General features: G+C 40.1%; 50 protein-coding genes and 1 pseudogene (2 of these 51 cut by a window edge). 27 read left to right on the top strand and 24 right to left on the bottom strand.

Annotated features, from left to right (window positions below):
* Positions 1-591 carry the final stretch of an alkyl hydroperoxide reductase subunit F gene (ahpF, locus tag PROVALCAL_RS13570; protein ID WP_006659868.1) on the top strand. The gene continues 984 nt to the left of window position 1, outside the view, so 591 of the gene's 1575 nt are visible here — the last part of the coding sequence; the start codon falls outside the window, past its left edge; its stop codon occupies positions 589-591.
* 195 nt (positions 592-786) lie between these two features.
* Here the strand turns inward: ahpF and PROVALCAL_RS13565 are convergent, their stop codons facing one another.
* Both PROVALCAL_RS13565 and pdxR read right to left on the bottom strand, forming a co-directional pair.
* Complete coding sequence (locus tag PROVALCAL_RS13565) at positions 787-1368, bottom strand: YebB family permuted papain-like enzyme (protein ID WP_006659866.1); 582 nt, start codon at positions 1366-1368, stop codon at positions 787-789.
* Positions 1369-1465: 97 nt separating this feature from the next.
* On the bottom strand, positions 1466-2953 hold the full coding sequence (gene pdxR, locus PROVALCAL_RS13560; RefSeq protein ID WP_006659865.1) for a MocR-like pyridoxine biosynthesis transcription factor PdxR: 1488 nt from the start codon (positions 2951-2953) through the stop codon (positions 1466-1468).
* Between the two features lie 102 nt (positions 2954-3055).
* Here pdxR and PROVALCAL_RS13555 point away from each other — a divergent pair, with 102 nt between their 5' ends.
* The gene (locus PROVALCAL_RS13555) at positions 3056-3514 is read left to right on the top strand and encodes a GNAT family N-acetyltransferase (RefSeq protein WP_006661780.1); all 459 of its coding nucleotides are present in this window, start codon (positions 3056-3058) and stop codon (positions 3512-3514) included.
* A 64-nt stretch (positions 3515-3578) separates the two neighbouring features.
* On the opposite strand, the pseudogene PROVALCAL_RS13550 reads toward PROVALCAL_RS13555, so the two are convergent.
* Positions 3579-4117: pseudogene (locus PROVALCAL_RS13550) on the bottom strand (NADAR family protein).
* Between the two features lie 232 nt (positions 4118-4349).
* On the opposite strand from PROVALCAL_RS13550, the gene PROVALCAL_RS13545 reads away from it, so the two are divergent.
* On the top strand, positions 4350-5258 hold the full coding sequence (locus PROVALCAL_RS13545; RefSeq protein WP_006659861.1) for an AEC family transporter: 909 nt from the start codon (positions 4350-4352) through the stop codon (positions 5256-5258).
* Between the two features lie 80 nt (positions 5259-5338).
* On the opposite strand, the gene PROVALCAL_RS13540 is transcribed toward PROVALCAL_RS13545, so the two are convergent.
* Complete coding sequence (locus PROVALCAL_RS13540; RefSeq protein WP_006659860.1) at positions 5339-5671, bottom strand: MliC family protein; 333 nt, start codon at positions 5669-5671, stop codon at positions 5339-5341.
* Positions 5672-6169: 498 nt separating this feature from the next.
* Here PROVALCAL_RS13540 and PROVALCAL_RS13535 point away from each other — a divergent pair, with 498 nt between their 5' ends.
* The 4 genes from PROVALCAL_RS13535 to PROVALCAL_RS13520 all read left to right on the top strand — a co-directional run bounded on the left by PROVALCAL_RS13535 (position 6170) and on the right by PROVALCAL_RS13520 (position 10138).
* Positions 6170-7597 (top strand): AMP nucleosidase, encoded by a 1428-nt coding sequence (locus tag PROVALCAL_RS13535; RefSeq protein ID WP_442959950.1) that lies wholly within the window; start codon positions 6170-6172, stop codon positions 7595-7597.
* 8 nt (positions 7598-7605) lie between these two features.
* Positions 7606-8142, top strand: coding sequence for a GNAT family N-acetyltransferase (locus tag PROVALCAL_RS13530; protein WP_006659858.1), 537 nt, complete (start codon positions 7606-7608; stop codon positions 8140-8142).
* Between the two features lie 101 nt (positions 8143-8243).
* Positions 8244-9203 (top strand): acetyl-CoA carboxylase carboxyl transferase subunit alpha, encoded by a 960-nt coding sequence (accA, locus tag PROVALCAL_RS13525; protein ID WP_006659857.1) that lies wholly within the window; start codon positions 8244-8246, stop codon positions 9201-9203.
* Between the two features lie 44 nt (positions 9204-9247).
* Entirely contained in the window at positions 9248-10138 is an 891-nt protein-coding gene (locus PROVALCAL_RS13520; RefSeq protein ID WP_006659856.1) for a LysR family transcriptional regulator, read from the top strand.
* 37 nt (positions 10139-10175) lie between these two features.
* On the opposite strand, the gene PROVALCAL_RS13515 is transcribed toward PROVALCAL_RS13520, so the two are convergent.
* From PROVALCAL_RS13515 to PROVALCAL_RS13505, 3 genes are all read right to left on the bottom strand, one after another.
* The gene (locus tag PROVALCAL_RS13515) at positions 10176-10643 is read right to left on the bottom strand and encodes a YehS family protein (protein WP_039862065.1); all 468 of its coding nucleotides are present in this window, start codon (positions 10641-10643) and stop codon (positions 10176-10178) included.
* A gap of 147 nt (positions 10644-10790) precedes the next feature.
* On the bottom strand, positions 10791-11105 hold the full coding sequence (locus PROVALCAL_RS13510; protein WP_006659854.1) for an AzlD domain-containing protein: 315 nt from the start codon (positions 11103-11105) through the stop codon (positions 10791-10793).
* A complete protein-coding gene (locus tag PROVALCAL_RS13505; RefSeq protein WP_006659853.1) occupies positions 11102-11803 on the bottom strand; it encodes an AzlC family ABC transporter permease in 702 nt (233 codons plus the stop codon). Before PROVALCAL_RS13505 ends, PROVALCAL_RS13510 begins: the two co-directional genes overlap by 4 nt.
* 461 nt (positions 11804-12264) lie before the next feature.
* Here PROVALCAL_RS13505 and leuE point away from each other — a divergent pair, with 461 nt between their 5' ends.
* Complete coding sequence (gene leuE, locus PROVALCAL_RS13500; protein ID WP_006659852.1) at positions 12265-12906, top strand: leucine efflux protein LeuE; 642 nt, start codon at positions 12265-12267, stop codon at positions 12904-12906.
* 170 nt (positions 12907-13076) lie between these two features.
* Here the strand turns inward: leuE and PROVALCAL_RS13495 are convergent, their stop codons facing one another.
* The 3 genes from PROVALCAL_RS13495 to PROVALCAL_RS13485 all read right to left on the bottom strand — a co-directional run bounded on the left by PROVALCAL_RS13495 (position 13077) and on the right by PROVALCAL_RS13485 (position 18274).
* A complete protein-coding gene (locus tag PROVALCAL_RS13495) occupies positions 13077-16163 on the bottom strand; it encodes an efflux RND transporter permease subunit (RefSeq protein ID WP_006659851.1) in 3087 nt (1028 codons plus the stop codon).
* Positions 16160-17251, bottom strand: a complete 1092-nt coding sequence (locus PROVALCAL_RS13490; protein ID WP_226890321.1) for an efflux RND transporter periplasmic adaptor subunit — start codon at positions 17249-17251, stop codon at positions 16160-16162. Before PROVALCAL_RS13490 ends, PROVALCAL_RS13495 begins: the two co-directional genes overlap by 4 nt.
* A gap of 111 nt (positions 17252-17362) precedes the next feature.
* Positions 17363-18274: a DMT family transporter gene (locus PROVALCAL_RS13485; protein ID WP_006659849.1), complete on the bottom strand. Its 912-nt coding sequence runs from the start codon at positions 18272-18274 to the stop codon at positions 17363-17365.
* 86 nt (positions 18275-18360) lie between these two features.
* On the opposite strand from PROVALCAL_RS13485, the gene PROVALCAL_RS13480 reads away from it, so the two are divergent.
* Both PROVALCAL_RS13480 and PROVALCAL_RS13475 read left to right on the top strand, forming a co-directional pair.
* The gene (locus PROVALCAL_RS13480; RefSeq protein ID WP_006659848.1) at positions 18361-19698 is read left to right on the top strand and encodes an aminotransferase-like domain-containing protein; all 1338 of its coding nucleotides are present in this window, start codon (positions 18361-18363) and stop codon (positions 19696-19698) included.
* Between the two features lie 25 nt (positions 19699-19723).
* Entirely contained in the window at positions 19724-20206 is a 483-nt protein-coding gene (locus tag PROVALCAL_RS13475) for an NUDIX hydrolase (protein WP_039862062.1), read from the top strand.
* A 10-nt stretch (positions 20207-20216) separates the two neighbouring features.
* On the opposite strand, the gene PROVALCAL_RS13470 is transcribed toward PROVALCAL_RS13475, so the two are convergent.
* Positions 20217-20837, bottom strand: a complete 621-nt coding sequence (locus tag PROVALCAL_RS13470) for a LysE family translocator (protein WP_006659846.1) — start codon at positions 20835-20837, stop codon at positions 20217-20219.
* A gap of 170 nt (positions 20838-21007) precedes the next feature.
* Between PROVALCAL_RS13470 and PROVALCAL_RS13465 the strand changes: the two genes are divergently transcribed.
* Both PROVALCAL_RS13465 and ddlA read left to right on the top strand, forming a co-directional pair.
* Entirely contained in the window at positions 21008-21883 is an 876-nt protein-coding gene (locus PROVALCAL_RS13465) for a LysR family transcriptional regulator (RefSeq protein ID WP_006659845.1), read from the top strand.
* A 134-nt stretch (positions 21884-22017) separates the two neighbouring features.
* Positions 22018-23121 carry a D-alanine--D-alanine ligase gene (ddlA, locus tag PROVALCAL_RS13460; protein ID WP_006659844.1) on the top strand — a complete coding sequence of 368 codons (1104 nt, stop codon included), beginning with the start codon at positions 22018-22020 and terminating at the stop codon, positions 23119-23121.
* 71 nt (positions 23122-23192) lie between these two features.
* Here the strand turns inward: ddlA and PROVALCAL_RS13455 are convergent, their stop codons facing one another.
* A complete protein-coding gene (locus tag PROVALCAL_RS13455; RefSeq protein ID WP_006661761.1) occupies positions 23193-23981 on the bottom strand; it encodes a GNAT family N-acetyltransferase in 789 nt (262 codons plus the stop codon).
* Positions 23982-24481: 500 nt separating this feature from the next.
* Between PROVALCAL_RS13455 and PROVALCAL_RS13450 the strand changes: the two genes are divergently transcribed.
* Positions 24482-25411, top strand: coding sequence for an acyl-CoA thioester hydrolase/BAAT C-terminal domain-containing protein (locus PROVALCAL_RS13450; protein ID WP_006659842.1), 930 nt, complete (start codon positions 24482-24484; stop codon positions 25409-25411).
* 50 nt (positions 25412-25461) lie between these two features.
* Here PROVALCAL_RS13450 and PROVALCAL_RS13445 read toward each other — a convergent pair whose 3' ends face one another.
* The gene (locus PROVALCAL_RS13445) at positions 25462-26244 is read right to left on the bottom strand and encodes a GNAT family N-acetyltransferase (protein WP_006659841.1); all 783 of its coding nucleotides are present in this window, start codon (positions 26242-26244) and stop codon (positions 25462-25464) included.
* Between the two features lie 118 nt (positions 26245-26362).
* On the opposite strand from PROVALCAL_RS13445, the gene yqfB reads away from it, so the two are divergent.
* On the top strand, positions 26363-26692 hold the full coding sequence (yqfB, locus tag PROVALCAL_RS13440) for a N(4)-acetylcytidine aminohydrolase (RefSeq protein WP_006659840.1): 330 nt from the start codon (positions 26363-26365) through the stop codon (positions 26690-26692).
* On the opposite strand, the gene PROVALCAL_RS13435 is transcribed toward yqfB, so the two are convergent.
* Positions 26689-27558, bottom strand: coding sequence for a LysR family transcriptional regulator (locus PROVALCAL_RS13435; protein ID WP_006659839.1), 870 nt, complete (start codon positions 27556-27558; stop codon positions 26689-26691). The two genes, yqfB and PROVALCAL_RS13435, sit on opposite strands and share 4 nt — an antisense overlap.
* A 129-nt stretch (positions 27559-27687) precedes the next feature.
* On the opposite strand from PROVALCAL_RS13435, the gene PROVALCAL_RS13430 reads away from it, so the two are divergent.
* Positions 27688-28596 carry a DMT family transporter gene (locus PROVALCAL_RS13430; protein ID WP_006659838.1) on the top strand — a complete coding sequence of 303 codons (909 nt, stop codon included), beginning with the start codon at positions 27688-27690 and terminating at the stop codon, positions 28594-28596.
* A gap of 44 nt (positions 28597-28640) precedes the next feature.
* Here the strand turns inward: PROVALCAL_RS13430 and PROVALCAL_RS13425 are convergent, their stop codons facing one another.
* The 3 genes from PROVALCAL_RS13425 to PROVALCAL_RS13415 all read right to left on the bottom strand — a co-directional run bounded on the left by PROVALCAL_RS13425 (position 28641) and on the right by PROVALCAL_RS13415 (position 31820).
* Positions 28641-29630, bottom strand: a complete 990-nt coding sequence (locus PROVALCAL_RS13425) for a D-cysteine desulfhydrase (protein WP_006659837.1) — start codon at positions 29628-29630, stop codon at positions 28641-28643.
* A gap of 15 nt (positions 29631-29645) precedes the next feature.
* Positions 29646-31073 carry a Na+/H+ antiporter NhaC family protein gene (locus PROVALCAL_RS13420; RefSeq protein WP_006659836.1) on the bottom strand — a complete coding sequence of 476 codons (1428 nt, stop codon included), beginning with the start codon at positions 31071-31073 and terminating at the stop codon, positions 29646-29648.
* A gap of 201 nt (positions 31074-31274) precedes the next feature.
* Positions 31275-31820 (bottom strand): GNAT family N-acetyltransferase, encoded by a 546-nt coding sequence (locus PROVALCAL_RS13415; protein ID WP_006659835.1) that lies wholly within the window; start codon positions 31818-31820, stop codon positions 31275-31277.
* Between the two features lie 137 nt (positions 31821-31957).
* Between PROVALCAL_RS13415 and PROVALCAL_RS13410 the strand changes: the two genes are divergently transcribed.
* The 3 genes from PROVALCAL_RS13410 (at position 31958) to PROVALCAL_RS13400 (ending at position 35922) form a co-directional block, all read left to right on the top strand.
* Entirely contained in the window at positions 31958-32800 is an 843-nt protein-coding gene (locus PROVALCAL_RS13410; protein WP_006659834.1) for an AraC family transcriptional regulator, read from the top strand.
* A 154-nt stretch (positions 32801-32954) separates the two neighbouring features.
* The gene (ada, locus tag PROVALCAL_RS13405) at positions 32955-34019 is read left to right on the top strand and encodes a bifunctional DNA-binding transcriptional regulator/O6-methylguanine-DNA methyltransferase Ada (protein WP_006659833.1); all 1065 of its coding nucleotides are present in this window, start codon (positions 32955-32957) and stop codon (positions 34017-34019) included.
* 487 nt (positions 34020-34506) lie between these two features.
* On the top strand, positions 34507-35922 hold the full coding sequence (locus tag PROVALCAL_RS13400) for an aminotransferase-like domain-containing protein (RefSeq protein WP_006659831.1): 1416 nt from the start codon (positions 34507-34509) through the stop codon (positions 35920-35922).
* 47 nt (positions 35923-35969) lie between these two features.
* On the opposite strand, the gene ydeE is transcribed toward PROVALCAL_RS13400, so the two are convergent.
* Both ydeE and PROVALCAL_RS13390 read right to left on the bottom strand, forming a co-directional pair.
* Positions 35970-37157 carry an efflux MFS transporter YdeE gene (gene ydeE, locus PROVALCAL_RS13395; protein WP_039862054.1) on the bottom strand — a complete coding sequence of 396 codons (1188 nt, stop codon included), beginning with the start codon at positions 37155-37157 and terminating at the stop codon, positions 35970-35972.
* A 478-nt stretch (positions 37158-37635) separates the two neighbouring features.
* Positions 37636-38793: an iron-containing alcohol dehydrogenase gene (locus tag PROVALCAL_RS13390; protein WP_006659829.1), complete on the bottom strand. Its 1158-nt coding sequence runs from the start codon at positions 38791-38793 to the stop codon at positions 37636-37638.
* Positions 38794-39029: 236 nt separating this feature from the next.
* Here PROVALCAL_RS13390 and PROVALCAL_RS13385 point away from each other — a divergent pair, with 236 nt between their 5' ends.
* The 3 genes from PROVALCAL_RS13385 (at position 39030) to PROVALCAL_RS13375 (ending at position 41970) form a co-directional block, all read left to right on the top strand.
* The gene (locus tag PROVALCAL_RS13385; RefSeq protein ID WP_006659828.1) at positions 39030-40292 is read left to right on the top strand and encodes a M24 family metallopeptidase; all 1263 of its coding nucleotides are present in this window, start codon (positions 39030-39032) and stop codon (positions 40290-40292) included.
* 39 nt (positions 40293-40331) lie between these two features.
* The gene (locus PROVALCAL_RS13380) at positions 40332-40994 is read left to right on the top strand and encodes a CerR family C-terminal domain-containing protein (protein WP_006659827.1); all 663 of its coding nucleotides are present in this window, start codon (positions 40332-40334) and stop codon (positions 40992-40994) included.
* Positions 40995-41085: 91 nt separating this feature from the next.
* Positions 41086-41970, top strand: a complete 885-nt coding sequence (locus tag PROVALCAL_RS13375; protein WP_006659826.1) for a 4Fe-4S binding protein — start codon at positions 41086-41088, stop codon at positions 41968-41970.
* A 62-nt stretch (positions 41971-42032) separates the two neighbouring features.
* On the opposite strand, the gene PROVALCAL_RS13370 is transcribed toward PROVALCAL_RS13375, so the two are convergent.
* The 4 genes from PROVALCAL_RS13370 to PROVALCAL_RS13355 form a co-directional block, all read right to left on the bottom strand.
* A complete protein-coding gene (locus PROVALCAL_RS13370) occupies positions 42033-42917 on the bottom strand; it encodes an alpha/beta fold hydrolase (RefSeq protein ID WP_006659825.1) in 885 nt (294 codons plus the stop codon).
* Positions 42918-43290: 373 nt separating this feature from the next.
* Positions 43291-43920, bottom strand: coding sequence for a helix-turn-helix transcriptional regulator (locus PROVALCAL_RS13365; RefSeq protein WP_006659823.1), 630 nt, complete (start codon positions 43918-43920; stop codon positions 43291-43293).
* Positions 43921-44005: 85 nt separating this feature from the next.
* Positions 44006-44974 carry a threo-3-hydroxy-L-aspartate ammonia-lyase gene (locus tag PROVALCAL_RS13360; protein ID WP_036965741.1) on the bottom strand — a complete coding sequence of 323 codons (969 nt, stop codon included), beginning with the start codon at positions 44972-44974 and terminating at the stop codon, positions 44006-44008.
* 62 nt (positions 44975-45036) lie between these two features.
* Entirely contained in the window at positions 45037-45429 is a 393-nt protein-coding gene (locus tag PROVALCAL_RS13355; RefSeq protein ID WP_006659821.1) for a RidA family protein, read from the bottom strand.
* Positions 45430-45815: 386 nt separating this feature from the next.
* Between PROVALCAL_RS13355 and PROVALCAL_RS13350 the strand changes: the two genes are divergently transcribed.
* The 5 genes from PROVALCAL_RS13350 to PROVALCAL_RS13330 all read left to right on the top strand — a co-directional run bounded on the left by PROVALCAL_RS13350 (position 45816) and on the right by PROVALCAL_RS13330 (position 56530).
* A complete protein-coding gene (locus PROVALCAL_RS13350) occupies positions 45816-49553 on the top strand; it encodes a DUF4132 domain-containing protein (protein WP_006659820.1) in 3738 nt (1245 codons plus the stop codon).
* A 38-nt stretch (positions 49554-49591) separates the two neighbouring features.
* Positions 49592-50701 carry an ATP-binding protein gene (locus PROVALCAL_RS13345; protein WP_006659819.1) on the top strand — a complete coding sequence of 370 codons (1110 nt, stop codon included), beginning with the start codon at positions 49592-49594 and terminating at the stop codon, positions 50699-50701.
* A 63-nt stretch (positions 50702-50764) separates the two neighbouring features.
* Positions 50765-53323 carry a DUF5682 family protein gene (locus PROVALCAL_RS13340; protein ID WP_006659818.1) on the top strand — a complete coding sequence of 853 codons (2559 nt, stop codon included), beginning with the start codon at positions 50765-50767 and terminating at the stop codon, positions 53321-53323.
* Positions 53316-54479, top strand: coding sequence for a VWA domain-containing protein (locus PROVALCAL_RS13335; protein ID WP_006659817.1), 1164 nt, complete (start codon positions 53316-53318; stop codon positions 54477-54479). Before PROVALCAL_RS13340 ends, PROVALCAL_RS13335 begins: the two co-directional genes overlap by 8 nt.
* Positions 54476-56530: an SWIM zinc finger family protein gene (locus tag PROVALCAL_RS13330; protein WP_006659816.1), complete on the top strand. Its 2055-nt coding sequence runs from the start codon at positions 54476-54478 to the stop codon at positions 56528-56530. The genes PROVALCAL_RS13335 and PROVALCAL_RS13330 overlap by 4 nt, the downstream gene beginning before the upstream one ends.
* A 39-nt stretch (positions 56531-56569) precedes the next feature.
* On the opposite strand, the gene PROVALCAL_RS13325 is transcribed toward PROVALCAL_RS13330, so the two are convergent.
* Positions 56570-57055, bottom strand: a complete 486-nt coding sequence (locus PROVALCAL_RS13325; RefSeq protein WP_006659815.1) for a MarR family winged helix-turn-helix transcriptional regulator — start codon at positions 57053-57055, stop codon at positions 56570-56572.
* An 84-nt stretch (positions 57056-57139) separates the two neighbouring features.
* Between PROVALCAL_RS13325 and PROVALCAL_RS13320 the strand changes: the two genes are divergently transcribed.
* Positions 57140-57671, top strand: the 5' portion of a protein-coding gene (locus tag PROVALCAL_RS13320; protein WP_006659814.1) for an EamA family transporter. It continues 347 nt past the right edge of the window; 532 of the gene's 879 nt are visible here — the first part of the coding sequence; the start codon lies at positions 57140-57142; its stop codon lies off the right edge, out of view.

Below are 57671 nucleotides of genomic sequence, written 5' to 3'. Positions count from 1 at the left end.
ATGGGCGTACCGGGTGAGCAAGAGTACCGTACAAAAGGGATTACATTCTGCCCACACTGTGATGGTCCATTGTTTAAAGGTAAGCGTGTAGCCGTCATTGGCGGGGGTAACTCCGGTATTGAAGCCGCTATCGACTTAGCGGGTATCGTCGAACATGTCACTGTATTGGAGTTCGCATCAGAATTAAAAGCTGACTCAGTATTACAAGAAAAAGCGCGTAGCTTGAGTAATATCGACATCATTTTGAATGCACAAACCCTTGAAGTTAAAGGGGATGGCAGCAAAATGACTAGCTTAGAGTACAAAGACCGTACCGATGAAAGTGTGCATTCTTTGGAAGTGGCAGGTGCATTTGTTCAGATTGGTTTATTACCAAATACCAATTGGTTAGGGGATACCGTTGCACGTAACCGTATGGGTGAAATTGAAGTTGATGCCCGTAATGAAACCAGTGTGAAAGGCGTTTTCGCCGCAGGTGACTGTACAACAGTGCCTTACAAACAAATTATCATTTCAGCCGGAGACGGTGCAAAGGCCGCACTTAGCGCCTTTGATTACCTTATCCGCACAAGTACCAGAACCGCTGAATAGCTCATAGTTTAGCGGGTTGTAGCCAAAAGGCACTCGGGGGCGAGTGCCTTTTTTTGTGCGTGAAAGATAATCAAGATAAGCGAAAAGTAATAACATCAATATTCTTTCTTACGTTAAATGTCGTGATGGAATAAGACATTAATATTGATGATAGTCAATGGGATTATCATGTTTGATGGTCTCTGGGATATCTATTTAATGAATATCTTCGTGACTGCGGTACACCAAAGAAAGCTCAGGATGATGCCATAAGCTGGCAGGGGTGACGGTAGTGCGTTCCCATGGAATGGTGCCAATAAACCACAGCTTCCAGAAATTTAATTTGGCATTCGGATTTTTTGTTAATAATGCTCTGAAAGTTTCGATTTCACCAATACGAATAGATAGGGCTGATTGGTAAATATCGAATACAAATTTTGAGCAAAATTGGCGTGATGAATCGTATTTAAACCCAGTATGGTAAAACTTATTTAAACGAGGGAAAACTTGTGTTACTAACGCCTGTTTTTGTGTCTCGGTTAAATGTGTGGATAAACGGCGCACACTGTAACGATGCTCAGATGAACGGGCAATAAAACGCGATAATGTGGTGGTGGTCGATAATGGAATACGGCTTTCTGCCACTAAATAGTCATTGCCATCATGACCGATGATCATGCCCACATGATTACTCCAACATTGTGATGCGGAGGCAATTTGGCGGAAAACTTCAGTACCAATGCTAGTGAAAATAATGTCACCGACTTCAAGCTCATAAGGGTAATTTATTTTTGTCATGGAATACCTCAAACGGATGATAAAACTGACCTTGGCGTCATCTTATAAGCCGTTAGGTATTCGCGACAATCGGAATAGCGGCGAATATTACTTCTGTTTAGCTTGGGTATATTTTCATCAATTCTAAACTTAATAATTGAATATTTTGTATGATTTCTTGTTCGGTATGGGCGGCATAGCCGAATAGAATGGCATTATTATTTTTGCTATTAATGCAATATCGAGACAGAGGCTGCGCACCAAACCCGAGCGCTCGACATTGCTCTAGGATAATCTCTAAGTTATAGCCTTTTTTTACCCAACAGATTGTATGGATCCCTGAATCATTCATGTGAGCATCAAAAATGTGCGGGAGATATTGATTGATGGATTGGCAAAAAACAGTTTGGCGTTCATAGCAAACTTTGCGGATCTTCCGGATATGTCTCGCGTAATGACCTTCTTGAATAAACTGTGTTAAAGCGGCTTGTTCTAAATAGCTACAATGACTATCACTGTAATATTTCATCATCGTAAAAGCTTCACTCAGACTTTCTGGCACAATTAAAAATCCAAGGCGAAAACCGGGGTACATCATTTTAGAAAATGTACCAGCATAAATAACACGTTGATGATTATCCAGCCCTTGTAAGGCTTGAATCGGTTTGGATAAAAAACGGAACTCACTGTTGTAATCATCCTCAAATATCCAAGCATTATTTTGTTGCGCCCAATCTAATAATGCGAGGCGGCGGGGTAAGCTTAAAGTTGTTCCAAGAGGAAACTGATGAGATGGCGTAGTATAAATCAGTTTGGCATCACTATGATGCGCGGCGGCGTATTCAATATTTATTCCCTCATGGTCAGAGGGGATCGGTGAAATATTGGCGCCTGCGGCGGTTAAAATCGCACGAGCACTATCATAGCCGGGGTCATCGAGCCAAACAGTATCATTTTGTTTTAATAAGACTTTAGCCACCAAATTTATCGCCTGCTGTGTTCCATTCACAATAATAATTTGGTTGTCAGAGCAATGAACGCCTCGGGTTGAACGCACATAGTCAGCCAATAATTTTTTGAGCGGCGTATAGCCGTCAGGGTGATTATAGTGGGTAATTTCTTGTTTGGATTTTCGCCAAACTCGCCCTAATAATCGCCCCCAAAGATCATGGGGAAATTGGTCAACACAACCGACGCCAATATTAAATATTGAGCACTTATTGGTATTTGGGCGTGATTGTTCCCAAAGTGGTTGAAGGTTATTCAACATGGGGTTCAGATAAAGTGCAGGATTTTCTTGTTGAGAACAAGCTTGATGAGAGGCTGTGGTACGAACTAACTCATCAGGAATTTGAGCAGAAACATAAGTTCCAGAGCCTTGTTTTGAGTATAAATAACCTTCATCAATTAGGCGTTCAAATCCCGCAATGACTGAGTTACGCGAAATTGACATCATCTCAGCCAGCGCCCGAGTCGAAGGTAATTTCAGGCCAGCGGCAATTCGGCCATCTAGAATTGCACTACGGATTGTGTGATAAACCCCTTCATTGATTCGACCTTGTTCGAGCAATAAAAGTGGAAACTGAGCCTGCTGCTTTCTTCTCATAAGTGGATCCTAAATAAATCACAAAAGTGTACCTTATGCAGTACCAGATAGCTCAGTACTATAACCCCATCGAGTAATATGTCTACTAATGGAAGGGTTATTATGAATAATGCAGAATTACCAGTTTCTATCGAATTTGTTTCCCCTGATCACTACCCAGAATGGTTAGTTTATTGGTTAGAATATCAAAAGTTTTATCAAGTAGATTTAAGTGAAGAAATTACATTAAAAGCGTGGGAGCGCTTCTTTGATGAAAAAGAACCCATGTATTGTGCGGTAGCAGTCGAAGGTGACAAGGTTGTTGGTTTTGTTAATTATCTTTTCCATCGTTCGACATGGGCGAAAAATGACTTTTGTTATTTAGAGGATTTGTATGTAACGCCTGAAGTTCGTGGTCGCCATGTGGGTAAACAACTCATTGAGTTTGTTCAACAGCAAGCGCAAAAAAAACAGTGTGGAAGATTGTACTGGCATACACAAGAGACTAATTTACGGGGACAGAAGTTATACAATTGGGTGGCAGAAAAACCGGGTGTTATCGAATATAGAATGCCACTATAACGACGATATCATTAAATCGAGTGCCCGCTGTTGCTTTAACAGCGGGATATGATTGCTAAAAATCTTAATTTGCTAATTGTGCCCGTACTTCCATTAATGCAAAACCTAATAGATTTAAACCTTTCCATGTGAGTGGATTTTCAATATTTTCTGCATCTTCTGCTAAACCAATTCCCCATATTTTGTCGACAGGGCTCGCTTCAACAAGCACCCGCTCATTAGTCGCGAGTAGGAATTGTTTTAACGCCTCATTTTGGGAGAATTTTGCCAAATTAGCTTTCACAACAATATTATAGCGGTTTGCATCCCAAATATCTTGCTTGAACCCGCGAACTTCTCGACCAAATGCTTTTGCTGCACCAGGATTAGGTGCATGAATAATTTTTTGTAGCGTTTCATTATCATCAAATAAGCGGGCTTTTTCAGCCATCATAAAATGTTCGGCGCTAGCAAAGCGATTGTTATCAACGATAAAAGGGGCGGGATACCATTGGCTAAAACAGCTTTTTGTTACTTGATGTTGTTTAGACTGATGCCCCCAAAAAAGACATATTTAAATTTTTTACCTGTTCGATAGAGCTTACAAAGGTTTTTTATATCCATAAGACTAACTTGAAAAATAATCATTAGATACGGTTAGATTAACGATAAACCAATGGCTTGGCTATCGGAATTACCCGTACTCTTGTTGCAAAGGAAAAATAATTTTTGAATAAAGCTCACATTCTTGAAATGTATTAATTGGTATCGCTTTTTTTAACTAACACACATTTTATTTTAACGATATTATAACAAATATAAATTTATAATTATTTTAAAAAAGAATTAATTAATTATGGAAAAGATTTTACTGGTGTTATGGCCATTATTTGCTCTTATTACAATGGGTTTTATATTGCGTAGAACTGCACTGTTTTCTGCTGATTTTTGGCCGAGTGCGGAAAAGCTTAATTACTTCATTTTATTTCCAGCTTTACTAATAAGCAGTTTAGCAAATGCGCCGTTAGATAATCCAAAATTGCCTTATCTTGCATGTGCAATTTTGTTTATTCTTGCGATAAGCTCATTGTTCGTGGTGCTGAGTAAATATTTATTCAAAATCTCGATTCCAAGATTTGGGGCTCATATTCAAGGAATTATTCGTTTTAATACCTATTTAGGTCTTGCAATTATTGTTGATCTATTTGGATCGGAAGGGATTGCTATTTCTGCGGTAATTATGGCGATTTTAGTGCCCAGCTGCAATGTGATTGCTGTGTTATCATTGAGTGCAGGTAAGAAAGTCACATTAAAGCAACTTGTGATGCCTATTGCTAAAAACCCTCTGATAATATCTTGTGTTATCGGAATTTTATTAAATTTATTACCTATTGGTTTACCATTTGGTTCTGACCAATTTTTAAAATTACTGGCAGCAGCGAGTTTACCATTAGGGTTAATTTGCATTGGTGGAGCACTACAAACAGCAACATTGAGAAAAGAGTTTAAACCAATCATGGTTTCAACATTATTACGTTTGCTTGCGATGCCTATTTTAGCGGTATTAACTGCCCATTTATTTTCATTACCAGCATTAGAAAGGGTTCTTTTGGTGATCTTTTTCGCTATTCCTACTGCCCCGACGTCCTATATTTTAACCAAACAACTCAATGGTGATAGCCAATTGATGGCTGGAATTATTACTTTTCAAACTATTCTTGCGGTTATTACATTACCGCTAGTTTTAACATTAATTACTCAATAATATTATTTTTATATAGAAAGCAACATCATAATTATTATTATGATGTTGCTTTCTATGGCGAAGTGAAGTGAGAAATGCAGTTACTTAACAAGTTTACAATCACGACCCTTGTCGTCAGAAATACGGTTATTAACAGCATCATCTTCAGAAATAGTCGCTAAGTTTAATCCTGCTTTGCTGCTCCATAGTTGGAAATTTTCACCAACATAGCGAGCGCCACTCGCGGCTTCTTTGTTTTTCAGTAAAATCAATTCATCGTTGTAAAGCATCACTGCTGTATCTTGATTAGGGAAAGAAACTTTAATTTTTTGTCCATCGCAGTTATAGGTTTGTGTTTTAGCGGCGAATGCAGATGACGATACAGCCAAAACGGATAATGCAGCGATAGAAGAAACTAAAAGAGTTTTTTTCATTGGTTTTCCTTAATACCTTTTAAGTATTTATACCAGCGTTCATAAACATTAAAACGATAAGCTACAGAGATATAGTATTACTTTTAAATATACATAGTATAAACATTTAGTCACTATTTTATGAAATTTAATAATATTCTTAATTTCAACTTAATCTCCTTTGTAAATAACGATATAAATATTTTTAGATGTATTTTTGTTTTTTTAAATAGAAGCTAATAAATTATCCAAGGCTTTTAATAATCTATAGGTGTAATCTTAAATTTAATTTGAATATATATTTTTATCTTGAATTCATGATAGGAACAGATATAGGTAAAAATCGCCAAATAAAAGATAAAATAAACGAAAAGTTTAACCTATTAAATTTTCAAGGATTAAATGCAATTTCTTGTGAGTGTTCGATGAATAACATACACTGAAGGCGTAAATTTTACGTCATTTGATAAGGAGTTAAGCGTGTCTTTGGAACAATGCCGAAAATATGAAAATCTTTCTATAGAAGAGACAATCGAAACACTCTCATTACTCTATTCAAATGCCATTGATGCTCTAAGAAACGCAATTGCAACCTACGTTGAAAAGGGCACTATACCGGATGTCAACGCACGAAATAGTGGGTTATTTGCTTACCCTGAACTGTGTGTAACATGGGGTGGTAAGGTTGACCATTGTGAAAAAACGCGAGCTTATGCTCGTTTTGTGAAACAAGGTGACTACAGTATTACCGTGACGCAACCGGAACTGTTTCGTGCCTACCTTGTGGAACAATTGACCATATTCCAACAAGACTATGACGTATCTTTTGCAGTTCGTCCGTCTAAAACAGAGATTCCATATCCATTCGTTATTGACGGTTCTGATCTTATTCTCGATAGAAGTATGAGTAGTAGTTTGGCAGCTCATTTCCCCATCACGGATCTTTCCCATATAAGTGATGATATCACCGATGGTTTATATCATGTGACAGACGATATGCCATTATCCCATTTTGATGCATTGAGAGTTGATTTCTCGTTAGCACGCTTGAAACATTATACGGGCACACCCCCAGAGCATGTTCAGCCCTATATTTTGTTTACGAACTATAATCGCTATGTCGATGAATTTGTTAATTGGGCTTGTGAACAAATTCGTGACCCAGAAAGTCGCTATATTGCATTATCTTGCGTAGGGCATAATTACTTAACTGCTGAAAATGCAGATCCTCAATTTGCCACATCTGATTTAACATGGAAAAAATTCCAAATGCCTGCATATCATCTGATTGCTCGTGATGGTGTGGGAATAACGCTAGTTAACATCGGAGTGGGGCCTTCAAATGCAAAAAATATTTGTGACCATTTGGCGGTATTACGCCCACACACATGGTTAATGATTGGTCACTGTGGCGGCTTGCGTGAAAGTCAAAAAATTGGTGATTATGTGTTAGCCCACGCTTATTTGCGTGATGACCATATTTTAGATGATGTATTACCGCCAGATATTCCTATTCCGAGTATTGCTGAAGTGCAACGCGCGTTGTATGACGCGACGAAACAAGTGAGTAATATGCCAGGTGAGCTGGTTAAACAGCGCTTACGTACCGGAACAGTGGTCACGACGGATGACCGAAACTGGGAATTGCGTTTTTTTGCAACAGCTCGTCGTTTTAGTCTAAGTCGTGCTGTTGCTGTTGACATGGAAAGTGCCACAATTGCAGCTCAAGGTTACCGTTTCCGTGTGCCTTATGGCACTTTACTTTGTGTTTCAGATAAGCCTATTCATGGTGAAATTAAATTACCGGGGCAAGCGAACAGTTTCTATGAAGGTGCAATATCAGAGCATCTGCAAATTGGGATCCGCGCTATCGACTTATTGAGGCAAGAAGGCGATAAGCTGCACTCCCGAAAATTAAGAACATTTGACGAGCCACCATTTAGATAATATCGAGGATGGAATACGTGATCCCTGAACTTGAAACAGATAGATTAATTTTAGCGAAACATGAAGTTAGTGATTTTTCTGCGCTTTCTCAATTATGGGGACAGCGGTCAATGGTTCAACACATTGGCGGAGTTCCTTCAACTGAACGTGAATCATGGATGCGCATGTTAGCGTACGGTGGGTTATGGCCATTACTTGGATTTGGGTATTGGGCGGTTAGAGAAAAGGGGACAGGGAACTACGTTGGAGACCTTGGGTTTGCCGATTTTCATCGTATTGTTGAGCCACATGTTAAAGGAATTCCTGAAGCTGGGTGGGTGATTGCCCCCGAATATCAAGGTAGGGGTTATGCGACAGAGGCGATGAAGGGCGCATTATCATGGTTGATAGCCCAACAAAAACATCAAGAAAGTATTTGTTTCATAGGACCTCAAAATATTCCATCATTGCGTGTTGCAGAAAAATTGGGGTACACGCAAGACAAAGAAGTGTTTATGAACGGTAGCATCTCAGTATTGTTGCGTAAAAATCTGATTCAATCTTAATTATCCCATTTTCGATAACAATTAATCCTATTCTTATCCATAGAATAGGATTAATTCCCTTAGTAGACTCTTAAAATTGTTTGGTTAATTTTAAGGTCACTATGTCTAACCATTTTCTTGCATTTGAAAAACCGATTATTGAACTTCAGGAAAAGATTGAAGCTCTGAATGCTTTCAAGCAAAAAGGTCATCCCTCTGAAATAAAGCTTGATGAGGAAATTCAATTATTAGAAAAAAAATGTCATGCACTGACCGAAAATATTTTCGCTTCACTCGGTGCATGGGAAGTCGTGCAACTCGCTCGCCATCCACTACGACCATACACGCTTGATTATATTTCCCTTATATTTACTGAATTTCAAGAATTAGCGGGAGATCGCGCATTTGCTGACGACAAAGCACTTGTTGGTGGATTGGCGCGATTAGACGGGCGAGCAGTCATGGTCATCGGGCAGCAAAAAGGGCGAGATACGAAAGAAAAAGTGAAACGTAATTTTGGCATGCCATCCTCTGAAGGATACCGCAAAGCGTTAAGACTAATGAAAATGGCGGAAAGGTTTAAATTGCCCGTTATTACTTTTATTGATTCTGCGGGCGCTTATCCTGGCGTTGGGGCTGAGGAACGGGGTCAAGCAGAAGCTATTGCACGTAATATACAAGAAATGTCCTGTCTCAAAACGCCAATTATTTGTGTGATTACGGGAGAAGGGTGTTCTGGCGGTGCATTAGGAATTGGCGTGGGCGACCGAATTAACATGTTAGAATACAGCACATATGCTGCAATATCCCCAGAAGGCTGTGCGTCTATTTTATGGAAAGATTCCCAGAAGGCACAAATTGCAGCTGAGGTGATGGGTATGACCGCACCGAGGTTAAAAGAGTTAGGAATTATTGACGTTATTATTCCTGAACCTTTAGGTGGTGCTCATCGAAATTATTCATTAGCCGCACAAAATCTGAAGCAGCAACTTATTGAGGATTTAAACCAACTTAGTCTATTAGATGAAGCAGCACTGCTCGAGCAGCGTTACCAAAAAATAATGGAATTTGGTTATTGCTAGTGTTATTAGTGAAGTATTGATTAATGCTGGAATTAGGCTGAAGAATGTCTGTTGATCTTAATTTACTTAAAGTATTTATTGCGGTTGCAACGCAAGGAAGTTTCGCTAATGTAGCAAGGCAACTTTCGATGCCAACATCAAATGTGAGCCGACAAATTAAGTTACTTGAAGGTCAACTTCATTGTCGATTAATTGAACGAACTACACGACAAATGCGCTTAACAGAGCAGGGCACGTTATTACTGAATAAAAGTCAAAAACTGTACTGTGAATTAGATGAGACACTACAGCAAATTAGTGCTCCAGATACATTGAGTGGGACTTTACGGTTAACAATTCCAAGTGAATCTGGCAGTTTATTATTTGCAGATAGTCTGGCTCAATTTGCACTCGCTCACCCCGACCTGACCATTCACTGTGATACGCAGTTAGCGCCGTTGGATGTTATTGGTGATGATGTGGACTTATTACTGACTTTTCATCGAGGTGAATTGATAGATAGTAGCTATCACTCGCAGTTGATTAAATCATGGGAAAGTATTGTCGTCGTCGCGCCTAAACTTATTGAACAATATGGACAACCCACAACGCTAGATGCATTAAGCCAAATGCCCTGCATCACGAGTTTAAGTGCATTGCAGGGGCAACCATGGGTTTTTATTACGCCTAATGGGCAGCTAAAAAAAATTCATATAAACAGCCAATACCGTGTGAATAGTGGCATCCTTGCCAGCGCTGCGGCAATAAATGGATTGGGGGTGGCAATTCTTTCAAAAGAGGCGTGTCAGTCAGCTGTTCAGGCAGGAAAACTAGTGGAAATTGATATCAATGGGATGCATCCTGCACCGATTGAGCTGCGTGCAATTTATGCGTCAAAGCGTTCACTTTCTCCGAAGATTGATATCTTTTTGACATATTTATTGCAAAATATTTAGGCTGATATCGCTATCAGCCTTTTCTTTGCGAGGTGAGTTATTTATTTTTGCGTAAGCGCAGGGTTAACCCTTTTAAGAGATAACGTAATAGCTGGTCACCACATTCACGATAATTTTTATGTTCAGGATTGCGGAAAATGGCACTCAATTCTGGCTTGGAAATGCGGAAATCAACGGATTGATAAATATCCAGTAGGTCAACGTCTTTTAGTTCAAAAGCAACTCGTAATTTTTTGAAAATAATATTGTTGTTGATTCTAGCTTCAACGTCAGGGGCGGGGCGATTTTCATCTTTACCACGGCGATGGTAAATCAATCCATTCAGAAAGTGACCAAGTACAACGTCATTACATTCAACATAATCAGGGTCGGTATCTTTTTTTAGCCACAGATTCATTTCTTCTTTAGTGACTGTTAGGTCTGCAAGTTTTACGATTGTAACCATCTGAGCGTCGCTCAAATCCAACATATAACGAACACTTCGTAAAACGTAGTTATTTAGCATGGGGTCATTTATCCAACGGATCGATTAAAAATAAGCTTTGATTAGCTATGAGGTTTTATTATAAAGCAAAGGAGGCTTCCAATGCTTTATAAATTCTTGGCGGGTAGCGATCCATTATCGATGACTCAATCTTTCACTGCTATCAAGTTAACCTATAAAGTAAATTAACCCATAGAAAAACACTAATGTTAATCCGACTGTGATGAGCATATTTTTAAGGAAGGATGCCGCCACAACGCAGAATAGTGCTCCCCAGAGATAAGGATTATCAGGAAAACTCCGAAGTTCATGGTTTTCGAGCAAAATGACAGGAGCACAAATTGCAGTTAATAAACAAGGCGCTGAATAGCTGAGTGCTTGTCGTACAATGAGCGGTAACCGTATTGGTAATTGTGGAATAAGAAAAACATAGCGTAGAGAAAAAACGACAGCAGTTAAACTAAGAATTAAAAACCAGATCATTTTTCTTCCCCTAATACGCGAGAAACACCCACTGAGACAAACATTCCACCAACACCCGCAATAACAATTGCACTACTGATTGAATACATTGACAGGGTAATTGCAACAATTAATGAAAAGAGAACTCCACAAGCTGTACTTATTTTCCTCGTGAGTGGAACTACGATGGCTAATAGTGTCGCAACCACCGAAAAATCTAAGTGTAATTTACTTAAATCACCGATTAAATTTGCCATCACAATGCCGCATAAGCTGGTGATGAACCACACGAGATAAAAACTAAAGCCTGCTCCAAATAGATAAGCAAAGCTCAAGGCTTGGCGTTTTGCTGCACTAATCGCAAATAGCTCATCTGTTAATAAAAAGCCAATACTTAAACGCTGTGGCGTTGTGAAGTCTTTAACGTAAGGGCGCATCGTTAGCCCATATAAAAGGTGTTGGGATGTGATAAAAAAAACAGAAATCACAATAGTAATATACCCAGCACCGGAATTAAGTAGCCCTAAGGTAACTAATTGAGCCGCACCGGCAAAAACCATTGCGGACATGGCGATGCTTTGCCAGAAAGAAAGACCCGTTTCGATGGCCATAGATCCAGCAAGGATCCCCCAAGGAATAACTGCAAGATTTAACGGTAATGTATGAACTGCTCCATCCATCATTGCACGTTGCCATGGCTTTGATTGTTGAGACGACATTGATGTGCATCCTGTATGTTGAAAATTGAATTCATTAAATAAAAATCTAAAAAAACAGCATTGATTTATCTACAGGTATTTAGGGTAAAGAATCATTATTTGATACGTTGCAGATATCCATTGTTATATCCTGAAATATTCAACAAATCACTACCTCTATTAATGCCATTTAATTGGTTTTAAATGCTGGCTTTTTATTGGTTATTGAATTTTTTTACTGCTTAAGAAATATTTTCAGCATCCTGCTGATTAAATGTTTTTGTTCAATATTTAACTCTGAATTATACCCTTAAAACTTATTCAATAAACTGCATTTTAGTGGTAATTCTGAAGTTATATATTGTATTATCATTCCTGATTGGTGATATCTTTCATTAAAATTTAAAGGTGTGTATCATAGTATCCATTCAGTATAAATGTGAATTAATTGTTATAACTTTTATTGAGTTAGCGGGTTTCCTATGCTTGAAAATCTGGGTATCACAAACTTATGGACTTACCTTATCGGTGTTATTTTTATTACACTGGTACCAGGACCTAATTCTTTATTTGTTTTAACGAGTAGCGCAAAATATGGTGTAAAGAATGGCTATAAAGCAGCTCTGGGGGTTTTTACTGGCGATGCTTTGCTCATTTTTTTGTCATTTCTAGGTGTTGCGTCTTTAGTCAAAACATCGCCAATCTTTTTTAGTGTGATCAAGTATGCAGGGGCTACCTACTTATTTTACTTAGGTATCAAAACATTATATTCAGTGTTACATAAAAAAGAATCTTCCACAGATGCTAATGAAATTATCTTGGAAACAAAAGGAACGTATAAAAAAGCAGTCTTTTTAAGCTTATTGAATCCTAAAATGATCATTTTCTATGTTTCATTTTTTATTCAGTTTATTGATCCTAGCTATCCAAATGCAGGCGTTCCATTTTTTGTATTAGGCGTAATATTAGAAGCCTGTAGTATGTTTTATTTATCTATGCTGATATTTGGTGCCGTTGCTGTAACGAATATGGTGAAACATAATAAGAAATTGTCCAAATTCTCTAATAGTTGTATTGGCGCTGTTTTCTTAATGTTTGGCGCTAAATTAGCGCTAACCGCTTAATAAAATACAAATAATTATTAAAAATAGCTGACAAGTGAGTCAGCTATTTTTTGTGTTTACTTGGGTACCTTTAACGTGTAATTCTTCGCATGGAAATAAACTTGAGCGAGTAATCAAAAAATAATTATTGCTCAATTAAAGTATTCACCAAGTATAGAGTGCATTTCATCCTACCAATGCTTTATGTTTCTATCCGCTTGTGTGACAGAGGTGCATTTTGCCAATAATGGCAGTATTTTTTTCTTCAAGTCATCCATTAAGCTATAAATTACAGGTACAAACAACAAACTGAGCACTGTAGAACTCATTAATCCACCGATGACCGCAATTGCCATCGGGGCTCTAAATCCGGCATCCGCACCTGTTGTAAGCACTAAAGGAACCATTCCCGCAATCATAGCAAATGTGGTCATAATAATAGGACGGATTCGTTCTTGCCCAGCTTCGATAATGGCTTCTTGTCTATTTAATCCTGAACGCTCTTTTTCAAGAATAAATTCAACTAAAAGAATCGAGTTTTTAGTGACGATCCCCATCAACATTAAAATACCAATGATAACCGGGAGATCTATCATGGCGCCATACAACACTAAAGCAATAATGGCACCGCCAATGGAGAATGGAAGAGCAACTAAAATTGTTATAGGTTGCATGAAGTCCTTAAACAAAATAATGAGTATGGCAAACACTAACAACACACTAAAAAACATAGTTGTACTGAACCGCTCAAACATATCCAGCATAAATTCCATATCCCCATACTCTAATGGTTCAATGCTTTTTGGCAGTGACTGATATTCAGGAAGAGTAGTTACACTTTCTAATGCTTCACCAAGTGATAATCCGTCTAAATTTCCTTCAATAGACATTTTTCTCGCACGATTAATACGATCAATTTGTGATGGACCATCGCTAAAATCAATATGGGTAACCGATTTAATTGGGACCGCTTTTTCACCATCGCTTCGGACATAGAGATTATTTAAGACATCCACATTATTTTTTTGGTTGTCAGGCAAAATAACTTGTAACGTGAGTTGTCTTTCTGGCAAATTAAATTTTGCACTACGAGAGTTATTTTCACCCATAGTTGCAATTCTTAATGTGCTAGCTATTTCTTCCACATTAACTGCAGTTCGACCTAAATCTTGTAAATTAGGGGTGACAATAAGCTCTTTTCGTAAAAGAGGTTTAATAACACGGACATTATTAATACCTTTAATGTTAGCGATGCTATCCCGCAGTTTATGCATCTGAGTTTCTAGCTCTTTTGGGTTAGCGCCAGTAAAGGTTAATGAAAATTCTTTGCTACCATCACTGTTACTGAAGGTATAACGGGCATCGGGCGTTTGTTGTAAGAAATGCGCAATTGAATTCTCAAATTGTTTTTGTGACATTTCGCGTTCATTTGGGGAGGTTAATGTCAGAATTATCTGACCCTTATGTTGAGCTATTCCATCGGCATCATCGCTTATACCTGCAATGGTATAAATTGATTCAACTTCAGTACGTTCTTTCAATTTTTCCGCCATATTCCGAACCGCTTTTTGTGTTTCTTCAACGGGTGTTCCGGGCGGGAGCTCAACGTCAATCTGGCTAACACTAATATCACCGTTAGGCATAAAGCCAATGGGTAAATAAGCAATACTGGAAATGGAGCCGATTAGAAAGATGAAAGCAAGCGAAAGCGCAATTTTCCTATGCTTTAATGTCATCATTAACAAGCGAATATATCGATTTATCCAGTTAGGAATAACGTGTTTACTCTGCTGTTTTTTAGTCGGTAACAGTAAATAGGCTGCCATTAATGGCGTGACTAAGCGAGCAACTAATAAGGAAGACAAAACAGCCGCAGAGACAGTAATGCCAAATGGTACGAAGTATTTACCAACGAAGCCGCCAATAAAGCTAACCGGCAAAAAGACTGCAATGATAGTTAACGTTATAGCAACAATGGCAAAACCGATAGCATCTGATGCTTTCAATGCAGCTAAATAAGGGCGTTCACCTCGTTCGATATATTTTTGAATATTTTCAATTTCAACAATAGCATCGTCCACTAAAATACCGATGACTAATGTCAAAGCAAGTAGGGTAATGCTATTAAGTGAATAGCCAAATATAGCTAAAACAAAAAAAGTAGGAAGAATGGATAATGGTAACGCTATTGCAGCGATTAACGTTGCACGCCAACTTTTTAGAAAGAAAAGCACAATAATAATGGTTAAGAAGGCACCTTCTAATAATGTTTGGATAGTTAAATAGTAACTTGATTCAGTATACTTTACAGTTGATGAGACTAGTTGGATGGTAATATCTGGGTGTTTCAGTTTTAATTTATCAAGTTCATATTCAACATTATTTGCCACAGCAGTATCACTAGAGCCTTTCGCACGAAATACAGCAAAGCCTACTACATCGTCACCATTTAATTGGGAAATGGTTTTGGTTGCTTTTTGACCTTGGTAAATTGACGCGATATCCCCTAATTTAATCCATTGCTGGTTGCCAATAGGTAACTGGATATTCTTAATTTCATCTATATCCTTTTTTTCGCCTAAAATCCTAATTGTATGTTGCAAGTCATTGTATTTAGATAAACCGCCAGAAGAATTTTGATGAATGCTTCTTAGTAACTCATTTATATCTGCTATTGAGAGTTGCAATGCCGCTAATTTATTGGCGTCAGGTTCAATACGTACAACACTGTCAGCGCCGCCAAGTCGACTCACTTTTTGTACACCCGGAGCCATAATTAACTGTTTACTGACGGTGTCATCAATAAACCATGATAAGTCGGCGATAGATTGACGATTAGAGGAAACCGCATAACGAAGTATTGCACCACCTTCAACATCAATGCGATTAATTAATGGTTCATCAATGGATTGGGGTAAGTCACTGCGGATCTGTGCAATTTGTTCACGAATATCATTTGTTGCGATATAGGCATCGATCGTTAAATCAAACTCAACCGTTGTGGTAGAAATTCCTTCTGTAATTGTTGATGTAAGATGTCGAATTCCAGGAATGCCCGATATTGCCCGCTCAACGGGTTTTGTAATCGCATTTTCCATTTCGGTTGGAGAGGAACCATCTTGAGTAATTGTCACCGTTACAATCGGAAAATTAATAACAGGATTGGCGGTCACAGGTAATTGATTGAATGAAAATATTCCCGCAACCGTCAGCGCTAAAAAAATAACAAGAGTAGGAATTGGTCGGGTAATTGCCCATGAAGATAACTGCAGTTTCATTGTCTATCCTTTACTGGACTCACCGTATCATTTTCCGTTAAAAATGCTTGGGCATTTGTTACGACAAATATATCGCTAGAAATAGGCGATAAGATTTCTATACGACCATTGTGAATTTTTCCAGTGGTGACTTTTTGTTGTTTCACTTTATTGTTAACAACAATAAATATAATCCTTTCGCCATTATCTAATGTGCGAATGGCGCTGTATGGAAGTGTAGTTTGCAGTTTTTCTGCATTGGAAATAATGGCGGTACCGGATTCACCCGCTTGAAGATTGTCTCTATTTTCATCAAGTGAAATGCGAATTCGTCCTTGTTGTGAAATAGGATCTATTTTCGGGGATAAGTAACGTAATTTACCTGTAATTATTTGATTATTTAATATTTTTAATTGAATGCGCTCAAGGCTTGATAAGCGCTTTAATTCAGAAATATGCGCTAAAGCATCAAATTCAATTTCACCATTTTCAATGATTTTAAATAGCAATTGGTTATCCGATAACATTCCTCGAATAGCATACCGCTCACTGATTACTCCTGAAATAGGCGCCACAATACGTGATTTTTCTTGCTGACTTTTTTCTTTTACAAGCTGTGCTTGTAACTGGCGTAGCTCTGCTTTGTTAGCGTCTAGGAGTGCAAGTGCAGCTAATGACTCTGATTTCGCTTTCTCGAAATCATTGGTAGAAATAGCACCTGTTTTAGCAAGTGGTGTAAGGCGAGAGAGCTCTTTTTGAGCTTGTTCTGCCACCACTTTTTGCTGCTTAATATATGCAGTTGCTTTTTCAGTCTCGGCTTGAAGTTGGCTAACCGATGCATTTTGAATCGGAGATTCTAATATCGCGAGCAACTGATTTTTCTCGACCCATTGACCTTCCTCAACCAAAACATCAATCACCATTTGTTGTTGCAATGGTGAACCAATAGCGATCTCATTTCTTGCAACGAACGTCCCCGGTAGCGAAAAAGTTTCCGCATAGGTGATCTGCTCGGGGGAAGTCACATTTAATCGTACTGTGTCAGACAATGCAGCGGGTGAAATAAATAATGAGTAAAGCAGTATCAAGGTAATACTTAGACGTTTCATAGGTCCACACATGTCAATAGTGATATTGGTGTAAATTAATGAAATTGTCTGAGCATTACCATAAACCAACATTAAACCTTAATTTTCCGTTAAGGTTAGTAATTTCAATACTTAACGCGCAAAGTATTTTGAACCAGCCACACAAAGAATAACGCCAAGTGTCGAAGTTATCATGACACTATTAACGGATTCATTGAGTAGCCAAGCAGAAAGAACTAAGCCGATAAAAGGTTGTAATAACTGCAATTGACTTACGCCAGAAATCCCACCTTCTGCTAGACCTCGGTACCAAAAAAAGAAACCAATTAACATACTAAATAGAGATACGTAAGCGAGCCCCATCCATGCCTCAAATGAGACAGTGGAAAATGTAGTTGGTAGTCGCCAAAAACTGAATATCAGCATGATTGGTAATGCGAGAACCAAAGCCCAACAAATAACTTGCCAGCTACCTAATGATTTTGAGAGTACGGTGCCTTCTGCATAACCCAGCCCACAGACAATGACCGCAATGACCATATACAAATCGCCTTGCCATGCGTGTGTTGCACCTTGAAGAATTGCGAAGCCGATTACAAATAAACTTCCCATGATTGAAAACAACCAGAATAATTTGCGAGGGCGCTCGCCTGCGCGTAATACACCAAATAAAGCAGTAGACAGCGGAAGTAAGCCCAAATATACAATGGAGTGAGAGGAGCTAATGTACTGTAATGCAAGTGCGGTTAAAAATGGAAAACCGAGTACCACACCTAAGGAAACAATGAAAAGTGGAGCGATTTTTTGTTTTGTTGGTATTTTTTGGCGTAGAACTATCAGAATAATGAGAGCCAAGATCCCAGCAATGGTAGCGCGTAAGATGGTTAAATAATCAGGTGTAAAGCCACTGATAGCCAGCTTGGTTGCAGGTAACGATCCGCTAAAAATAACGATACCTATAAAGCCATTAATCCAACCTCGTGTGGTCTGAGAGGTAGAAGGTATGGGCGTGTGATTTGAGGTTAACGATTTATTTTGATTCATAATTGACCGTTGTTATTTGTCATGGAGTTTTGCAAAACTAATCGACATAATCATGACAATCAAAAAATTGTCATAGGTACAATTTCATGACACAAAATCGTTATAAGCAGTATGTTGATTCAATCTCAGCACAGATCATGAATGGGGAATTAAAAGTAGGAACCCGTTTACCGACTCACCGGCAGTTTGCAGAAAAATCCGGTATTTCTTTAGTGACCGCTTCACGGGTCTATCGCGAACTCATTGAAAAGGGACTGATTATAGGAGAAACAGGAAGAGGAACGTTTGTTAGAGATATCAATCTATTACCTAAGCTGAGTATTGAACAAGATGTAGCTAAAAATACATTGGATCTCAACTTCAGTTACCCAATAGCTAAAGAACAGACCAAGCTCTTGCGTGAGTCTCTGAGGGAGATTGCAGTTGGTGGTGATTTGGAAGGTATTCTTTATTATCAGCAACATACAGGAAGAGAACATGAAAGAAAAACCGTTGCTAACTATTTGAAACAGCGCGGACTGACTCATGCTTCAGTAGATACAGTCGCTTTAGTGAGTGGTGGGCAACATGGTCTAGCAACCATTATTTTGGGTATGTTTAGCCCTGGGGACATTATTGCGGTAGATGCACTAACTTACCCTGGATTTAAAGCTCTCGCGAAAATGTATCACTTAGAGTTGATATCAGTGCCTATGACCGAAAATGGTCCTAACTTACAGGCATTAGAAAAATTGTGTCAGCAAAGAAAATTTCGGGCGTACTATGCCATGCCGACACTGCACAATCCGTTGGGTTGGGTAATGAATTTATCTGATCGCAAAAAGTTAGTTGCTTTAGCAAAGCAGTACCAATTCTTCTTAATTGAAGACGGTTCTTATGCGTTTTTACAGCGACCTGCGGTTGTTCCGTTAGCAACGCTTGCACCAGAAATTACGTTTTATACGACGGGTTTTTCGAAAAATATTGCCACCGGATTACGGGTAGGAGCCGTGTTGGCACCACAGCAATATATTGAGAATATAGAGCGCATTATTCGTATTACAACGTGGAATACACCAGCAATAACGACGTCCATCTTATGTGATTGGATTGAGAAAGGTGAAGTCGACAGTATTGAAAGAGATAAACGGCGAGATGCAAAAATTCGGCAAAAAATAGTCCAGCAGATTTTTGTCGATATACCTTATATTGCGCATCCTGCCAGTTATTTTGTCTGGTTACCGTTACCTGAAGGTGTACGTGCAGATATCGTGGTTAGTGAGTTAAAAAAACAGCATATTGCTATTAGCAGTGCGGAATCTTATAGCACGTCTAATAAGACGCCGCAGGCGTTAAGGGTTGCAATTAGTACCTTATCCCATGAAGAATTGACGGTTGCACTACAGGCAATTAGGCATGTTATTTTGTACTTGATTGATTTATAGGTCCAATTACTTTAAGGAAAAAAGAGTGGAGCAGATTAAACATTTCACAGCAACGGCGATGATCTGCAATCGACAAGGTGAGTTTCTTTTACATGAACACCCTAAATTGGGAATTTGGTTACCACCAGGAGGTCATGTCGACCCTAATGAAGAGCCGCAAGAGGCGGTTGTACGCGAAGTGTTGGAAGAAACAAGGTTACACTGCAAAGTGATTGATTGCCGCTACCCACTGCAAGCACAAGTTAATCATTCAGGTCAGACTGACTCCTTGCCCATCCCATTAGCTATTTTAAAAGAACGTATTGCCGATAAGCATCAAGGAGAACATTGGCATATCGATATGGTTTATTTATGTGAGTTACTAGAAAGTGATGCTCAATGTCATACGGATTTTCACTGGGTGTCTCTCCATCAAATGCGTCACTTAAATCTACCTAACGATGTGTATGAGCTTGCGATCATGGTTAATGAGTTTTATCAAGAAAAGTCGTCTCCTAGGTTTAGATGACTCAAACTGACTATGAAATATTAAAAAACAGTAATGAAACACCTAAGACAATTAATAAAGCACCGATCACTTTATCCATAAAAAATTGATATTTTAGAATTTTGTTTCTAATTAATGGAGATGAAAAAAATAATGCTATTAAGCTAAACCATAGCCAGTGCACAAAGGAAATAAATACGCCATAGCTGAAATTAAGCCATTGGGAATTACCTGTTTGGATCACTTGCGTATAGATAGAAATAACGAAAAACATAGTTTTCGGATTGAGTGCATTGGTTAGAAAACCCGTCTTGAAGGCTGTTAATGAGGTCTGGGCTGAGATAGGGCTAAGGTTATGGCTCGTGTTGATCGCTATTTTGTTTGTCAGGGACTTGAAGCCGATATAGACCAAGTAACCGACACCGAGAAGTTTGACGGCCATAAATAATGTGGGAGAACTCATAATGATTAGCGTTACACCAAAAATAGTGTACAACACATGGACTTGAACACCCGCAGCAATGCCAAGGGCACATAATAAACCTGTTTTAGTGCCATAAGAGTAGCTATTTCTCGTGACCATAGCAAAGTCGGGACCTGGGCTAATAACAGCCAAAATAGTTATTGTTGCAACGGCGATGATTTCATTCATAGTGGAATCCTAATTGTAATGAAAACTGACGTAAATATTGATAAGTAACAAATGAATTAAATAAACTTGATTATTGATTATCAATAGATTGTATATATTAAAAAAGCGATTTATTCTCACAAAAATCTGTTAGTTTTCATTACTTATTTGGATGCTAAGTGACCAATATTATGAAATTACCACCATTAACCGCATTACGCTTTTTTGATATGGCTGCACGTTATGAAAGCTTTGTTAAAGCTGCTCAGGAGCTACATATCACGCACAGTGCGATTAGCCGTCAGATAAGATTGCTCGAGGAATACCTTGGCGTAGCGTTGTTTGAGCGCCGTAATCGAGCTGTTTTTTTGACGGCTGAAGGTAAATTATTATTTCAAACAACAGCAAACATGTTTCAGCAACTGGCTGAGACAGTAGAGAAAATAATTCATCATCCTCAAAGCCAAATGGTGAGCTTATCGTGTGAACCCACTATCGCAATGAAATGGTTGATACCGCGGTTAACTCGGTTTTATCAACAGCATCCTGAAATTACAGTGCACTTAGTTGCAGCTGGTGGACCGATTGATTTTGCCAAAACGGGGACTGACCTTGCACTTCGTCGCAATGATTTCATATGGAGTGATAATATTTATGCGACAAAAATATGTGCTGAATGGATGGGGGTTGTAAAAAAATTGGGTGACCAGCCATATACGGATATGCCATTACTTGTACCGTCATCACGTCCCAATGTTTGGCAAACATGGCAATCTCGCAGTGGGATCAATTTACAAAAGAATAAACGAATCAGTTTTGAACATTTTTATCTTTGCTTACAGGCAGCTTTAGCTGGGCAAGGGGCGGCTATCGCATCATTTCTAATGGTTGCAGATGAAATTGAAACAAAACAATTAATTGCTCCTGAAGGCTTCATTGAAGATGGATCAGCGTATTATTTACTTTCAGCAAAAGAGACAAACGCGAATACCCCTGTCGCAATTTTTAAGTCATGGTTAGAAGAGAACGTTAGACAAAGCTTGTTAATGACTCAGCAATCGGTATAAAAATTGTATAATTTTAAGGGGTTGGTCATTAAATCATCGAACCTACTGATGCAGTGAAGATTTTATGCCCTAACTATTTCTCTGCGTGCTATATTTCCCAGAATCGTTTTGGTGTCTTTATGTTGGAGTGAATAATGAGCAAAATTCGGGTTGGTGTCATTTTTGGTGGAAAATCTACCGAGCATGAAGTTTCGTTGCAATCAGCTAAAAATATTATTAATGGATTAGACCGTAGTAAATTTGATGTATGCCTGATTGGTATTAATAAAGAAGGGCAATGGCATGAGTATGATGAAGCAAACTTCCTGCTACATGGTGATGATCCTGCTCATATTGCGTTAAATACACCAAAACGCAGTATTGCAATTGTTCCTGGTAAACAGAGTGAACAATTCATTTCTTTAGAAGATGCAAAACCGCTCCCGCAAATTGATGTTATTTTTCCAATCGTCCACGGTAACTTAGGTGAAGATGGTTCTTTGCAAGGGTTGTTGCGTATGGCGAATCTACCTTTTGTAGGTCCGGGTGTTTTAGGTTCTTCCGCATGTATGGATAAGGATGTCACTAAGCGCCTACTAAGAGATGCCGGGTTACATATTGCACCATTTATCACGATATTAAAAAGTGGGCGTGATGAAATCAGCTACTCAGCGACGGTTGAAAAACTGGGCTTACCATTATTTATTAAACCTGCTAACCAAGGGTCATCAGTTGGGATCAGTAAAGTTAATAATGAAAGCGAGTTTAACGCGGCATTAGATTTTGCATTTTTATTTGATGTAAAAGTGCTGATTGAAAGCGCAGTGAAAGGTCGTGAAATTGAGTGTGCAGTGCTTGGAAATGAGCATCCACTTGCAAGCCCATGTGGCGAAATTGTGTTGCATGATAGCTTCTATGCTTACCATACTAAATATATTGATGAAAATGGAGCATCCGTTGTTGCCCCAGCAGATCTAGAGCATGATATTAGTGATAAAATTCGGGCGATTGCGCTAGAAGCATATCAAGCATTGAATTGCAGTGGTATGTCCCGTGTTGATGTGTTTTTAACAGAAAACAACGATGTTGTGATTAATGAAATCAATACATTACCAGGATTTACTAATATCAGCATGTATCCAAAGTTATGGCAGCAAGGTGGCATGACTTATCAAGAATTGATCAGCCGGTTAATTGAGCTGGGAATTGAAAAATTCGAGCAAACAGCGGCTTTAAAAACGGCCTGCGATGAAATTTAGTTTCTAATTTTTTCTACTAGTATTGCCGATAGCCAGTCGCTATCGGCATTACTGATCATCACATCAAGCCATTAATGCATTGTGTTTTTGTTACACCAAACATAATTGATATAACGAAACAGTGGCTCAAATCCAAATTTTCTATATAAGTCAAAACCTGCTTCAGAAGCATCTAAGAAACAATGTTCCACACGTTGTTGACGGCAAAATGCTAGCGCATAGTCAATGAGTTGGGATGCGTAGCCCTTACCCTGAAATTTAGGTTCGGTGCCAATGTCATCAAAACGTGCTAACTCACCTTCAATAGTCACAGTCATTGATGTCGCGGGTTCACCATTGACTAAGAGAACAAAATGGAATTGAGGAGCACCTTGTTGAAGAGCATCTTCATGGTAGCGGACATATTCTTGGATCACTAAATCGTGTTCTTCTGAAAGGTAAAAAGCAGAAACTAATGGTTTTGCCCAAAGGGACAAATCATGGTTGGCTAATACTATATCTACTTGATTATCTGGTAAATTAACTTCTTTTTGCTGTGATAAAGTTAATGCCATTGCTGTAGTGACGCTGTCACGCTTATAGTTAAGTGCTTCAATATCATCAATCACTTTTGGTAGCATTTCTTCAGGAATAACCAAGGTATGATTTTTTTTCTGCGACACAAACAGGTTATAAGCTTGCATAAATGCGTGATGGGTCGAATCTGGCTGCAAATAGATAAAATTAAATGCGGGGGAATTTAACGGAGTTAAATAACAAATTGTATGTTGTGCAATCTGGATACTGTGCTCACAAATCGAAGTCCAAAACGTCTTTTCGATCGATTGGTAATGTCGTAAATAGTAGAGCGGTATATTCATTAGTCAGTTACCTGATACAAAATGTGTTAGTCAAAAATGGGGTAAATAATCAATCTGATCCCATGTAAAATTCTGTTAACTTATTGGTAGTAAAGCTGTTGATACTTATCTACTGATAATAACTAAACCTCTAAAATCGGCAACTGTTGCCGCAGTTGTCATTCTATCTTTAGTCTTAGCTCTCATTATTATGCAACGCTTACAGTGCTTTTTAGCAATATCTATAAAGTAAATCTGAGGATAAATTAAGGCGTTTCGTGCGATATGCAGATAATTTGTTATTTAATGCTATCCTACGACAAGCACTTAATTTATAAAAAACTATATAACTCAATGATATTATCTATAAATGCGTTGTTATGATAGCGAAAATAAAGAGATCGTACCTGCATAAACATGCTTAATCTTGTGAGAAAAATAGCATAAATAACGAAATAGAAGCCAGCATGCACCAACATATTGTTTTAGAACACAAAAAATAGAGGAGTCGGATTGCGGATATGAAGAGAATCATATTAGGCATTGTACTTTTAGCGAGCTATTCGATGTTTGCCAAATCAGCGAATGACAATTTCGAGATGCAAACACTGAAAATTGATAAAAAAGAGATCCACTATTATTTGCTAAAGAGTCAGTCAAATTCATCGAAAGAACTCTTAGTATTAATTCAAGGTTCTGACTGCAAAAGTGTCGTAAATAACCAAAATATGATTAAGAATTTTAGGGCGGTATTACCTAATAGTGACGTTCTATTGGTAGAAAAAACAGGGTTAAACGCCCAAATAGGACAAAATGGTGAAGAAGTTTCAGAAGATGAGTGCCCTGTAGAATACATGAGGAATGATTCTTATTTTGAGCGTGTGGATAATTATATTGCTGTGTTAAATCAACTAAAACCTCAGTATCAATATATTATTTTACTTGGAGGAAGCGAAGGGGCAATTATTACCAATATTATCGCGTCTAAGGTCAATTTTATTGATGCTGCGATTTCGTTAAATGGTGGCGGACAGTTTTTTATTAATGATGTGTTTTATAGCATTAAAAAGAGTGTTCCCCCCGAAGAAGTAGACGGTGCAATTGAAGGATTTAACCAGTTTGCAAATGCTGTATTGCATGAACACTTAGAGGACAATCAATTTCCGAGTGGGCATGGGCAAAATTGGTGGTATGAAGCATTAACTATTGATAATAAAAAACTATTGCAAGGTGTACATAAACCGCACTTAGTGATTCAAACTCTTGCAGATACGAATGTCGATGTTGAAGGGGCAAAAAAAATGATGGATGAGGTAAAAAATCCTAATATTACCTATAAAACCTATTCAACATTGGACCATTATTTTCAAAATAGTCAGGGTAATAATCAGTCATCTAGTGTTATCAAGGATATTCAAGATTGGTATGCAGGGATAAACAAACAAAAATAAACCCGCCTTTACGCCCAACTCCGATAGAATAGAGTTGGACGTAATTGATTTTATTCTGAAATATAGCTGTGATATTTAAATATCGATTTAAATCCAAGCTTTTGATATACCGATAAACCATCGCTAGACGCTTCCAAATAGCACTGCTTGATTCTATGTTGACTACAAATCTGTAAGGCATATTTAATCAATGCCGTGGCAAATCCTTGCCTCTGGAATTCAATGTCTGTACCAATATCATCTAAGCGCGCAATGTCATTGTGTAGCGTGAGTGTTAGTGATGATACTGGGGTCTGCTGATTAAATAAGACAAAATGCATGATATTGATTTGCTTGTCCAACGCACGCTGATGATAGCGAATATATTCATCAATAATGGATTCATCATTATCGCAATCTAGTTCATTGACTACAGGAAACGCAGTAATAAGCGGTTTTGACCAGTCTGAGAGATTATGATTACTAAGCTTTATATCATAGCCGTCTGGTAACTGATTTCCCGTTTTGAATTCATTCCCCGTAAGTTCAAATACCATCGCTGTTGATTCACCATCATCAATAAGATCATGTTGTTGTATACAATGTGAGAACTTGGGTAATTCATCGGTGTGAACAACTAAAATATAGGGTTTTGAATGTTGTTGAAACAATGTATTTGCCGCTTCAAAGCCAGCAATAGTTGCTCCTGAATGCAAGTAAATATAATTAAAAGCGGGAGTTTTTAGCTCAGTAAAATAGGCAAACGTATTTGGCTCTACATGATGCGTCTTTAGGCTGATAGCAGACCAAAAAATATCTTCTAATAAGTAAAAACACGCTTCGTTGTGAGTCATTTCATGGTGTCCTAATAAATTAACTGAACGTTTCTAGTCTATTGAGAAAATTGAGATTGCTGACACTATGGTACATGGGATAGCATTTGTTTAATTAATAAAAGATTAAGGAATATCTGTGAATAATATCCCCGAAACCATCACGTTCTTTGAGCGTTTATTACCACTGGTTGTTTCCGGTGAAAAAGTGATCACCATTCGTGATGAAAGTGAGAGTCATTATGTACCAGGCTCAGTTGTCAAAGTCCACGCTTTAGAAACTGGCGAGTACTATACCGACATTGAAATACTTTCTGTTGAGCCACTGAACTACGATGATATTTCAGAGTATCACGCGACTCAAGAAGCGATGACATTAGAAACATTGAAAGCTTTAATTCGTGAAATTTACCCAACAGAAAATTGCCTATATGTTATTCATTACCGATTAACAACAGCAAACGCTTAATCACGATGACAGCTTTTTACTAGCTTAATAAAGGCTTTTGTGGCTGGAGAAGCATCACTGAGGTTATTAACTGCAAAGGCAATATCCCGAGTCACGCGGGGAATTAATGGTTTTACGACGATGTTGTTAATATTTTCGGGGATTGCGAGTTGAGCCACAATTGACACAGCTTCACCTCGAGCTACTAATGAAAAAGTGCTTAGAAGTTGGCGGGTTCTAAATTGAATCTTAGGCGTCAGTTTTTGTGCAGAGAATAAGCTCATTACAACCTTTCCTGAACCAGCTTGAGTTAGGTTAAAAGGATAATTGCATAACTGTTTTAAAGTAAGCCCCTCATGAATCGCTAATGGGTGGTTTAATGGCAATATGGCTACGTATTGATCTTGTTTCACAAGAAAAGTATCGAAACGTTCGTCTGGCAAGACGACAACGCCAACATCTACGCGTTTTTCTTGCAACCATTGAGTCACACTTTCGTCATCACCTTCATCAACAATGATTTGAATATCAGGGTATTGTTGACGAAATGCGGTCAATAATGGCGGCAGAATGTTAGTTGAAGAGCCTGGTCCAAAAGAACCAATCCGTAGTACACCTTTTTTCAATCCATTAGAGGCTTGGGCCTCTTGCCTCATGGTTTCCTGAAGACTCAATATGTGTTGTGCTCGGTTTAATAGAGTACAACCAATTTCTGTCAGCGTGATTTGGTTCTGTTCCCGCGTAAATAGTATGACATTTAAATCTTTTTCGAGTGATTTAATCGCATGGGAAACCGCAGATTGGGAAATCTTCAATGACATTGCCGCTAAGGTAAAGCTTTTAAGCTCAGCAACAAGGGTAAATATTTCCAATTGACTTAATGTCATGAGTAAAGGCTCATTTGCATATGATGATAGATAACCAATAACTTATCCATCTGATGTGGGCGAGTCAATAAATTGCATAATTTCTGATTGGAAGAGGTGAGTATTTTGAATAGGGTAATCCGCGATGGAATGAAAAATAATAAATACCTTAGACCCGTAAACATGATTGTGTTGCAAATGATCTGTGTCTCTATCTTATGGGGAGGAACATTTATTGCAGGAAGGGTGCTACAGTCTGATATATCTCCATTGCTTTCAGCTACAGTGCGATTTCTTTTTGCTAGCGTTTCATTAGTTATTTTGCTGAGTGTGACTCGTTTGGGTTGGAAGAAAATAAATATCCGTCAGTTTGCCCAAGTTTTGTTATTAGGGTGTAGTGGCATCTTTATTTATCAGGTACTTTTTTTCTATGGGTTACAGTTGATTCCGGCATCAAGAGCGGCCTTATTAGTCGCAATTAACCCCGCAATGATTGCACTAATATCATATTTATTATGGCGTGAAAAAATTACCTTAATGAAAGGCGTTGGTATTAGTTGCTGTGTATTAGGTGCAACGATATTACTCTCTGCAAAAACATCAGGGGTAAATGGATTTTTAACAAATCAAGGTGATATCGCTATATTAGGTTGTGTGGTGAGCTGGGGAATTTATACGGTTGCTGGTAGAAATATTATTCGAGATATTGGTGCGATACATACTGTTGCTTATGCTGTGTTATTAGGAACTTTACTGTTGATTATCGTGACGGGAATGGCAGGGCAATTAACAATCGAAGGGATGGCTCATTTAACTAATACTGATATTGTTAGCTTGTTTTATTTAGGTGTTTTAGGTTCAGCACTGGCTTATATTTGGTATTACCAAGGTATTGATCAGTTAGGTGCAGCGAGTGCGGGGGCATTCATTGCACTTAATCCGTTGACAGCGGTAATAATAGGAGCGCTGTTTTTAAATGAAGAGATTACATTCTCTGCATTATTGGGGGGGATAGTGATTATCTTCGGGTTATGGGTAACGAATAAATCGCGAGTCTAAAATAGACGCTCTATGGAAATAACTGACCCATAGAGCGATATTTATTATTTTATGGTTTTGTTGATTTCTGAATAAGCGAAAAGTGCTTGTGCTCCACCTGTATGAACGAATAATACAGGGGTTTTATCGGATGAATTATCTAAGTAATCAATCAAGCCAGCCATGGCTTTTCCTGTATAAACAGGGTCAAGCAAGATCCCTTCTTTTTGTGCTAACAGCGCTATTGCATTCAAACCACTACGATTCGGCATGCCATACATAGGGGCGAAGAAATCATCCCAAAGAGTGATTTCGGGTGTTTTTTCGAGTTTCAGTAATTGCGCTAATTCATTTTGCAATTTTTCAACTTTGGGTGCCTGATCTTGCTGTTTACGAGAAACAGTGACACCAATGAGTTGCGCTGCTGGAAGCAATTCTTGCAGACCCATCGCTAAACCGGCGTGAGTTCCTGCGCTACCTGAAGCAACAATGATTTTATCAAACTCAATATTGGTTGGTTTTTGTTGGGCAATTTCAATGGCGCACTGGACATAACCCAATGCGCCAATTCCATTTGAACCACCGACTGGGACAATATAAGCGTCTTTAAGATCTAACGATTGAATCAATTCTGCCATTTGCGCTTGTGGGTCGGTTAATTCTTCACACATTACACATTGAGTGCCAAATAAGTCAGTGAGTAGTTTATTTCCATTATGCAGGAAATTGCTATCTTCACTTTGAATAGGGTTCTCTAATAAAGCGACACATTTCAACCCAAACATAGCGGCAACAGCAGCCGTTTGGCGAACATGGTTAGATTGAATAGCACCCGCAGTGACAATAATTTTTGCATTTTGGGCTAAAGCATCAGCCATTAAAAATTCGAGCTTACGGAGTTTATTTCCGCCCATCGCCAACGGCGTCATATCATCACGTTTAATATAGATTTCTCGTCCATATAAACGTGACAAATTATCGAGTCGATTCAGTGGGGTCGATGCTTTAAGCAAGTCAACTTTCGCGAATTGAGTTAATGTTTGTTGAAGAGACATCTAAATTCCCCTGTATTAATTGGTAAACCCTAAATAGAGATAAATAGCCAGTACAAAGCTTGCGGTCACTAATGCATAAGGCATTTGAGTACGAATATGTTCTATATGGTCACAATCTGTGGCCATAGAAGCAACAATGGCATCTGCGGAAATAGGTGAGGTCATGTCGCCAAAGATTGATCCTGAAATTGCTGCCCCAATCATATATTCAATTGGCATACCAACGGATAAGCCTAATTGAACACCAATTGGGATCATAATGGCAAAGGTTCCCCATGAGGTTCCCGTCGCTAGAGACATGATGGCACTTATAATAAAAATAAAGCCAATAGAGAAACCCGGCGCCATAATACCTTGAGTGACCTCAGCAATATAAGCTCCAGTATTAAGTTCAGAGGATACATTACCCATTAAGAAAGCTAAAATCATGATAGAGCTGATTTTTAGCATACTGGCGTAGCCAATGAATAATTCCTTAAAGAAGTTATCGATATTTAATAGCCGTCTTCCGATAAACCAGCAAAAAGAAACAGCCGTACCAAACATAACTCCCCAATAAACGGAAGTAGACCCACTACCTTTGCTGAAATCACCGTCGCCCGTAATATATAAGGCAACAGGAACCATTAATACAGTTGAAAGAATAGGAATAAAAAAATTCAGTGCCGAATGTGCATTCGGGTGGTCGATAATTTCTTCTTCTTCATTTTTTAATGAGGATTTTGTTAATTTACCTGCGTTGAAATCTTGCTGATATTTTATTTCAGCCTTTTTCATTGGTCCCCAAGAAAAATTGGTGAATACATAAAATAAGATAGTCGCAAGCGATAGCCATGCCATTAAGTTGTAGCCAATAGATTTAATGAGAATATCGAAAGGTTCACCTGAAATAAGACCTTGGGAGATTTGTACACCTATTAGCCCCATAATAACCGCACCCCAACCATTAATAACGGCAGATGAGCAGACCGACACACAGGCAGTTTGAATAAGATAGGACATTTTTTCTGGCGCGACGCCATATTGTCTCGCTAAATTCTTAGTAGAGGCACCAGCTACTAGTTGGTTAATGGAGCTCTCAATAAAAATCAGGGATGTAATTACTATGGCGAGCAATTGTGTTGCTGTTCTATTTTTGATTAACTTTGTCTTATTAGTGAGTAACTGGACGAGGGCTCTAACCCCTCCGGTGACGACGACTAAACGCATGATCCCGCCAATCATGACCATAAAGACAATGGTACGTGTATTACCCGCCGAAGAAAATGTATCAATGATGCCGTCTACTGTTCTTCGAATACCGAGTAATAGGTTATGGTCATTAATAACAGTAAAACCAACTAAAATCCCTAGCATTAATGAAAGCATCACTTGGCGAGTGAGTATTGCCAAGAGAATTGTGACAATCGGTGTGATAATTGTCCAAATACCATAGTCGTGCATGTGTTTACCTTGGATATTTTTATAATATGAAAAGTTATTTGTAAATATCAGGAAATCATAGCATTGATGGGAGAGGGCTGTCGGTTATTTTCTTTGAATTGCAGTAGATTGTTACAAATTCCATATGAGTGGTCAGATAAACTGCAATGAGTCGTTATGAGGGAATTACGCTATTGGGTTAGGATAGCGTAATTCGGCAAGTTAAATACGCGCTTGCCATTGCTCATAGGTAATACGGCTAATTTCTTCGATTTTTGTTTCACCGATTAATTCAATAAATTGCGGTGCTAATGTCGCGTAATATTGAAATCCACACCTTTCTTGCACAATTTTAGACTGTTGATTACCTTGAAAATATCCACACCATAAATTATCCATTTTAAGGTTTTTAAATCCGTGACGCATAATTTCACATAGAGCTTCTGGAATAAATCCTTTTCCCCAAAATGGAACGCCGATCCAATAGCTTACTTCTGCATCATTATCGCCAATAGGAAAATTACTGTCTTTGCCAATGGATAAACCAATTAACCCAATTGCTTTGTTGTCTTCTTTCAATGCAACGGCAAATACACCATCACGCATAAAAATGGATTGAATAATTTCAGCGCTTTCTTCAATGCTGTGATGAGGCGGCCAACCGGCAATAGGACCGATACGTTCATCTTTAGCATAATGATACAGATTGGTGGCATCGCTCATCAGCCAAGGACGTAAAATCAGTCGTTCAGTATATAACACCATCATATTTCTCTTCGTTGTTGGGGGTAATTAACAAGACTTATTTTAGGTATTTATTTGTGGTATATAAGGGAAAAATCTCGTTAGTTTAGGTACTTTTGAAAACTAATGATAAGGAGCGAAATCCAGTAAGGTGAGTTTATATGCAAGATTTAAAACATCATCAATTAATATGGAGCGGCGTCGTATGTCTTGGGTCATCGACATTTGAGGAGCTAAAAAATAGCGTAATATCGCCAGATTATGTGACGTTATGCATTGGTCGGCAGGGAATGGCTGTTTTTAATATTAATTTTAAACAGTATGCTTTACGTAAAGATGATTTATTTGTTCTATATGAAGATACATTCGTGATGCTACAAAAGCGCTCTAGGAACTTTATTGTTGATTACATTCATATTGACAAGGCTTTTGCCACAGATATTGCGTTTGTTTTACCAAGCTCGCTATTTGCTTTTTTTAATTTTCAGCCTCGATTATCGATGACATCGGCGCAAGCACGTTTATTTTCACATTGGTACGCACTATTTCGCTATTACCTGCAGGAACGTACAGAACATGGAAAGCTGCAATTGCGCCAGCATCTGCAAAACTTCTTTTTGGAAATCGCTAATCAAGTTGATCATTCTGGGGCTATTTTTAAAGAGGAACGTAGTCGTAAAGCTAAATTATGTTGGCAATTTTGGTCGCTAATCACACAGCATTGTAAGCAGCAACGGGATGTTAAATTTTACGCAAAACAACTGGCCATTACGCCATTTTATTTATCGCAAATCGTGAAGGATTTTTTTAATGATCCGCCCAAAGCTTTAATAGACAGACAAGTGGTGTTAGAAATTAAAGCACAGCTCGAGAGAGGTATATTATCTATTCAAGGTATTGCGGATGAATTAAATTTTGAAGATACGTCATACTTATGCCGTTATTTTAAACGGCATACCGGAATGACATTAAGTGAATTTAGAAAAAGAAAACGAGGCACTTAGCTTGGTTCAATTTTGCTGATCGTTCGTCGAAAAAATACTGAAGAACAAACACAAGGCGCAGTCTGTACGGCGAATTAAAAAGCAAGGTTTGGAGTGTTAGGCATATAATAACCGAAGATACTGAGCATGGTGAAATCAGTAAAGGGTTAATATTATGACAACGAAGAATCAATGGATCACCGATGAGCAGCGCTGGAATGCGCTGAAAAACCGTGATAAATCGGCCGATGGTTATTTTGTATATGGTGTAAAAACGTCAAAAATTTATAACCACCCATCTGCGGCTGGTCGTTTACCGAATCGAGACAATGTGCTGTTTTTTGATAATGAGCAGCAAGCGATAGAGCAAGGGTTCCGTTCAGGAAAACGTCATCGTAATGAAATGTCACAGCAAGCTCAGTTTTATCAAGAAAAAATTGAGCTTGCTTGTCGGTATATAGAGCAAACGAATCAACAATTCACTTTAGCGGAGTTAGCCGAATATGTCGGTATTAGTCCATTTCATTTTCATCGGTTATTTAAATCTCAGATGGGATTGACGCCTAAAGCTTATCGCGATGCCTATCGCCATCAGCAAGTGCAAGCTCAATTAGCTGAGAATGAACGGATTACGGATGCCATATATGATGCGGGTTTTCATTCAAATAGTCGTTTTTATGAAACGGCGACTGCGCGTTTAGGAATGACACCCACGGCATGGAAGTCCGGTGGAGATGGGCATCAAATTTATTTTGCCTTAGCGGTGTGCTCATTGGGAAATGTGCTTGTTGCACAGAGCTCAATCGGTATCTGTGCCATTTTATTGGGTGATGATCCAGAGTTGTTACTCAATGATTTACAAGATAAATTTCCTCATGCGCAATTGATTGGTGGAGATAAAGATTTCGATCAAGTTGTCGCAAATGTGATTGGATTTATAGAAGTCCCTGAAATAGGTCTTCATCTTCCGCTAGATATCCGAGGAACCGCTTTCCAACAGCGAGTATGGCAAGTTTTGAGAACCATTCCTGTTGGTAAAACAGTCAGTTATCGAGAAATCGCAGAAAAAATAGGTTCGCCTAAATCGGTTCGTGCTGTGGCGAATGCTTGCGGCGCTAATATGCTCGCAATCGCGATCCCTTGCCATCGTGTGGTAAGAAATGATGGCGCTTTATCTGGCTATCGGTGGGGAATTGATCGCAAACGCGCTTTATTATTAAAAGAATCCATCAGAAAATAATCATATTCATGATGAAAAAGATAATACTGCGCCAATACAACAATTGTGCAGCAAATTTTAATATGAAAATTACATATTTATTTTTATTGGTTAATAGGATTATAAAGATAGCAGGTATTATTTGTTATGGTATGTGAAGCCTATTTTATATCCTTTAAAGATTAATTTAGTTAAAATTAATTTTATTTCTTTGAATAACAAATTAGATTTTCTGGTTTTTGTATTTTTCATGTTTTTTCCTTAAAAATAAGTTCCTTATGCTCTTTAAAATAAACATAATTACTTGAGCTAATATAAACTTAGGGTATGGCTTACCCTTTATGTTTTTTTCATATTCCATAAATAAAATCCTATCGTTGTATTTTGTTTATTTAGCATCGCATTAGAAATTAACTTAAAAAAGTGACAGATCTGATTTTTTGCAAAATACAGATCATCCCAGCGAAATTTGTATTACATTACAGTTACGGGATACGATGTTAAGGATATGAGAGCGATGCTTTATAAACAGATAGCCCAGATGCTTCAGAGCAAAATCCATCGAGGGGAGTTTCTTGGCGGAGAAAAAATGCCGTCTGTACGTGATATTAGCCGTTGTCATGATGTAAGCATTACCACTGTTCAGCTTGCTTATCGTGAGCTGGAGCGATGTCAGCTCATTTATGCGGTACCGAAATCAGGTTATTTTGTGATCCCTGAAAAGGTAACAGCCCAGCTGCCTAAGGTGGCAAACTATATTCAAAAACCGGTTCATATTGATAAGTGGAATCCGACGATGGATTTCTTACGTGTAGAAGAGCGTGTCGGGGTGACATCACTTTCGTGTGCGGTACCGAATATTATGGGCAAAACCTTAGAGCCGTTATGGCAAGAAATGAATATGGTTGCGCGTCGTAAAAACCCCTTAACGCTGGAATATGATAGCTTACAAGGGCTTGCCGCACTAAGGGAGCAAATTTATCATGTGTCAGATTATCGCCAGTCATTTACCCCTGATGATATTGTGACAACGACTAGCGCACACCAGTCACTTTCAATTGCAATACAAGCGTGTACACAAGGAAATGATGTGGTCGCGGTGGAGTCTCCTACATTTCCGGGGTTATTGCAGACGTTGTATGGATTAGGTCGTAAAATTATTGAAATTCCTGTTGATCCTCAAACGGGAATTAATCTTGATAGGTTAGAAGAGGCATTTCAGTGTTGGCAAGTGAAAGCCGTGGTTGTAACACCGACATGTAATAATCCTATGGGCAGTATTATGCCGGAAAAAAATAAGCAAAGGCTGCTGGAAATAACCAATAAGTACCAAGGGACCGTGATCGAAAATGATTGCCTTGCGCCGCTTGCGTATACCTACCCACGCCCTTCAACAATTCAATCTCTGGATACTGATGGGCATGTGATTTTGTGTAGCTCATTTTCTAAAACGGTGGCACCGGGAACACGTACTGGTTGGATTATTCCCGGTAAATATAAAGAAAAAGTAATGCACTTAAAATACCTGTCCCATTGTTCGGGTGAGGTATTTATGCAGCAAGTAATGAGTAATTTTTTAAAAGAAGGGCATTATTTTTTGCATTTACGCCGAATGCGTCAGCAATACCGTGAATTACAGTGTCAATATCGTGAGTTAGTCGAAACGCATTTTCCAGCAAATACGCGGATCTCACGACCTCAAGGAGGATTTTCACTCTGGGTCGAGCATCCTGCTGTGGACAGTACAAAGCTGATGGATATTTTACATCGCAATAAAGTGACTGTATTGACAGGAGCACACTTTGCTGCTGGAGATTGTTACTCAAATCACCTACGTATTAATTATGCATCTGAGTTGATCCCAAGAAGGCGCAATGCTATCAAAATTTTGGGAGAAACTTTAAAAATGACCATGTTGAAATAGCAAAAAGAAACCCACTAAATGGCTTATCATTTGCGGGTTTTATACAATCAAACTACGAGGCTTTGTTTGTTTTTTATCCGCATGCCATTAAGCATACTCAGCCACGCCAATACGGTGACAATCATTAAGATAATAAAGATGGAATAAGGCGCGAGTTCAGTGAGAACGAACCCTGTCATCATCGGATTAAACGCCCCGCCAAGTAGCCCTAGCGCTTGAGCTGAAAAATAGCTGGATTTCATACCTTCAGGCGCAATGCTATCAATTAACATGTATTCTCCTGGGGCATAAATTAATTCACCCAGCGTGAAAATAAATGACCCTAATGCCCATAAATAGAGGTTATCACCTGAGCCCATAAAGACAGCTAATCCCCCTAAAAAGAATAGGCTACCTAAGGTCATTAAACGCCTCAAATTGTCGGGTGTAATGTGTTTTCCAACCGCATATTGCAATGTCACCACGACGACGGCATTGACGGGTAAGATGACACCAATAACGGCTTGCGCGAAATCACTGTTAGCAACGGTGATGACGTATTGGGAAATCCACGTAGTAAATGAACCGAATACCAAGGAACCAAGAAAGGTTGAGAGAATGAACCAAGCTAATGCACGGTCGTGAAGCATCGCCTTAGGGTTCCACACTCGCGGCTGACCATCAACATGGCTAGCAGGTTTGGTGCTTTGAACAAAACGTTGAATAAAGAATATCGGTGCAGCTGCTGAAACGGCGGCTAACCAAAAAGGTAAATTAATGCTGAACATTAATAGCCATGTTCCGATAGGGGGACCTACCGTCCAGCCGATATTAATAAAGGTATAGTTGAGCGAAAAAACTTTAGTTTTTAAGGATAAAGCGAGTGTATCGGCGAAATAGCCTTTTAAAACTGTCGAAAAGACGGAATAAGAGCAGTTAATGAGTGAGAAAAAGATAATAACTAGCAGGGCATTATTCATTAATGGAATGGCGATGAAGCCACAAATAAAGGCGAATACGGCAATGAGCATGCAGCGTTTTTTATCGACTCTGTCCGCCAGCATGCCAAATCCCATACTAAATAAGACTCCCACCGTTAACGCGATGGTCATGGCAATACCAACAATATCGATGGCCATGTGATACTGACGTGTTAAATAAATCGCCATAAATGGCAAGGTCGCGCCACGGCCAATGGTTAATAGCAATGAAGATGCGAGCAGTGCAGTATTAGAGATATTGGATTTAGAAAACATGGCTCACGACCTAGGAAGACAATAATTGTTATAAAAATGTTTTATGTAATTTAGTGCTATAAAATACCTAAAATTTCAGCCCCAAGAAATGGCTTATTAGGGGCGAAAATCAAAACAATATTTTGATCATGCTATTGTGCCATTGCCAATCAATTATCTGGCTAGAGAAGGGCGAGACATCAATAGCAGAGTTATCTGCTATCGGCTTAACTGCATAAAAAATAAATTAATTATTTAGTATTGTTCATTTTGACAGGCATATAAACAAGGCAGGGATTTCCCTTTTCAATATCAAAGGAGAGTGGGGAATCGTATTGTTGAGTACAAGCTTGATAGAGAGTCTCTGATATACCAACATTGTGTTTTTAGTCAGTGTTGTGTATGCCAAGATTTGATGAAAAAAGAGTCACCTTATTTAGGATGGGTCAGAATTATAAAAAAGAGCGCAATAGATGCGCTCTTTTGTTCAACCAACGATTTATAATGATGCGATGTAAATTCGGCGGCTGACTTCTGGGGTAATGTCGCGATGTTCGCCTAGGGTCACCATGCTATGTGCCACCAAGCTGTTCACTAATGGCTCAACAACATCTTGATTGAGTTGGTAATCTTTAAAGCGAGTTTTAACTTGCATTGATTCGAAAAAGTCTCTTGTTAATTCAATGGCTTTGAGCGCTTTTTCTTTTTCGCTACCTTCACGGATATCCCAAACGCGTTCTGCGTATTGTGCCATTTTCGCTTGTTTCTGTGGCAGTTTTTCTTCCATTAACGAAGGCAGAACAATGGCTAATGTTTGGGCATGATCTAAACCGTAGAGAACCGTAATTTCATGTCCTAACATATGGGTAGCCCAGTCTTGCGGGACACCCGCACCAATTAAACCATTTAAAGCGAGCGTGGCTGTCCACATGAGATTGGCGCGGACATCATAATTGGTTGGGTTAGCTAGCGCTTTCGGTCCAATATCGATTAAGGTTCTGAGCAAACCTTCGGCAAAGGCATCTTGAACATTTGCATTCACAGGATAGGTGAGGTATTGCTCGATAACATGGACAAAGGCATCCACCACACCATTACTGATTTGGCGAGGTGGTAATGTATAGGTTTTTACAGGATCTAAAATAGAAAATTGAGGGAAAACTTTGTCACTCATGAAGGCGAGTTTCGCGTGGAGTTCTTCGCGAGTGATCACAGAGCCTTTATTCATTTCAGAGCCAGTTGCCGGAAGTGTCAAAACAGTACCAAATGGTAATGCGTGCTGAATAGTCGCCCCTCCACTGGTCACCACTTCCCATTTATCACCCGCATAATTGACGGCAGCAGCGATAAATTTAGTACCATCAATGACAGAACCACCACCGACAGCCAGCAAAAAATCGTAGCCTTCATTTTCAATGAGGGCGACAGCTTTGATTAACGTTTCATAGCGTGGATTGGCTTCAATACCGCCAAAATAACCAAGTTGACGATTTTTTAAGGCACTAGTGACTTCATCAAGGGTACCGTTTTTGCGGGCGCTTTCGCCACCATATAGCACAAGAACTTTTGCAGTTTCAGGGACCAGCCTGTCCAGTTCGCCAATTTTGCCTTCACCAAAAACAATACGTGTTGGATTGTAAAACTCAAAATTATTCATATACAAACCTTAGTTGGGAATTGAAGGAGATGTCATTTGGCATCGGTGAGAGTTGAAAATATTTTATTAGTATACACGTGGGATTATTCAAATTCTGATCAAAAAGTTTGGTAATGGATGATTTTATGTATCCGATAGACCGCATTAAATGCTTAATGAACAGATTGACTTTGGCTATACCTCGATCAATATTTAATTCATTCAAATGAAATAATATTGATGGGAAGGAAATACTGATGAATACAAGAATACCCGCTGCATTGACTCTTAAAGAGCGAGATAGACGATGGGAACTGGCTCGCCAGATAATGAGAGAGAATAACCTTGAATTTTTAATGGTATACGGTGATCGCGAGTCCGCGGCACCAGCACCATTTTGTATCGACCATTACTTTACCAATGATAGATTAGGTTCAGTGGTGCTGTTTCACCAAGATAAGCCTCCTGTTGTTGTGACATTCGCGCCAATGATGGTAGCGGATCATATGCAAGCTTCTTTGCGCCACGATATGCAATGGATTACAGCAGAGCAGATTATGGTCGGAAAGACGGGGAGAAACATTGGTAATATTCTGCTTCAGCTAGGTGTTGCATCCTATGCGCGTATCGGGGTCATTGGTCTTGAACCTTATCCCCCATTTTATTTTGATGGAGCGATGCCGTTTAATACGTTGTCTGGTATTAAGGAGCAGTTACCTAATGTGAGTTTTATTCCTGTTTACAAAGCGTTTTTCCAGCTTGCATCCATCAAAAGTGATGAAGAAATTGCCCATATTAAACATGCCGCGATGATAGGAGAGGCCATGAGTGAAGCGATGCGTAAAACGGCGGTTCCGGGCAATACAGAGGCAGATATTGCAGCCGCCGTCACGTCAACATGTTTATCTCGAGGAGGATTTACGGCAGAAATTTTGATGGGTTCAGGACCGGAATACATTGGGTGGGGACAGCCAGCATGGCAATACCGCTCACAAAAACCGCGAGAAATTCAATATGGGGATATTGTATTAACTGAAATTTTTGCTCTATATGGGATGTATGAAACTCAACATCAAGCCGCGGTTGCCGTCGGTAAAGTGCATCCCAATATTGAGCGAGCAGCCCAAGTTTCTCGAGAGTGTTATGAAATCGGTGTTGAAAACCTAAAAGAGGGGGTTACCTTCGGAGAGTTGGTCGACAAAATGGAACAACCTTTATTAAAGGCAAAAGGTTGGCATGTTCATCCGCTTATTCATAGCATTAATCCTTATGGACCTATTGGTTTTGGTACTGCACCAGGAATTGAAGTATTACCGTTAGCTCAAAAATATGGGCATATTAGTCGATTACCTAATCCTGGGCGTGATTTAGTATTAAAAGCAGGCATGACATTCGCGTTTGAGCCTAATTGCGCCTTTGATTATCATTTATGTAATCTTGGCGGTACGGTTATTGTGGGAAAAGAGAAAGGAATAGAATTAAATAATAATTCGACTCATTTAATGCGTGCTGACGTATAATGTTGTTACATTCGATGTAATTAGGATCCTCAGCTGCATATGACAGAAATGAATAAAAACACGCTTTCTTCTGAACTGACGAAAGAAAAATTAGTGAACGAAGGCATCAAGCAATTTGCACTTTACGGAATTAATGGTGTTCGGACTCGTCAATTGGCTGAAAGCGCAGGGGTTAATCAATCCGCTATCCCTTATCACATGGGAGGGAAACTGGGTGTCTATGCAGCTGTTATTCGTAAGATTGCAACAGATCTGGCTCAAATGAGTAATGTAAGTACATTTGATGTGCAATTTGAGGAATTAAAGGGGCAAGCAGATTATGAGGCGGTACAGGTTGAATCGTTACTCCGTTTATTAATGAAAGGGCTGGGTTTAGCGTTATTATCCCCAGAACATGAATATTATTCTATATTAATTCTTCGTGAGCAGTTGGAACCCACTGAAAACGCGGATATTATCTTTAAGGAATTTATTGAGCCTTTCCACTCTCGCTTAACGTTGTTGATTCAATTTATCACCCAAGAAGAGCAACATTCGGCAATTATTTCAGCTCATGCTTTAATTGGTCAAATTTTAGGGTTTGTGATTGCGAAAAAATCATTATTAAAACGTTTAAATCAAGATCGTATTGATGCACATTTATTGGATGAAATCTTAGAACAAGTCAGCTTATTTGCGTGCAATGCGATCATACCGCGTTAATTTTTAACTTACATCATGTTAATTTTAAGCCGTTGCATTAAGATGATTAAGGTAACATTACGTTTAATCATCAAAGGTAAACAGTCATATTATGCGGCGGTTCATTCATTTAGATCTTCCTCCAGAACCTGTTATTAATGATAAGTGTGTTCATAAACGCCTGAAAAATAGTGTGTGTAATAATTGTGCTAACAGTTGCCCTGTTGGCGCGATTTCTTTCGGTTTTATGGATGCCAAAATTGATAATGAGCTATGTTATCAATGTGGTAACTGCCTGTTTACGTGTCCAGTCGATGCAATTGAAAATATTGAACCTCACGAACGAACCTACCAAAATGGCGTTCTTGTTATCAGTCATGATGAGCCACTCGCCAGTCCAGAAGAATTGATTGTTTGGCATCGTCAATATGCAATTAGAGGCATGCATATCCCCAGACCATTAGTCGATAAATGGCTGCCTGCGTTAGCGGCATTAAATTTAAAACTGGAAACGTTGCAAGAGCCTATTTGGCGCTTGATGATCACGGAACCTGCCGAAGTGGACAGCGGGCGTCGTAGAATGCTTTTTCGTCAAAAACTAGATAATCAGCCCTTAGACAGCGGTAAGGTAAAGACAGGTTTAAATGCCAGAAAACAGTTTTATCCTGAAGATAGCTGGTTTCATGTTGAATTAGATAAGGCAAGTTGTATTTTGTGTGGTGCCTGCGCCAAAGTGTGTGATGAACAAGCCATTGAAATTGAAAATTATCAATTTAGCATAGACGATAAGCGCTGTACGGGGTGTATGAGCTGCCAAGTCGTTTGTTTTCCGCAATCTATCCATGTTCATGCACATGTTGCGAAGAATAGTGAACCTACCCAGTTCCATTATTATGGCGGGACATGCCAAAAGTGCCAGTTGCCATTTTCCACATGGACCGCACAAGAAACCCTATGCCCAATATGCGCGCAGCATAAAAAGCAAGGTTGGTTATAATTAGCGCCTTTTATTCATAAAAAAGCGCCACGATCTGGGCGCTTAATGTCATCCTATTTTTATTAATTGTCTTGCATATTCTCAATGATCATTTCGGCAATTTGAGGATTTAATGCGGATGGGGTATCGTGCCCCATGCCTTCAATCACTTCTAATTTAGCCGTTTCAATATTGTCGAAAATATCTTGCCCAGAAGTGACCGGAAATAGTGGGTCAGCAGAGCCGTGGATCACTAATATTGGCGCGGTAATTGCGCTTAAGTGTGGTCTTAAATCTCCAGTTACTGCAACGGCAGCGAGCTGTCGCTTAGTGCCTTCAGGAGAATAGTTACGCTGGAAGGCTTGTACAATATAATTACGGCAATTTTCTTCATCAAATGGAACACAAGTCGAGGCGATCCGGCGATTAAATGCAATTTGCCCCGCAAGATAGCCTTCAAAGTCCTGCTTAGGATCAACACCTGGTGACATCAACATTTGCATGACGTCCGGTTCGCCTTGCGGTAACTGAGGGTTACCCGTTGATGACATAATTGGGCAGAGCGAAAGAATACGCTCTGGTACTTTTGATGCAACCACTTGCGCTATCATGCCGCCCATTGAGCGACCGACAACATGGGCTTTTTCAATCGATAATTGATCTAACAATCCAATGATATCATCTGCCATCTCAAATAAGGTGTAGGGAACATCAACCTGTTCACCACGTTGTAAGCGTTCGGATAACTCTTTTATATTCAGTGGTGGATAATTATCTAAATGTGGTGATAAGCCGGCATCGCGGTTATCGGGGCGAATAATATAAAAACCAGCGTCGGCAATTTGTTGGCAAAATTCCGAGGTCCAACTAATATTATGCCCACCTAAACCAGCGATAAGGATGACGGCTGGATTAGCAGGTTGACCAAACGTGTCGTAATACAATGATAATGGTGTTGTCTCTGTCATTTTATTTCCCTATTTTTGGTGATAGTTATTTATGCAATAACTCAGCGAGAAAGGCGAGTGCTAAAAAAAACAATCACTATTAATTTAAGCTCCATTTACTTTTGTTTATCAATGATAAACAAAGTAGTTCAAGCAACCTAATAAACCTTTTTCAGAAAAATTGAAGGGGAAAGGTATTTACCCGCTGGGGGCTTTGTTAGTGGGTACAGCCATACAACAAAAGCAGTTGTACCCGATATTGCGCGAATTTTCATACCAATAATCATCTGTTTGTGCTTTTTATCCCACCCAACGTTATTGACCGACCGTTAAAAGTGAACTATTTCCTCGTATCTATTGATGAATTTTGGCAAGGAAAAGCTATCTGGGAGTCTTAACTGTCTTTCTTGGCGTACAAATAAACAGACGCACGGGAAACACCAAGATGTTGTGCGATAGTATCCATGGATTTTTTAATATCAAGAAGACCTTCTTTGCGTAATAGCTCAATAAGAGCAACACGATCATCCGCTTTGAGTGTACGCGGAGTTGCCGCAATAGAGGCGGCATACTGGTCGATACGAGCACGAATGGCCTCACTACCATTTGGCTCTAAATGTTCTTTTACTGGGCTACATCCGACTTCGGTAAACTGTGAAAGCATGCTTTGCATATTTCGAAATTGCGTCATATCTAAATTGAGGCACAGTGCCGCAACGTATTGACCTGTTTCATCTTTGATACCAATGGAGGTGCTTTTAGCAGGGCGTCCATCCGGAAATTGGTTCGCATAATTAGTGATGATATTGGGAAAGTCAGCAGATTCAATACGTGCAAGCCCCAACTCGGTGGTTGCTTCACCTTCTTTACGTCCAGAAAGGTTGTTATGAATTGAGATAATCGAATGCTCAGGGTTTTTGAGATCATGCACGACGACCTCACAAAAAGGGGCAAAGGTCTCACTCAATCCTTGTGCAATGGCTTCAATTTGAGCCAATAAACTGTTTTCTTTTGGTTTTGCCACGATTATACCCCTTCGTCTATTTTGGATATCTCTTTAAATTCTAAACTATTTTTTTCAATTCTAATAGAGAAGGGGCATAAATTACTTAAGCTAACATTAATTCTGCGAAGCGCTTAATGTCCACATTTCCACCACTGATAATAATCCCAACGCGTTGACCTCGCAGCTGTTCTTTCATGTTTAAAGCGGCAGCGAAAGAGAGACAACCGGTTGGCTCCACAATGATTTTCATACGTTCAGCATAGAATTTCATGCGGTCGACTAACTGTGCATCGGTAACGGTTAAAATATCATCAACGTTTTGCTTGATCAGTTCGAATGTATAATGACCGATATGCTGGGTTTGTGCACCATCAGCGATCGTTTTTGGGGTTGCAATATGGACGATTTTTCCGCTACGGAAAGATTGTTGGGCATCATTTCCAGCCTCCGGTTCAACACCATACACTTTACAATTTGGTGATAAAGCTCGGGCGGCAAGGGCACAACCAGAGAGCAGTCCACCACCGCCTAAGCAGACAAATAGGGCATCGAGTTCACCCACTTCCTCAAAGAGTTCTTTGGCTGCTGTACCTTGTCCCGCAATAATATCAACATGATCATAAGGGGGGATGATAGTTAACCCGTTTTGTTCAGCCAGTTCACGACAAAGTTGTTCTCTATCTTGAGTATAACGATCGAATCTGATGACTTTTGCACCGTATCCTTGCGTGGCAGCGACTTTAACTTCAGGGGAATCAATAGGCATTAAAATCGTTGCTGGAATATTTAATATTTGGGCCGCCAGCGCGATACCTTGTGCATGGTTTCCAGATGAAAAGGCAATAACGCCTGCTTTTTTTTGTTCTGGGGATAGCTGTGACAGTGCATTAAGCGCTCCTCGAAACTTAAAGGCACCCATGCGTTGGAAATTTTCACATTTAAAAAAGAATTCTGCACCAAACTCATTATTGACGGTAGTGGATGTCATTACTGGCGTTTTGTGGGCAAAACCTGCAATACGTTGTGCAGCGGCTTCGACATCTTGGTAGGTCGGTAACGTTAATTCAGACATGATATACCCCATTGTTTAATAGCTTATTCTTGATAATTTTTTAGAACATGGCGTTGAATACTTCAATTTGCTGCGATTGCCGTGGCTTCAATTTCGATTCCTGCACCAAAATGAAGTTCGGAAACACCTGCAACTGCACGAGCAGGCCGACATTCTCCAATCCAATTAGCATAAATTTGATTAAAAATCTGCCAATTGTCCATATCAGCAATGTAAACACGCACTTGCACCAGTTGTTGTCGAGCAACGCCACTCGCAGATAAACAGGCATCTAAATTAGCTAAAACTTGCTCAGCTTGTTGAGAAAATGGAGTATCTGCGTACACATTTCCTTGGTTATCTGTCGGTAATTGCCCTGACACGAAGACAAAACCATTCGCCGTGACGGTGTGTGAATAGTGCCCTCTAGGCGGGATTAATTGAGGGGCATTAGTGTAAATGATGTTCTGGCTCATGACTGTTCCTTATGTGGAATATATTTATACAATTAGTCTAATATTAGACTATAAGTTTAGTCAACAGGCTTTTGCTGTTTAAATAAACTAACAATTTGTGCAAATTTGCCGATGGATATCAGTGCAATTAATTCAAAAATTGAAAAAAATTGTTATGACGGGTAATCATCGTGTTAATCCCTATATTGCTAATTAATCTTCCGTCATATTAGGAATCCAGGAAGGTTTCTGGGTAAATAAAGGGGGAATATTTAAATTATTGATATTTAATTCCAGGTGCATAATTAAGCAATAAAATTAAATAATCAGGAATAAGAATAATCAAATTGAGACGAATAACTAAAAATGATAAGAAGTTGTTATATAACTACATTTAGGAAATTGACATGGCTAAAATCACCTTTGACCTTCTTCCAATATATGGCGAAAAAGGATCAACTGCGGGGTTACAATATTTACAAGAATCCTTGCTTCCTTTGGCTGCATTTGAAGAAAGCTTACCAAAAGCGTTATTTGATTATGTTATTGACGGAAAATCCCCTGAAATCTTGATTAAATTAGGTCAGTTGGATAAAGAAAAAGCCACAATTTTATTAGATAAGCCAGGGACAGTAGATTGGTGGTGGGGCAGCCATAGTTTTGATGCGAATCCTTATACCAAGCTAATCCGCCAAGGCAAAAATGCGCGACATAAATTGTATGCTAAAGTCGGTGATGAGATTACGCCTGTCCAGATTGCTCGTTTTGCCAAAGTTGTGGCAGCCGCTTGCCAAGAGGTCAATATTAAGGTGTTAACACCAGAGCTACCGTCTTGGATGCTATATTTACTATGTGATGCGTTTGGAACCACGTTTGAGAATAACGCCCGCAATGCAAAATATGAGCATCGCAAACATTGGAGCTATGAGCTATTAAGCCAGTTAGTTGAAAGTGAAGCGGAACAAGCTGGTCATACGCTGTTATACGGTATTTTTGATAGACAAAACCTGTCTGATTACCACTATGAAAACTTAGCGTTACTATTCGCGATACCTGGTTTTAAAGACTATTTGATTGCTGAACAAGATTTTATTCGCCAAACGTTGTTAAGTAATCTTTCCGCGTGTGGCCAGGTACAGCTGATCGACACACTGAAAAAAGATGAAGCACTATACTGTGTTTTTGCTGATATTTTAGTGCTGCTGGCAACCAGCTCACTGAAAACGGTACGCTCTGCGGCAGAGCCAGTGATGTCTATCCTGCCGGATGATGCGGTAAAAACCCATTTAACCAAAGTGCTGTTAGAAGGAACGCCAAAACAACGCACTCAAGCTGCGGATCTGTTTGCCCGTATCGGTAAAGATAGAGACATACTTGAAGCGGCATTGAAAGTCGAAACCAATAAAACCGTGCTAAAAAGTATTGAAAGTGCGCTTTCTCGTTTTGATGTTATGGATTGTGCGAGCGAAGTGGAAGACGTGGATATTCCGGAAGTGATATTTATAGAAGATACTCCGTTACCAGAGGGTACGGCTGAGATTCTGGTGTCTAACTTCCGCGAAATGCTGCAAAAAGCCAAAGAAAATGCGGAACGCGAGCTGGAAGAGAATAAGCAGGAAAAACATAAATATACGTGGTCACAACGCCATTACAATGAGTTTAAAAAGCACAGCGAAGATGAGTGCGCAGGTTTATTAGCTAAACTCAATACAGGCGTAGGGGTCATTACTGACCATGAATATAATATTCTTAAACATAAAGAGCGTATTAACAATCTACCGGAATTTACGCTGTTCCATGCGCTACGTTTGTTAAGCCATAACCGCTCAGATGTTGACCACTTTTCTCACTATCAACTCACCCGTGAAGTGCCTGTACGGATCCTTTCACAACTCGATTTGCGTCAGTTAGAACGTGCGCTGGAACAATGCCATTTTAAACATGGTAGCCGCTTAATCGCCGATCTCTGCCTGCGTTCGTATAACCATGGGTTATCGTTATTTAGAGAACCTGCGCAGGTTTGGCCTTTCTTTATGCAGTATCCAGACTTCTTAAGTGAAGCATTGGGGCTGATCCCGCAACATGAAGGGCACCGCTATTACCAAGAATATGATGCATCCAATGCAGTTGCTATTTTGGCGTTATATCCGACGATTCCAGCGCGATTTATTCCGCGTATCATGGAGTTAGCATTAGGTGAAAATAAAACCCACCGTTTAAGTGCGCAAAAATTATTGGAAACGTTACCAAATATTCATGTGAATGCGGCGGAAGGGCTAGAGTCGGGCAAGCAAGAGATCCGCGTTACCGCGATAGAATGGTTAGCTCGCTTGAAGCACCCAGACTCACTCAAACCGTTGTATGGCTTACTGAAAAAAGAGAAACGCGAAGTTGTGCGAGCGGCGTTATTGACGGCACTAGAACAGCTTGGCGAAGATATTTCCGGCTATTTAGCGCCAAAAGTGCTTTTAGCCGAAGCACAAAAAGGCTTAAAAGCTAAAGCACCAGCCAGCATGGCATGGTTTGATTTAGACTCCATCCCGGCGATAACATGGCGAGATAACAAGGCGGTTGATCCTGATATTATTCGCTGGTGGATCATTTTGGCGGTGAAGCTAAAAATGCCTGCGGGTAACGGCTTATTACAGCGTTATATCAGTTTATTATCGTTAGAAAGTCAGCGTAAATTAGGCAGCTTTATTTTAAATAGCTTTATTAGCCAAGACGTGGCTGGTCCGTCATTGGAAGCTGCGATGGCAGAAGCAGAAAAAGATGCTCCACAGCGTTTGAAAAATTACCAAGATTGGGTAAAACGTTGGCCTGAATATTATGCGAAATATGAGAACTTCACCCTTGAGCAGACCATCAATGAAATCAAAAACGAAGTTTTAGGTCGTTATTTAGGTTCAGCAATCAGTGAAAAAGGGATGCTGGCTTTAATTTGTGGTATCGAAGGGCATGTTGCGGTCACTATGTTACGTCAGTATATGCGTGATCATTACCAACGCCGTGCCCAAATTGAAGCCATGATTGATGCGATTGCAGTTAGCAATGATCCTTTGATTATCCAACTCTTATTGTCACTCTCTCGCCGGTATCGCACTGCTTCAGTACAGGAAAAAGCCCGTGGACTGGTGGCTGATATTGCTCAGCGTAACGGGTGGAGCGCGGATGAATTAGCGGATCGTACCATTCCAACAGCAGGTATGGATGAAACGGGCACCATCGTGCTGGAATACGGCGACCGCACGTTTACAGCAAAACTCGATGCCCAACAAAAACTGGTGTTGTTTAACCCTGAAGGTAAAGAGATAAAAGCATTACCCGCTGCTCGTAAGACGGATAACGAAGAGCTGATTAAAGAATCGAAAAAATTACTGACATCCAGCAAGAAAGAGCTCAAGCAAGTCATTGAATTACAAACTGCGCGTCTGTATGAAGCCATGTGTGCTGAGCGCGTGTGGAGCACCGCTGATTGGCAAGAATATATCCAAAATCACCCTGTGATGCGCGGTTTGATTGAGCGACTCGTTTGGTTAGAAATAAAAGATGACCAAGTGATTAATCAGTTCCGCCCATCCGATGATGGTTGTTTATTGAACCTCGATGATGATGAAGTAGAACTTAGCATAGGCTCCAGTATTCAACTCGCTCATGCTGCATTGTTATCGAATGATGACCGCAAAGCGTGGATCGCCCACTTCAAAGATTACAAAGTGAAGTTTTTATTCTCTCAAATGGATCACACGATCCCAGCGCTGGATTTAACCCTGACTGAAATTGAAGATAAGAAAGGTTGGGTTACGGATACCTTTACCTTACGTGGTGTACTGACCAAGATGGGCTATCAGCGAGGTCAAGCGGAAGATGGTGGAAGCTTCTGTCACTATTTTAAATATTTCTCCAGTTTAGATTGCTATGTGTATATGGAATTCAGCGGAAGCTACGTACCGGAAGAGAATATTCCTGCGGTGTTATATTCCTTGAGCTTCGATCGCGCACAAAAAAGTTCATGGGATAGAGGCTATGTTGAGCTAAAAAATGTCCCACCGATTTTATTAGCGGAAAGCTATGCTGACTACCTGAAAGTCGCAGATGCCTGTGCCGGTTTTGATCCTGAGTGGGAAAAGAAAACCCCTTGGTGATTACCCAAATAATAAAGACAACAATTTAGGAAACAGACATGGCAAAGGCGAAAAAAGTAACGGAAGGGGTTCTGCGTGAGAGCGCAGAAGTCCGTTTCGAGGATGAGTTAGAGCGATTAACTCAAGCAGATAAAGCGAACCCTAAACCACAGGGTTGGCTACGTTCACCGCGGGCAGTGCGCCAATTTATTTTGGGCGATGAGGCATTACAGATCACACCTAAATTTTTTGGCGATGATGCGCTAGTGGATCGCGCTATTGTAACACTGCTGGGAAAACAAGGATTAATGCTGGTGGGGGAGCCTGGTACAGCAAAATCCATGTTGTCTGAGTTATTAGCCGCGGCGATCAGTGGTGATTCGGGGTTAACTATTCAAGGGACGGCAGGCACAACGGAAGACCATATTAAGTATTCATGGAATTACGCTCTGTTGCTGGCGGAAGGTCCAACAGAAAAAGCGCTTGTCAGCTCACCGTTATATCAAGGCATGCAGCAAGGTAAAATTGTCCGTTTTGAAGAGATCACCCGCTGTCCTCCTGAAATTCAGGATGTATTGGTCAGTATGATGTCAGAAAAACAGATGATGATCCCTGAGATGAAAGATAATGCACGGATCAGCGCGAAATCAGGATTTAACTTAATTGGTACTGCCAACTTACGTGACCGTGGTGTCCATGAAATGTCATCGGCACTCAAACGCCGGTTTAATTTCGAAACCGTCAAACCTATCCAAGATCCGTCATTTGAAATTGAACTAATCAATAAGCAACTCACCGTAGAGTTAGGCGAATTGGATGGTAAAGTGACGGTGCCGACAGAGGTTATTGAGCTATTAGTGACGACGTTCCAAGAGCTGCGTTCGGGCACTACCAAAGATGGCGGGAGTATTAAGACTCCGGATGCGGTGATGTCTACGGCTGAAGCGGTCAACATTGCTTATGCATGTGCGTTAGAAGCGCACTATTTAGGGAATGGGACGTTGAATGCAGGGGCGGTCGCGCGTCAGTTGATTGGCGTGGTACTCAAAGATAATGTCGATGATATTAAGCGGATGCGTTATTACATTGATAATGTCGCCCGTGAGCGTGCAAAACAGAGCGAAGCATGGAAAGCCTTTTTCGACGCCTCGCGTGAATTTTGGCAATAATCTGAGTCATCACCGTGTGGCTAGCGTCAGGCTGCCACACGACCTCAATAAGAGAAATCATCGGTGAGTTTATCAAATATCACACTGCCAGAACGGCTACAGCATGCGCTTGATCAATGGGAAATGTTAGAGGAACAGCACCTCTACTTTGCACCCATTCGTCATCATAGCCCTGCCTGTGCATACAGCGTACTCACTTTAATCGAGCAGGTTAAACCTGACTATGTGTTGATAGAAGGACCCGACAGTTTTAATCCATTAATTGCGGGTCTACTGGATGGAGATACACGACCACCGGTGGCTATCATGGGGCAAACCGCAGTAAAAGGCGCACCCGAGCAATGCGATGAAAGTGACGCTGTCACGCAATCTGCGTATTTTCCATTCTGTGAATACTCACCAGAATGGCAAGCGTTACATATTGGGCAGCAGCACCAAGCTCAATTACGTTTTATCGACTTGCCATGGACTGCGCAGGTGGAATGCGATCATGAAAGTGAAAACCCGCATCATAGCCTGCAACGGGAACGTTATCTTGCGCATAGCCTGTTTATTGCGCAGCTTGCTAAAAAATGCGGATGCCGTGATCACGATGAGCTTTGGGAGCATCTGTTTGAATTACGCCCGTTGGCGTCAGTAGCGAATTGGTCCGGTTTTTTTCGTGATAGCTTTGTTTGGTGTGCTTTGGCTCGTTTAGATTATGAACCTGAAGTGTTAGTGTCTGAAGGATCAACACAGCGTGAAGCCCATATGCAAGCACATATTCAGACGATCAAAGCAGCGGAGCCGAATGCTAAAATTGTCGTGGTGACTGGCGGATTTCATACTCTAGCGTTGATCGAGGGGCTTGGAAAAACGGCTGACCATCAATTTGAGCTATCAACAGAACAACAAAAGCAATTTACTGCACAGCAAAAGCTGGCTGAGCGGGACAGTGCATGGCTTATCCGCTATAGCTTTGACCGACTTGATGCGTTGAATGGCTACGCGTCAGGCATGCCATCCCCTGCATTTTATCAAAAAGTGTGGGAAGGGTTGCTTACTGAACGTGCCGCCCAATCAGAGCAAAAAATCGCGGCAACGGCGGCGTATCGCAATCAGTTGGGTATTCAATTTTTGGCTTACGTGGCAGAAGTCCTGCGCGAAAAACAATTTGATGCCGCCCCTGGATTTTTATCCGTCAAATTAGCGGCAGAGCAGAGTCTTCGATTAGCCGCTTTTCGAGGTCATACAGGGGCGGGACGCTATGATCTGTTAGATGGACTCCAAAGTGCCTTTATCAAAGGCAGTTTAGATGAAAGCCAAGATGAACTTTGGCAGCAAATCAAAACCTGCTTTTCCGGTTTCACATTAGGGCAAATACCCAAAGGAACACTCTCACCGCCGTTGGTTTCTGAGACATATTCACGGGCGAAAGCGCTTCGTTTCAAACTGGATGATACGTTAGCCAAAACCAGTCGTTTGGATGTTTATCGCAATAAGCAACATCGCTTGCGCAGCCGTTTTCTACATCTTCTGACATTTTTAGAGATCCATTTCGCTAAACCCATTTCAGGTCCCAATTTCCTGTCGGGTAACCAGATGGACTTATTATTTGAAGAGTGGCAATACGCGTGGACGCCTAATGTAGAAGGTGAGCTGATTGCGCTTTCAGAGAAAGGGACGCAATTGAAGTCCATTGCATTAAATAAAATTCTGGCGATGGAAAAACAGTTAGAAGAGCAAGGCGTTAGTCGCTCTAGCCAAAGTGCAGTGACATTGCTGATGCAGGCGGCATTGATTGGGCTTCATCAGCGCATTCCAACATTGTTCATGTTGCTCGATAGTTATATTCAGCAAGATAATAAATTTGAGTCGCTGGTCGCATGCGGTCATAAACTAGTGCACTTATGGCGCGGACGTGGTTTTTTCGATCTGGCAGAAGACTCAGGCATCAAAGAGCGTATTAATAGGGTAGTTCAGCAGATATTTTTCTGTTTGGATCAAGTTTCTCAAGGGGATGAACAGCAACAGGAACACTATTTTGATGCATTGCTTTCTTGTCGTGAATTGATCACGTTTATTCCCGAAATTAGCCCAGAAACCAATTATAGCGCTGAGTTTTATGCGCAATTAAACCGGCTTGATGGACGTTTGAATCATACGCCACTGATTAAAGGTGCCGTGGATGCCATTCGTTATCTGGGGGGAAAAATTGATGAATCGGTTCTTATTAATGAAATCCAACGTACCTTCAGTTTAGGTAGTGATCCTGAGCTGGCAATTGGCTATTTCATCGGGATTATGCGTACGGCACCGGAATTAGTGGTTCGTTTACCTCTGCTGATTGAGCAACTGAATGAACTGCTTAATGGGTGGGATGACACACGATTCATTCAGGTATTACCCGATCTACGTTTTGCATTTAGCCAATTAACCCCTAAGCAAAATGCGCAAATGGCGCGAGTTGTGGCACAAAAATTGTCATTAGAAACTCAAGATTTGACGCTTCATCAAACACAATTTAACCAGCAAGAGTTACTCCAAGCTATGGAATTAGAACAAAAAATTCAGCATCAACTTACACAGCAAGGGGTCATTGGATGGTTTGATGAATTTACGGAGGGACAATCTCATGGATAAGCCACAAGCAAAAGAGACTGCATTAACGGAAGAAGAGTACCAACTGGCTAAGCGTTGGCGTTTGATATTAGGGCAATATGCGGATAATGCATTGGGGCAAGCTGCATTAAATGCGGATGAACTTAAAATTGAGCGCTCTTTGGACTTTTTATATCGCCGAGAATATCAGCGCCGTGGGTTGCGCCAAGAAGGTGGTCGTCATGGTTCACTCGATGCTTCGCAGCTAACTGCGGTTAATTGGTTGAACCAAGCGCGGAAATTGTTTCCTAATAGTACATTTGAAAGAATGCAATCCCAAGCGTTAGAACGCTACGAGATCAGCAGCTTATTAAAAAGCCCGCAGGCACTTAATGCGATGGAACCGACAAAAGCGTTGGCTAAATCATTGTTAAGCTTACGCGGTAAAATGAGTGAAGAGACGAGAGATGCTGTCAAAAATATTATTCGCAAAGTCGTGGATGATATTTTAAGCCAGATGCGTCATCAATTCCGCCAAGCCCTAACGGGACGCCGTAATCGTTTTAAACGTTCTTTGATCCCCAATAGCCGCAATTTTGATTGGCGAGCGACAATTGCGGCGAATTTAAAGAATTACGACCAACAAAATCAACGATTGGTGATAAAAACACCGTATTTTAACGCCCGCCAGCAACAACATTTACCGTGGGATGTGATTTTGTGTGTTGACCAAAGTGGTTCAATGGCAAGCTCAATTATGTATGCGGCGGTGTGTGCCAGTATTTTAGCGGCATTACCAACTGTTCGAGTTTCCTTGATTGTCTTTGACACTCAAGTGGTTGATTTGAGCCATTTGGCGCATGATCCAGTTGAGGTATTAATGACTGTGCAGTTAGGGGGAGGAACGGATATTGCCAAAGCGATGCACTATTGTGAAAGTTTGATCCGCAACCCAAAACGTACGGTTATTTCGTTGATCAGTGATTTCGAAGAAGGTGGTGCGCTGAACCATCTACTCAATTGCACGGAGCGTTTGCATAGCCAGCAGGTCAAATTGTTGGGATTGGCAGCGTTAGATGATGAGGCATTGCCAGTTTATGATACTGAAATTGCGCAGAAGCTGGCGGATAGGGGCATGAGTGTGGCGGCATTAACGCCGGAGCATTTCGCTCATTGGTTAGCTGAGGTGATGCAATGAGTTGGAAAACCGTTTATCTACACTATGATGATGACGCATTGGCGGTATTTGCGAATGTCGGATTATTGCGCCGTGCCCGCAAAGATCTGGAAAATGACAAAGTCTCACCCATTTGTTTAGCGGATGGAACTTTTACCAGTGATGGGCAGCAAGTCACATTAGATCCTCAAGGTGTGCAAAAAGCCCATTGCGATTGTTCAGCGGCGGGGTGCTGTAAGCATATCCTTGCAGCCGTGCTTTGGGTTCAATCATACGAGAGTCAGCAATCAATTGATTCTACAGAGAATAACATCAACTCTATTGACATCGAGCCTCTCTTACCAGAGCTATTAGCGTTAGATCCTATTGTATTGATAAAGCAAAACAGTAAGGCAGATTGTCGTTTAGCAGTGAAGATCTTGCAGGATTGGCAAGATCACACAGTGATCGTCGACGACCAATCTAATCAGTTGAAAATAACATTACCTCAATATGAAGAGCCGATTATTTATATTCGTGGTAATGGCTTTCAGGGAATGCTTTCTTCATTACCTGAGAAACAACAAAAAGCACTGCATTTGGCTGCAATTGCCAAGGTATTTGTACAGCAGAATCAACGCTGGATTTGGCCAGATGATTTGATGCCGAGCCATGAAGCGACACTAACATTAAGTGATGATGAGCATACGGTGATCGCCACGATTCAACATTTCATTCAGGATATGCTGCGCCAAGGTCTTTCCCATATTAGCCAGAGTAGTGCGGCACAATTACATTTACTCAATATGTCGGCGCGTGCAGAAGGTTTACCTCGCTTAGCGAATTATTTAAAGCGTTTAAGCTATCAAGTGAGATTATTGGCACTGCGTCATTTCACGATGGATGAAGGGCAAGTATTGAGATTTATTGCGCAAATTCGCAGTTATCTCTATCAATTAACCCATGCAAATGATGAGCAAATGCCTAGGTTACGCGCCTTTGGCCGCCGTCAATATGATACTAAAACCGACATACTCACGTTAATACCTATCAATGCCGAATGGTGGCAGACTCAAAGTGGAGCACTTGGCGGAACATTTAGCTTTTGGGATAGCCAAGAGAAAAAAGTCGTTCAATGTAGTCAGGCACGTGCAAATACCCTTGACTCAAGCTTTACCCGCCAGAGTGTTTGGCAGACTTTAGCCATTTGGAAACAAACGGCGGATAACCTAATGCGCAGTGGTTTTGTGTTGCATAATCCGCGTTTGTCCGATGAAGGCAAGCTTGCGGCTAATGGGGATAGCTATGCGGTGAATATAGAGCCGCGTATGACAGATGATGCTTATCTATCACTAAAAAACACGCTGGGCTTTGATGATTGGAAAGCGGCAGCAACCTTTTTGAGTAAACGGGAGGAGGATGCTCAATTTGAGCCTGTCGTGTTGCATATTGAAAGCTATGAACCGTTGCACTGGAATGAGATTGAACAATGTGTGATTTGGGAAGTGAAGGATACAAATCAAAATCGGGCATTTTTACGGTTAAACTGGCAAGGTATTGAAAATAATAAAATTGATGAATTACGTTTTATCACACAAAAGAATTGGGATATCCGTGCAGTTACCGTACAAGTCGATATTTATCAGCAGCAATTACACCTGATACCCAAGACACTTTGGTTAAAAAGAGAGTTAGGCATTGAGCTGTTTTACCTCGATTTTGAATCAGTCCCGCGCCAAAAACAGTCATCTAAATTTATGACTGCTATTCGCGAGTATATGGCGAAAAAACAGCAAGATAATGCGGTATTTGTGCCAAAACCTCTGTTGGCGCAGCAAATCACTCGCCCCATTTTTTCTATTCTTGAAGCACAAAGTTGTACTGGGCGTACACAATTATCTGTCAGCCAACGTGAAGAGTTAAGCTTTGTGGCTAATACATTGCAGGATTTAGGTATGTTGTGGTTTGCAAAACAGCTGATGCACTACCTAAAGCAGGAGAATCAGACGGCAGATAATCTCCTGCGACTGGTTTATCTTTGTGATCAATTTGAACGTTCGCAAATGCTTATGCCGTTTGAATTTAATCATTAATGGTATGGCGGGGAAAGGGAATTCCCCATCATCCATAGACTATGTTTCTAGGGCATTTAAAAAGGTGCGTAATAATTGATTCAATGCCTGCTGCTCGTCATGAGAAAGTGATGCGACCAAACGAGATTGGTTTTCGGTATGTGCAGTCACGACACGGTTGATCAACTCGAGTCCTTCCTCCGTTAAACTCACTAAAAAGCCTCTCCCATCATCAGGATTAACATGACGAACAACATACCCCGCTTTTTCGAGCTGATCGATGCGATTAGTCATGGTGCCAGATGTGACCATTAATGTTGCCAGCATGTCACTGGGCGTTAAGGTATAAGGGGCGCCTGCTCGCCGCAGGGTAGCAAGTACGTCAAAACTTGATCGATTTAGACCAAATTGCGTAAACACCTTTTCCATTTCACGGGTGAGGTGGTGGGCGACGTTACCTAAGCGACCAATCAGCCCCATGGCGCTGATATCAAGGTCTGGGCGTTCTCGTTCCCATTGTTGAGTGATTTTATCTATTCTATCCATCGGTAAATCATACAATAAACTATCTTGACGTCAAACTAATTTGAATTTATCTTGACCTCAAGATAAATCAATTAGAGTGTAAACATGAATAGATATTGGATTCTATTTTTAACTGCGCTGGCGCCAATTGTATGGGGAAGTACCTACTTAGTGACCACTGAAATGCTGCCTGCGGGTATGCCTCTGACATTAGCCATGCTCCGTGCTTTACCCGCAGGATTGTTACTTTTACTATTTTTACGCAAATTGCCTCAGGGGATTTGGTGGGGACGAGTATTTATTCTTGGCATTTTAAATTTTTCGCTATTTTGGTGGCTGTTGTTTATCTCCGCATACCGTTTACCCGGTGGCGTAGCGGCAACGGTGGGTGCGATACAACCGTTGATTGTCTTGTTTCTGAGTCGATGGTTATTAAATAGCCCATTATCTCGCCTTTCTATTTTTGCGGCGTTGAGTGGTATTTTGGGGGTAGCAATTTTATTACTGACGCCAAGTGCCGCATTAGATGCTACGGGAATTATTGCAGGACTTGGTGGTGCACTTTCGATGGCGGCGGGAACGGTATTAAGTCGTTACTGGCAGCCACCCGTTTCGGCATTAACTTTTACCTCGTGGC

Origin of the sequence: Providencia alcalifaciens DSM 30120 (assembly GCF_000173415.1) — a bacterium.
In the GTDB taxonomy this organism is placed as follows: domain Bacteria; phylum Pseudomonadota; class Gammaproteobacteria; order Enterobacterales; family Enterobacteriaceae; genus Providencia; species Providencia alcalifaciens.
Note: the sequence above shows the minus strand (reverse complement) of the source record. Positions and strands in the feature narration are given on the sequence as shown.

What these genes read in the sequence shown, in the direction of transcription:
- PROVALCAL_RS13565 (WP_006659866.1), bottom strand. Translation starts at nt 1,368, where the DNA reads ATGACAAAAATAAATTACCCTTATGAGCTTGAAGTCGGTGACATTATT.
- pdxR (WP_006659865.1), bottom strand. Translation starts at nt 2,953, where the DNA reads ATGAGAAGAAAGCAGCAGGCTCAGTTTCCACTTTTATTGCTCGAACAA.
- PROVALCAL_RS13555 (WP_006661780.1), top strand. Translation starts at nt 3,056, where the DNA reads ATGAATAATGCAGAATTACCAGTTTCTATCGAATTTGTTTCCCCTGAT.
- PROVALCAL_RS13545 (WP_006659861.1), top strand. Translation starts at nt 4,350, where the DNA reads ATGGAAAAGATTTTACTGGTGTTATGGCCATTATTTGCTCTTATTACA.
- PROVALCAL_RS13540 (WP_006659860.1), bottom strand. Translation starts at nt 5,671, where the DNA reads ATGAAAAAAACTCTTTTAGTTTCTTCTATCGCTGCATTATCCGTTTTG.
- PROVALCAL_RS13530 (WP_006659858.1), top strand. Translation starts at nt 7,606, where the DNA reads ATGGAATACGTGATCCCTGAACTTGAAACAGATAGATTAATTTTAGCG.
- accA (WP_006659857.1), top strand. Translation starts at nt 8,244, where the DNA reads ATGTCTAACCATTTTCTTGCATTTGAAAAACCGATTATTGAACTTCAG.
- PROVALCAL_RS13520 (WP_006659856.1), top strand. Translation starts at nt 9,248, where the DNA reads ATGTCTGTTGATCTTAATTTACTTAAAGTATTTATTGCGGTTGCAACG.
- PROVALCAL_RS13515 (WP_039862065.1), bottom strand. Translation starts at nt 10,643, where the DNA reads ATGCTAAATAACTACGTTTTACGAAGTGTTCGTTATATGTTGGATTTG.
- PROVALCAL_RS13510 (WP_006659854.1), bottom strand. Translation starts at nt 11,105, where the DNA reads ATGATCTGGTTTTTAATTCTTAGTTTAACTGCTGTCGTTTTTTCTCTA.
- PROVALCAL_RS13505 (WP_006659853.1), bottom strand. Translation starts at nt 11,803, where the DNA reads ATGTCGTCTCAACAATCAAAGCCATGGCAACGTGCAATGATGGATGGA.
- leuE (WP_006659852.1), top strand. Translation starts at nt 12,265, where the DNA reads ATGCTTGAAAATCTGGGTATCACAAACTTATGGACTTACCTTATCGGT.
- PROVALCAL_RS13495 (WP_006659851.1), bottom strand. Translation starts at nt 16,163, where the DNA reads ATGAAACTGCAGTTATCTTCATGGGCAATTACCCGACCAATTCCTACT.
- PROVALCAL_RS13490 (WP_226890321.1), bottom strand. Translation starts at nt 17,251, where the DNA reads ATGAAACGTCTAAGTATTACCTTGATACTGCTTTACTCATTATTTATT.
- PROVALCAL_RS13485 (WP_006659849.1), bottom strand. Translation starts at nt 18,274, where the DNA reads ATGAATCAAAATAAATCGTTAACCTCAAATCACACGCCCATACCTTCT.
- PROVALCAL_RS13480 (WP_006659848.1), top strand. Translation starts at nt 18,361, where the DNA reads ATGACACAAAATCGTTATAAGCAGTATGTTGATTCAATCTCAGCACAG.
- PROVALCAL_RS13470 (WP_006659846.1), bottom strand. Translation starts at nt 20,837, where the DNA reads ATGAATGAAATCATCGCCGTTGCAACAATAACTATTTTGGCTGTTATT.
- PROVALCAL_RS13465 (WP_006659845.1), top strand. Translation starts at nt 21,008, where the DNA reads ATGAAATTACCACCATTAACCGCATTACGCTTTTTTGATATGGCTGCA.
- ddlA (WP_006659844.1), top strand. Translation starts at nt 22,018, where the DNA reads ATGAGCAAAATTCGGGTTGGTGTCATTTTTGGTGGAAAATCTACCGAG.
- PROVALCAL_RS13455 (WP_006661761.1), bottom strand. Translation starts at nt 23,981, where the DNA reads ATGAATATACCGCTCTACTATTTACGACATTACCAATCGATCGAAAAG.
- PROVALCAL_RS13450 (WP_006659842.1), top strand. Translation starts at nt 24,482, where the DNA reads ATGAAGAGAATCATATTAGGCATTGTACTTTTAGCGAGCTATTCGATG.
- PROVALCAL_RS13445 (WP_006659841.1), bottom strand. Translation starts at nt 26,244, where the DNA reads ATGACTCACAACGAAGCGTGTTTTTACTTATTAGAAGATATTTTTTGG.
- PROVALCAL_RS13435 (WP_006659839.1), bottom strand. Translation starts at nt 27,558, where the DNA reads ATGACATTAAGTCAATTGGAAATATTTACCCTTGTTGCTGAGCTTAAA.
- PROVALCAL_RS13430 (WP_006659838.1), top strand. Translation starts at nt 27,688, where the DNA reads ATGAAAAATAATAAATACCTTAGACCCGTAAACATGATTGTGTTGCAA.
- PROVALCAL_RS13425 (WP_006659837.1), bottom strand. Translation starts at nt 29,630, where the DNA reads ATGTCTCTTCAACAAACATTAACTCAATTCGCGAAAGTTGACTTGCTT.
- PROVALCAL_RS13420 (WP_006659836.1), bottom strand. Translation starts at nt 31,073, where the DNA reads ATGCACGACTATGGTATTTGGACAATTATCACACCGATTGTCACAATT.
- PROVALCAL_RS13415 (WP_006659835.1), bottom strand. Translation starts at nt 31,820, where the DNA reads ATGATGGTGTTATATACTGAACGACTGATTTTACGTCCTTGGCTGATG.
- PROVALCAL_RS13410 (WP_006659834.1), top strand. Translation starts at nt 31,958, where the DNA reads ATGCAAGATTTAAAACATCATCAATTAATATGGAGCGGCGTCGTATGT.
- ada (WP_006659833.1), top strand. Translation starts at nt 32,955, where the DNA reads ATGACAACGAAGAATCAATGGATCACCGATGAGCAGCGCTGGAATGCG.
- PROVALCAL_RS13400 (WP_006659831.1), top strand. Translation starts at nt 34,507, where the DNA reads ATGAGAGCGATGCTTTATAAACAGATAGCCCAGATGCTTCAGAGCAAA.
- ydeE (WP_039862054.1), bottom strand. Translation starts at nt 37,157, where the DNA reads ATGTTTTCTAAATCCAATATCTCTAATACTGCACTGCTCGCATCTTCA.
- PROVALCAL_RS13390 (WP_006659829.1), bottom strand. Translation starts at nt 38,793, where the DNA reads ATGAATAATTTTGAGTTTTACAATCCAACACGTATTGTTTTTGGTGAA.
- PROVALCAL_RS13385 (WP_006659828.1), top strand. Translation starts at nt 39,030, where the DNA reads ATGAATACAAGAATACCCGCTGCATTGACTCTTAAAGAGCGAGATAGA.
- PROVALCAL_RS13380 (WP_006659827.1), top strand. Translation starts at nt 40,332, where the DNA reads ATGACAGAAATGAATAAAAACACGCTTTCTTCTGAACTGACGAAAGAA.
- PROVALCAL_RS13375 (WP_006659826.1), top strand. Translation starts at nt 41,086, where the DNA reads ATGCGGCGGTTCATTCATTTAGATCTTCCTCCAGAACCTGTTATTAAT.
- PROVALCAL_RS13370 (WP_006659825.1), bottom strand. Translation starts at nt 42,917, where the DNA reads ATGACAGAGACAACACCATTATCATTGTATTACGACACGTTTGGTCAA.
- PROVALCAL_RS13360 (WP_036965741.1), bottom strand. Translation starts at nt 44,974, where the DNA reads ATGTCTGAATTAACGTTACCGACCTACCAAGATGTCGAAGCCGCTGCA.
- PROVALCAL_RS13355 (WP_006659821.1), bottom strand. Translation starts at nt 45,429, where the DNA reads ATGAGCCAGAACATCATTTACACTAATGCCCCTCAATTAATCCCGCCT.
- PROVALCAL_RS13350 (WP_006659820.1), top strand. Translation starts at nt 45,816, where the DNA reads ATGGCTAAAATCACCTTTGACCTTCTTCCAATATATGGCGAAAAAGGA.
- PROVALCAL_RS13345 (WP_006659819.1), top strand. Translation starts at nt 49,592, where the DNA reads ATGGCAAAGGCGAAAAAAGTAACGGAAGGGGTTCTGCGTGAGAGCGCA.
- PROVALCAL_RS13335 (WP_006659817.1), top strand. Translation starts at nt 53,316, where the DNA reads ATGGATAAGCCACAAGCAAAAGAGACTGCATTAACGGAAGAAGAGTAC.
- PROVALCAL_RS13330 (WP_006659816.1), top strand. Translation starts at nt 54,476, where the DNA reads ATGAGTTGGAAAACCGTTTATCTACACTATGATGATGACGCATTGGCG.
- PROVALCAL_RS13325 (WP_006659815.1), bottom strand. Translation starts at nt 57,055, where the DNA reads ATGGATAGAATAGATAAAATCACTCAACAATGGGAACGAGAACGCCCA.